This window comes from Nocardioides sp. P86 (assembly GCF_023712465.1).
Taxonomy (GTDB): Bacteria; Actinomycetota; Actinomycetes; order Propionibacteriales; family Nocardioidaceae; genus Nocardioides; species Nocardioides kribbensis.
Genome location: NZ_JAMAYE010000003.1, coordinates 113,920 through 169,855 on the forward strand (window position 1 = coordinate 113,920; position 55,936 = coordinate 169,855).

51 protein-coding genes (1 of these 51 cut by a window edge) are annotated in these 55,936 nt (G+C 76.1%); 23 read left to right on the forward strand and 28 right to left on the reverse strand.

Going from position 1 to position 55,936, the window contains the following annotated elements:
- The first annotated feature begins 144 nt into the window (after positions 1-144).
- The 3 genes from M3673_RS14025 (at position 145) to M3673_RS19700 (ending at position 3,797) form a co-directional block, all read left to right on the forward strand.
- Positions 145-1,209 carry a sigma-70 family RNA polymerase sigma factor gene (locus M3673_RS14025; RefSeq protein WP_251534420.1) on the forward strand — a complete coding sequence of 355 codons (1,065 nt, stop codon included), beginning with the start codon at positions 145-147 and terminating at the stop codon, positions 1,207-1,209.
- Positions 1,206-2,123 (forward strand): hypothetical protein, encoded by a 918-nt coding sequence (locus M3673_RS14030; RefSeq protein WP_251534421.1) that lies wholly within the window; start codon positions 1,206-1,208, stop codon positions 2,121-2,123. The genes M3673_RS14025 and M3673_RS14030 overlap by 4 nt, the downstream gene beginning before the upstream one ends.
- A 150-nt stretch (positions 2,124-2,273) precedes the next feature.
- Positions 2,274-3,797 (forward strand): LuxR C-terminal-related transcriptional regulator, encoded by a 1,524-nt coding sequence (locus M3673_RS19700; protein WP_308196147.1) that lies wholly within the window; start codon positions 2,274-2,276, stop codon positions 3,795-3,797.
- A 35-nt stretch (positions 3,798-3,832) separates the two neighbouring features.
- Here the strand turns inward: M3673_RS19700 and M3673_RS14045 are convergent, their stop codons facing one another.
- Positions 3,833-4,933 carry a DUF2332 domain-containing protein gene (locus M3673_RS14045; RefSeq protein WP_251535267.1) on the reverse strand — a complete coding sequence of 367 codons (1,101 nt, stop codon included), beginning with the start codon at positions 4,931-4,933 and terminating at the stop codon, positions 3,833-3,835.
- A gap of 131 nt (positions 4,934-5,064) precedes the next feature.
- Here M3673_RS14045 and M3673_RS14050 point away from each other — a divergent pair, with 131 nt between their 5' ends.
- The 3 genes from M3673_RS14050 to M3673_RS14060 all read left to right on the forward strand — a co-directional run bounded on the left by M3673_RS14050 (position 5,065) and on the right by M3673_RS14060 (position 8,326).
- Positions 5,065-5,577, forward strand: coding sequence for a hypothetical protein (locus tag M3673_RS14050; protein ID WP_251534423.1), 513 nt, complete (start codon positions 5,065-5,067; stop codon positions 5,575-5,577).
- A gap of 110 nt (positions 5,578-5,687) precedes the next feature.
- Positions 5,688-7,211, forward strand: coding sequence for a flotillin family protein (locus M3673_RS14055; RefSeq protein WP_056905159.1), 1,524 nt, complete (start codon positions 5,688-5,690; stop codon positions 7,209-7,211).
- Positions 7,208-8,326 (forward strand): hypothetical protein, encoded by a 1,119-nt coding sequence (locus M3673_RS14060; protein ID WP_251534424.1) that lies wholly within the window; start codon positions 7,208-7,210, stop codon positions 8,324-8,326. Before M3673_RS14055 ends, M3673_RS14060 begins: the two co-directional genes overlap by 4 nt.
- 111 nt (positions 8,327-8,437) lie before the next feature.
- On the opposite strand, the gene M3673_RS14065 is transcribed toward M3673_RS14060, so the two are convergent.
- From M3673_RS14065 to M3673_RS14085, 5 genes are all read right to left on the reverse strand, one after another.
- Positions 8,438-9,907: an NAD-dependent succinate-semialdehyde dehydrogenase gene (locus M3673_RS14065; RefSeq protein WP_056865046.1), complete on the reverse strand. Its 1,470-nt coding sequence runs from the start codon at positions 9,905-9,907 to the stop codon at positions 8,438-8,440.
- Between the two features lie 254 nt (positions 9,908-10,161).
- The gene (locus M3673_RS14070; protein ID WP_251534425.1) at positions 10,162-13,038 is read right to left on the reverse strand and encodes a LuxR family transcriptional regulator; all 2,877 of its coding nucleotides are present in this window, start codon (positions 13,036-13,038) and stop codon (positions 10,162-10,164) included.
- A gap of 198 nt (positions 13,039-13,236) precedes the next feature.
- Positions 13,237-15,240 (reverse strand): penicillin-binding transpeptidase domain-containing protein, encoded by a 2,004-nt coding sequence (locus M3673_RS14075; RefSeq protein ID WP_251534426.1) that lies wholly within the window; start codon positions 15,238-15,240, stop codon positions 13,237-13,239.
- A 112-nt stretch (positions 15,241-15,352) separates the two neighbouring features.
- Positions 15,353-16,456 carry an SGNH/GDSL hydrolase family protein gene (locus tag M3673_RS14080; protein ID WP_251534427.1) on the reverse strand — a complete coding sequence of 368 codons (1,104 nt, stop codon included), beginning with the start codon at positions 16,454-16,456 and terminating at the stop codon, positions 15,353-15,355.
- A 62-nt stretch (positions 16,457-16,518) separates the two neighbouring features.
- A complete protein-coding gene (locus M3673_RS14085) occupies positions 16,519-16,938 on the reverse strand; it encodes a MerR family transcriptional regulator (protein WP_251534428.1) in 420 nt (139 codons plus the stop codon).
- A 248-nt stretch (positions 16,939-17,186) separates the two neighbouring features.
- On the opposite strand from M3673_RS14085, the gene M3673_RS14090 reads away from it, so the two are divergent.
- Positions 17,187-18,254, forward strand: coding sequence for an NAD(P)/FAD-dependent oxidoreductase (locus M3673_RS14090; protein ID WP_251534429.1), 1,068 nt, complete (start codon positions 17,187-17,189; stop codon positions 18,252-18,254).
- Positions 18,255-18,269: 15 nt separating this feature from the next.
- Here M3673_RS14090 and M3673_RS14095 read toward each other — a convergent pair whose 3' ends face one another.
- From M3673_RS14095 to M3673_RS14105, 3 genes are all read right to left on the reverse strand, one after another.
- Positions 18,270-20,132, reverse strand: coding sequence for a DEAD/DEAH box helicase (locus M3673_RS14095; RefSeq protein WP_251534430.1), 1,863 nt, complete (start codon positions 20,130-20,132; stop codon positions 18,270-18,272).
- A gap of 130 nt (positions 20,133-20,262) precedes the next feature.
- The gene (glmS, locus tag M3673_RS14100) at positions 20,263-22,092 is read right to left on the reverse strand and encodes a glutamine--fructose-6-phosphate transaminase (isomerizing) (protein ID WP_056865049.1); all 1,830 of its coding nucleotides are present in this window, start codon (positions 22,090-22,092) and stop codon (positions 20,263-20,265) included.
- Positions 22,093-22,185: 93 nt separating this feature from the next.
- Positions 22,186-22,473, reverse strand: coding sequence for a hypothetical protein (locus M3673_RS14105; RefSeq protein WP_056905155.1), 288 nt, complete (start codon positions 22,471-22,473; stop codon positions 22,186-22,188).
- Positions 22,474-22,770: 297 nt separating this feature from the next.
- Between M3673_RS14105 and M3673_RS14110 the strand changes: the two genes are divergently transcribed.
- From M3673_RS14110 to M3673_RS14120, 3 genes are all read left to right on the forward strand, one after another.
- Entirely contained in the window at positions 22,771-22,920 is a 150-nt protein-coding gene (locus M3673_RS14110; RefSeq protein ID WP_156697959.1) for a hypothetical protein, read from the forward strand.
- Between the two features lie 206 nt (positions 22,921-23,126).
- Entirely contained in the window at positions 23,127-23,735 is a 609-nt protein-coding gene (locus tag M3673_RS14115; RefSeq protein ID WP_251534431.1) for a YceI family protein, read from the forward strand.
- 382 nt (positions 23,736-24,117) lie between these two features.
- Positions 24,118-24,852, forward strand: coding sequence for a DedA family protein (locus tag M3673_RS14120; protein ID WP_251534432.1), 735 nt, complete (start codon positions 24,118-24,120; stop codon positions 24,850-24,852).
- Between the two features lie 73 nt (positions 24,853-24,925).
- On the opposite strand, the gene M3673_RS14125 is transcribed toward M3673_RS14120, so the two are convergent.
- The 4 genes from M3673_RS14125 to M3673_RS14140 all read right to left on the reverse strand — a co-directional run bounded on the left by M3673_RS14125 (position 24,926) and on the right by M3673_RS14140 (position 28,335).
- Positions 24,926-25,687 (reverse strand): TetR/AcrR family transcriptional regulator, encoded by a 762-nt coding sequence (locus M3673_RS14125; protein WP_251534433.1) that lies wholly within the window; start codon positions 25,685-25,687, stop codon positions 24,926-24,928.
- A gap of 66 nt (positions 25,688-25,753) precedes the next feature.
- Positions 25,754-26,392 (reverse strand): hypothetical protein, encoded by a 639-nt coding sequence (locus tag M3673_RS14130; protein WP_251534434.1) that lies wholly within the window; start codon positions 26,390-26,392, stop codon positions 25,754-25,756.
- Positions 26,389-27,513 carry an aromatic acid exporter family protein gene (locus tag M3673_RS14135; RefSeq protein WP_193661766.1) on the reverse strand — a complete coding sequence of 375 codons (1,125 nt, stop codon included), beginning with the start codon at positions 27,511-27,513 and terminating at the stop codon, positions 26,389-26,391. The genes M3673_RS14130 and M3673_RS14135 overlap by 4 nt, the downstream gene beginning before the upstream one ends.
- A 195-nt stretch (positions 27,514-27,708) precedes the next feature.
- On the reverse strand, positions 27,709-28,335 hold the full coding sequence (locus tag M3673_RS14140; protein WP_251534435.1) for a TetR/AcrR family transcriptional regulator: 627 nt from the start codon (positions 28,333-28,335) through the stop codon (positions 27,709-27,711).
- 112 nt (positions 28,336-28,447) lie between these two features.
- Between M3673_RS14140 and M3673_RS14145 the strand changes: the two genes are divergently transcribed.
- On the forward strand, positions 28,448-29,824 hold the full coding sequence (locus M3673_RS14145) for a cytochrome P450 (protein WP_251534436.1): 1,377 nt from the start codon (positions 28,448-28,450) through the stop codon (positions 29,822-29,824).
- Positions 29,825-29,882: 58 nt separating this feature from the next.
- Positions 29,883-30,710, forward strand: a complete 828-nt coding sequence (locus tag M3673_RS14150) for an SDR family oxidoreductase (RefSeq protein WP_193661763.1) — start codon at positions 29,883-29,885, stop codon at positions 30,708-30,710.
- A gap of 532 nt (positions 30,711-31,242) precedes the next feature.
- On the opposite strand, the gene M3673_RS14155 is transcribed toward M3673_RS14150, so the two are convergent.
- Positions 31,243-31,680, reverse strand: a complete 438-nt coding sequence (locus tag M3673_RS14155; protein ID WP_251534437.1) for a DUF1707 domain-containing protein — start codon at positions 31,678-31,680, stop codon at positions 31,243-31,245.
- A gap of 177 nt (positions 31,681-31,857) precedes the next feature.
- Between M3673_RS14155 and M3673_RS14160 the strand changes: the two genes are divergently transcribed.
- The 4 genes from M3673_RS14160 (at position 31,858) to M3673_RS14175 (ending at position 35,948) form a co-directional block, all read left to right on the forward strand.
- Positions 31,858-32,970: an ABC transporter ATP-binding protein gene (locus tag M3673_RS14160; RefSeq protein ID WP_251534438.1), complete on the forward strand. Its 1,113-nt coding sequence runs from the start codon at positions 31,858-31,860 to the stop codon at positions 32,968-32,970.
- The gene (locus M3673_RS14165; protein ID WP_251534439.1) at positions 32,967-33,809 is read left to right on the forward strand and encodes an ABC transporter permease; all 843 of its coding nucleotides are present in this window, start codon (positions 32,967-32,969) and stop codon (positions 33,807-33,809) included. The genes M3673_RS14160 and M3673_RS14165 overlap by 4 nt, the downstream gene beginning before the upstream one ends.
- Positions 33,810-34,029: 220 nt before the next feature.
- Complete coding sequence (locus tag M3673_RS14170) at positions 34,030-35,337, forward strand: sensor histidine kinase (protein WP_251534440.1); 1,308 nt, start codon at positions 34,030-34,032, stop codon at positions 35,335-35,337.
- The gene (locus M3673_RS14175; protein ID WP_193661758.1) at positions 35,334-35,948 is read left to right on the forward strand and encodes a response regulator transcription factor; all 615 of its coding nucleotides are present in this window, start codon (positions 35,334-35,336) and stop codon (positions 35,946-35,948) included. Before M3673_RS14170 ends, M3673_RS14175 begins: the two co-directional genes overlap by 4 nt.
- A gap of 95 nt (positions 35,949-36,043) precedes the next feature.
- Here M3673_RS14175 and M3673_RS14180 read toward each other — a convergent pair whose 3' ends face one another.
- From M3673_RS14180 to M3673_RS14190, 3 genes are all read right to left on the reverse strand, one after another.
- Entirely contained in the window at positions 36,044-37,111 is a 1,068-nt protein-coding gene (locus tag M3673_RS14180; protein ID WP_251534441.1) for an LLM class F420-dependent oxidoreductase, read from the reverse strand.
- A gap of 156 nt (positions 37,112-37,267) precedes the next feature.
- A complete protein-coding gene (locus M3673_RS14185; protein ID WP_251534442.1) occupies positions 37,268-37,738 on the reverse strand; it encodes a DUF1707 domain-containing protein in 471 nt (156 codons plus the stop codon).
- Positions 37,735-38,616 carry a PadR family transcriptional regulator gene (locus M3673_RS14190; RefSeq protein WP_251534443.1) on the reverse strand — a complete coding sequence of 294 codons (882 nt, stop codon included), beginning with the start codon at positions 38,614-38,616 and terminating at the stop codon, positions 37,735-37,737. Before M3673_RS14190 ends, M3673_RS14185 begins: the two co-directional genes overlap by 4 nt.
- Before the next feature lie 287 nt (positions 38,617-38,903).
- Between M3673_RS14190 and M3673_RS14195 the strand changes: the two genes are divergently transcribed.
- Positions 38,904-39,323, forward strand: a complete 420-nt coding sequence (locus tag M3673_RS14195; RefSeq protein WP_251534444.1) for a VOC family protein — start codon at positions 38,904-38,906, stop codon at positions 39,321-39,323.
- A gap of 127 nt (positions 39,324-39,450) precedes the next feature.
- Here M3673_RS14195 and M3673_RS14200 read toward each other — a convergent pair whose 3' ends face one another.
- The 4 genes from M3673_RS14200 to M3673_RS14215 are packed head-to-tail and all read right to left on the reverse strand — an operon-like array spanning position 39,451 to position 42,609.
- Complete coding sequence (locus M3673_RS14200) at positions 39,451-39,957, reverse strand: DUF427 domain-containing protein (RefSeq protein ID WP_056905143.1); 507 nt, start codon at positions 39,955-39,957, stop codon at positions 39,451-39,453.
- Between the two features lie 23 nt (positions 39,958-39,980).
- On the reverse strand, positions 39,981-40,277 hold the full coding sequence (locus M3673_RS14205) for an antibiotic biosynthesis monooxygenase (protein WP_056865064.1): 297 nt from the start codon (positions 40,275-40,277) through the stop codon (positions 39,981-39,983).
- 44 nt (positions 40,278-40,321) lie between these two features.
- Positions 40,322-41,209, reverse strand: coding sequence for a hypothetical protein (locus M3673_RS14210; protein WP_251534445.1), 888 nt, complete (start codon positions 41,207-41,209; stop codon positions 40,322-40,324).
- The gene (locus M3673_RS14215) at positions 41,209-42,609 is read right to left on the reverse strand and encodes a glutamine synthetase family protein (protein ID WP_251534446.1); all 1,401 of its coding nucleotides are present in this window, start codon (positions 42,607-42,609) and stop codon (positions 41,209-41,211) included. Before M3673_RS14215 ends, M3673_RS14210 begins: the two co-directional genes overlap by 1 nt.
- Before the next feature lie 148 nt (positions 42,610-42,757).
- Between M3673_RS14215 and M3673_RS14220 the strand changes: the two genes are divergently transcribed.
- The 3 genes from M3673_RS14220 (at position 42,758) to M3673_RS14230 (ending at position 45,652) form a co-directional block, all read left to right on the forward strand.
- Complete coding sequence (locus M3673_RS14220) at positions 42,758-44,047, forward strand: MFS transporter (protein WP_228942783.1); 1,290 nt, start codon at positions 42,758-42,760, stop codon at positions 44,045-44,047.
- A 79-nt stretch (positions 44,048-44,126) separates the two neighbouring features.
- Entirely contained in the window at positions 44,127-44,912 is a 786-nt protein-coding gene (locus M3673_RS14225) for a hypothetical protein (protein WP_251534447.1), read from the forward strand.
- Positions 44,909-45,652 carry a peptidase E gene (locus M3673_RS14230; RefSeq protein ID WP_251534448.1) on the forward strand — a complete coding sequence of 248 codons (744 nt, stop codon included), beginning with the start codon at positions 44,909-44,911 and terminating at the stop codon, positions 45,650-45,652. The genes M3673_RS14225 and M3673_RS14230 overlap by 4 nt, the downstream gene beginning before the upstream one ends.
- Positions 45,653-45,694: 42 nt before the next feature.
- On the opposite strand, the gene M3673_RS14235 is transcribed toward M3673_RS14230, so the two are convergent.
- Positions 45,695-46,198, reverse strand: coding sequence for a DUF664 domain-containing protein (locus M3673_RS14235; protein WP_251534449.1), 504 nt, complete (start codon positions 46,196-46,198; stop codon positions 45,695-45,697).
- A gap of 103 nt (positions 46,199-46,301) precedes the next feature.
- Positions 46,302-48,038, reverse strand: coding sequence for a DUF429 domain-containing protein (locus tag M3673_RS14240; protein ID WP_193661749.1), 1,737 nt, complete (start codon positions 48,036-48,038; stop codon positions 46,302-46,304).
- Positions 48,039-48,289: 251 nt separating this feature from the next.
- On the opposite strand from M3673_RS14240, the gene M3673_RS14245 reads away from it, so the two are divergent.
- Positions 48,290-48,898, forward strand: coding sequence for a GNAT family N-acetyltransferase (locus M3673_RS14245; RefSeq protein WP_251534450.1), 609 nt, complete (start codon positions 48,290-48,292; stop codon positions 48,896-48,898).
- Between the two features lie 72 nt (positions 48,899-48,970).
- Here M3673_RS14245 and M3673_RS14250 read toward each other — a convergent pair whose 3' ends face one another.
- The 4 genes from M3673_RS14250 to M3673_RS19705 all read right to left on the reverse strand — a co-directional run bounded on the left by M3673_RS14250 (position 48,971) and on the right by M3673_RS19705 (position 54,436).
- Positions 48,971-50,170, reverse strand: a complete 1,200-nt coding sequence (locus M3673_RS14250) for a sorbosone dehydrogenase family protein (RefSeq protein ID WP_251534451.1) — start codon at positions 50,168-50,170, stop codon at positions 48,971-48,973.
- A gap of 75 nt (positions 50,171-50,245) precedes the next feature.
- Entirely contained in the window at positions 50,246-51,091 is an 846-nt protein-coding gene (locus M3673_RS14255; protein WP_251534452.1) for an Fpg/Nei family DNA glycosylase, read from the reverse strand.
- A gap of 130 nt (positions 51,092-51,221) precedes the next feature.
- Positions 51,222-52,820 carry an aldehyde dehydrogenase family protein gene (locus tag M3673_RS14260; RefSeq protein WP_251534453.1) on the reverse strand — a complete coding sequence of 533 codons (1,599 nt, stop codon included), beginning with the start codon at positions 52,818-52,820 and terminating at the stop codon, positions 51,222-51,224.
- Entirely contained in the window at positions 52,817-54,436 is a 1,620-nt protein-coding gene (locus M3673_RS19705; protein ID WP_251534454.1) for a GMC family oxidoreductase, read from the reverse strand. The genes M3673_RS14260 and M3673_RS19705 overlap by 4 nt, the downstream gene beginning before the upstream one ends.
- Before the next feature lie 353 nt (positions 54,437-54,789).
- Here M3673_RS19705 and M3673_RS14270 point away from each other — a divergent pair, with 353 nt between their 5' ends.
- Complete coding sequence (locus M3673_RS14270; protein WP_193661743.1) at positions 54,790-55,068, forward strand: HU family DNA-binding protein; 279 nt, start codon at positions 54,790-54,792, stop codon at positions 55,066-55,068.
- 97 nt (positions 55,069-55,165) lie between these two features.
- Here the strand turns inward: M3673_RS14270 and M3673_RS14275 are convergent, their stop codons facing one another.
- Positions 55,166-55,642 carry a hypothetical protein gene (locus tag M3673_RS14275; RefSeq protein WP_228942773.1) on the reverse strand — a complete coding sequence of 159 codons (477 nt, stop codon included), beginning with the start codon at positions 55,640-55,642 and terminating at the stop codon, positions 55,166-55,168.
- A gap of 56 nt (positions 55,643-55,698) precedes the next feature.
- Between M3673_RS14275 and M3673_RS14280 the strand changes: the two genes are divergently transcribed.
- A protein-coding gene (locus tag M3673_RS14280) for a WXG100 family type VII secretion target (RefSeq protein ID WP_056865073.1) crosses the window boundary here: on the forward strand, positions 55,699-55,936 show its 5' portion. The gene runs 851 nt beyond the window's last position; the window shows 238 of its 1,089 coding nt (coding positions 1-238); its start codon is at positions 55,699-55,701; its stop codon lies beyond the right edge, outside the window.

Below are 55,936 nucleotides of genomic sequence, written 5' to 3' on the forward strand. Positions count from 1 at the left end.
CCGGCCCGCCCACCGGGGCCCGTCGCGCGTCGACCGGCCGCCCAGCGATGAGTCCGACCGTCGACGCCGGTCGGTGGGAGGGAGCACACTGCTGGACGACAGGAGCGCACGATGACGGTGGCGACGGCGACGAGGGACCAGGCCATGACCGAGACAGCGACATCCGCGGCGGCACCCGCGGCGACACCCGCGGCGACGACAGGCGGCGCCGAGCTCGCCGACTTCCCCGCGCTCACCGAGCGCTACCAGCGCGAGCTGCTGGCCCACTGCTACCGGATGAGCGGCTCCGTGCACGAGGCCGAGGACCTCGTGCAGGAGACCTTCCTGCGCGCCTGGCGCGCCTCGGCCGACTTCCAGGGCCGCTCGTCGGTGCGCACGTGGCTCTACCGGATCGCCACCAACGTCTGCCTGACCAACCTCGAGGGCCGACCCCGTCGTCCGCTCCCGGCCGGCCTCGGCACCGCCGACCAGCCGGCCGGCGACGCCCTGGAGGAGAACCACGAGATCGCCTGGCTCGAGCCCGTGCCCGACGCCGCCGTGGTCGTCGCCGAGCGCGACTCCATCCGGCTGGCCTTCGTGGCCGCGCTCCAGCACCTCCCGGCCCGGCAGCGGGCCGTGCTCATCCTGCGCGACGTGCTGCGCTGGTCGGCCGCGGAGGTCGCGGCCGCCCTCGACACCACGCCCGCGGCGGTCAACTCCGCCCTCCAGCGCGCCCACGCCCAGATGACCCAGCGCGGCCTCACCGAGGACACCGTCGAGCAGGACCTCACCGGCGACCAGGAGCGGCTGCTCGAGGCCTACGTCGACGCCTTCTGGCGCAAGGACGTCGACCGCATCGTCGGCATGCTGCGCGCCGACGCGATCTGGGAGATGCCGCCCTTCACGGGGTGGTACGTCGGCGCCGACAACATCGGCGCCCTCATCGGCGGCCAGTGCCCCGGCGGCCACCACGACATGCCGATGCTGGCCACCGCCGCCAACGGCCAGCCCGCCTTCGGTCTCTACATGCGCACCCCCGCGGGCGACTTCGAGCCCTTCCACCTCCAGGTGGTCGAGCTCGACGCCGACCGCGTACGCCACGTGCGGGCCTTCTTCGGGGTCGACTTCACCGCCTTCGGGCTGCCCGCCCGGCTGCCCGCGACCTACGAGCCCGGCGACCCCGCGCCGGCGGTCGACCCGGCCGTCGCCGCGCCGGCGAGCCACCGGTGACCTCGCAGCTCGACCCGGCGGTCGAGCTGCTGGAGCGCTCCCTGGCCCACACCCGGGTCGTCCTCCACGACCTGGAGACGGCGCTGCCCTCACGACCCGGGCTGCTGCGGGCGCCGACGCCGTGCACCGCGTGGGACCTCGAGGCGCTGCTCGCCCACCTCGCCGACTCCCTCGACGCCTTCACCGAGGCCGCCGTTGGTCACGTGGAGATGGCCCGCCCACCGGATGCCGGCGCGTCGCAGGATCCCGGGGGGCCGACGCGGACGTCCCCGCCCGGCACGCCGTGGTGCGATCCGACGGCCGACCCGGTCGGGCAGGTGCGCGACGTACGCCGGCGGGCCGACCTCCTGCTCACCGCCTGGGTCTCCCGGGCCCACGCCGTGCGCTCGGGCGGCCGCGGTGCAGGGCGTCGCCCCTCCGCGCCTGCGGACGCCACGCCCGGCGACCCGGCACGCCCGACGGGCCCGGCGGAGTCAGCGGGCTCGGTCGTCGGCGGTGACCCGGAGGGCCCGGACGACGGCGCCGAGGTGGTCGCGGTGGCCGACCGCTCCCTGGGCGTGGCGACCGTGGTGGCAGCGGCGGCGCTCGAGGTCGCCGTGCACGGCTGGGACGTCGCCCGGGCAGCGGGACTCGACCGCACGCTGCCCGACGCCCTCGCCGCCGACCTGCTGCCGGTCGCGCGCGCCTGCGTCGGGCCGGCCGACCGCGGCCCGCGCTTCGCGCCCGCCCTCCCCACCGGCGGCGGGCCCGTCGGCCGACCCGGTGCGCGGGGCGCCGACCGGCTGTCCGGTCCGTGCACCGCGACGCTGATGGCCCACCTGGGTCGTGACCTGACTGGACCGCTGCGGGAGGACCCGCGTCTCGGCGACACCAATCCCGGCGAACGCCCACCACCGGGCCGTCGCGCTTCCTAACCTGTGCCCATGCAGGCCACCACGGCCGCCGCGACCGGCGGCCGGCACCTCGAGGACGCTCCGTCGACCGCACCCGCGCCGTCCGCGGCCACGCCGCCCCGACCCGCGCCGCCGGCGGCTGGGACCACGCCGGTGGCGGGGACCACGCCGGTGGCGGGGACCACGCCGGCGAACGGCCCCGCGGCCGACGTGCCCGCCACCGCGGCCCGACCCGCGCCCGCGCGCCCCACCGGGGCGGCGCGGTCACCGCAGCACCGCCCGACCGCCCGCCAGCCCGGGCCGGCCGACCTCGCCGCCGCGCTGAGCAGGGGCCTGCTCGGCGGTGGTCCCGTGGACCTGACCCCGCTCGAGGGTGCGCGTGACGGCCAGCTCGACGGCCAGCAGGGCCGCCGCCCGCTGAGCCACCTCGGGTCCAGCGGGTCCGTGCAGGCCACCGGGCCCCTCGCCGACCGCGCCGCCACGACCGCGGGCGACGGTGCCCCCACCTCGGCCCCCACCTCGGCCCTCACCTCGGCCCTCACCTCCGCCGGCACCTCGGCCACCTCGGCCACCCCGGCCACCTCGGCCACCTCCGCCACCTCCGCGTCGACCCCTGCCCCCGTCGCCGACGACCCCGCCGACGCCGCCTCCCTGTCACTGACCCGGGCGGTCCACCTGCTGCGTGCGGGGCGGGTCGAGGAGACCCTCGCCGCCCTCGATGCGCTCACTGCCGACCCCCACCCACGGCCCGACGCGGCCCGCGCCGGCCTGCCCGTGCACCTGGAGGTCGCTGCGCTGGCGACGGCCCTGGACGCCCACCTGTGCGCCGGCGACCTGGGCTCCGCGCTCGACGTCGGCCGGGCCCTCCGCGCCCTCGACACCACCGCACCCCCGCGACCCGCCCCGTCGAGCAGCAGCACCACCGACGTCGCGTCGGCGTCCGGAGCCGCCCCGGGTGGTCTGGTGGACCCCCACCCCGAGGCCGTGCGTCAGCACGCGCTCGCCGAGCTGTGCGCCGCCTCCGGCGACCACGCCGGGGCGGTGGAGCACGCGAGCGCCGCCGGCCGGCTCGCCCCCGACGCCGCACCCGCCGACCTGCCCTGGCGCGCCTCGCTGGCGATGGCCCTGGCGCGCGCCGGGCGCCGCGGCGAGGCCGAGGCGCTGGTGGGCGACCACCTCGCCGCGGCCGACCGGGCGGGGTCGACGTACGCCCGGGCCGGGGCGCTGCGCACGCGGGCGAGCCTGCTCGCCGGCCCCGAGCGCACGGCCCGCCTCGAGGAGGCGCGCACGCTGCTGGCCGGTCGACCCGACCTCGCACGGCTCGCCGCCCAGGTCGACGTCGACCTGGCCGGGGTGCTGGCCCTGACCCCGGGCGGTGCCCCGCGCGCGGTCGCGCTGCTGCGCACCGCCGAGGCCTTCGCGAGCACCCACGGTCTCTGGCCCCTGCACGGCCGGGTCCGCCGCCTGCTCGAGCACCTCGGGGAGTCGCCACGGCGCATCGCCGCCGAGGTGCTGGCCCCGCTGGGCGCCCGGGAGCGGCGGGTGGCGGGCCTGGCGATGGCCGGCTCCACCAACCGTCAGGTGGCCGAGGAGCTCGGGGTCACGGTCAAGGCGGTCGAGTGGCACCTCTCGCGGGTCTACCGCAAGCTCGGGGTCACCTCACGCACCGGCCTGCGGGCGCTGCTCGAGGGCTGACCCGCGCGACCCGCGGCCCCACGGGTGGGCGCCGGTCAGGCCCCCGGCCCTCCCGGCGGCGCGCACCACTCCAGGCTGCGCCCGTGGCCGTGGGTCCAGGCCAGGGCCCGCCCGTCGAGGCCGAGCACGAAGGTCTGTCGCCCCGGTGGCAGCGCGGGACCGGTGGCGGTGACCTCCGGCAGCACGCCGCGGCCCTCGTTGCTGACCCAGCGGCAGGCCCCCGATCCGACGAGCTCGCGCATCATCGTCACGAAGCGGCGCCGGTCCTCCTCGGCGAGGTAGGCCACGACCGCGCTGTGCACCACGACCACCTGCGCCTCGCCGCCCACCTCCCTCACCAGGGTGGGGAGGTCGGTGAGCAGGTCCCCCCGGCGTACGTCGGGCGGCTCGGCCCGGGCCACCTCGACGGCGCGGGCCAGCAGCTCACGGCGGTCGTCGTGCTCGGGCCAGACCAGCGTGGTCAGCCACGCCACGGTGTCGGGGTCGGCCGCGTCCAGCGGGTTGAGGTCGAGGCCGCCCCGCCACACCACCGGCGGCAGCGGGCCGGTCAGCAACCCGCGCAGGCCCCCGTCGAGGCCCGCGTCGAGGCCGCCGTCGAGGCCCCCGCGCCCGGCTCCACCGGACGCGCCCGGGTCGAGGGCGCAGGTGAGCAACGGCGCGGCCGGGTCACCCACGGCGACGACGGGCCCGCTGCCCGACCGGGCGTCTCCCGTCAGGTCCCAGCGGTAGCGCCACCGGTCGGGGTAGAGGCACAGCCCGGCGCTGGCGCCCACCTCGAGCAGGGCCAGCGGACGGTCGTCGCCACGGGTCGCCGCCACCAGGGCGGGGCGCAGCGTGGCCAGGCGGCGCACCTCGTTGGTCTGCGTGGTGCGCGACAGGATCGTGGCGCGCACGGCGCCCTCGTCGGCGAGCAGCGCGTCGCGCAACGCGGAGTAGGGCCCCGGAGCCGGCACACCGTGCCACCGGGCGGCGGCCAGCACCAGGTTGGGCTGGCGCCGGGCGTCGGGCAGCGCCCCGATCCAGGCCAGCACCTCGGGGTCGTCGGCCACGTGGCGCGCCCAGTCGGCGAAGCAGGCGGAGTCGCCGTCGGCGTAGGCCGCGAAGTCGACGTACCGCGCGGCGAGGTCACCCCACATCTCCACGCCCCGATCGTCCCCCACCGCCGGCCCGGTCCGGGGGAGCAGGGCGCCCCGGTGTTTCGCACGCCGGGGGGCCGGACATGCTGAGGCCCAGCGCCCCGCCCCGGGACGCGGGCGGGAGCACGGCGGTGACGGTCTACCTGGTGGTCGGGCTCGTCGGCCTGCTCGTGCTCGCGGTCTCGCTGCTGCTGGGCGACGCCCTCGACGGGCTCCTCGACGGCGCGGTCGACGCGCTCGGCGACGCCTTCTCCACCGCGGTGCTCGGCGCCTTCCTCGCCGCCCTCGGCTTCGGCGGCGCGATGGCGGAGGCCCTCGACGCACCGCTGCTCGTCTCGCTGCCGGTCGGCGTGGTCTCGGGCGTGGTCTTCGGGTGGTTCGCCTCCTGGCTGACCCGGCTGGTGCGCGACGGCGGCAGCGACGCCACCCTCACCACCGACGACACCCGGGGCCGCGACGGCCGGGTGGTCACCGGCATCCCCGCCGACGGGTTCGGGGTCGTCGACGTCCTGGTCGGGGGGCACACGATGCGCCTCAACGCCCGCGCCGAGGAGCCGCTCGACCCCGGCACCCCGGTGCACGTCACCAGCGTCCTCTCCCCCACCGCGGTCACCGTCGCCCCGCTGTGGCCCGAGGTCCGCTGACCCGTCCGCGGCACCCCTCCCCCCCGGCTCCACCACCCCACGCCGCACCACCCCACGCCGCACCACCCCACGCCGCACCACCCCCACGCCGCACCGTCCGAAAGGCCCCCATGGACCTGCTCATCCCCCTCGGCGGACTCCTCGTCCTCCTCGTGCTCCTCGTGCTCCTCGTCACCAGCCGCTACAAGGTCGCCGGGCCCAACGAGGCCTTCATCGTCACCGGGCGCAAGGGCAAGGCGGTGCTCAACCCCGAGACCGGAGCCCTCACCACCGACCTCTCGGGGCAGAAGGTCATCCTCGGCGGCGGCACCTTCGTGATCCCCTTCGTGCAGAAGCTCGCCACCCTCGACCTGTCCTCGCGCCGCATCTCGGTGCAGATCCGGGGCGCGGTCTCGGGCCAGGGCATCAAGCTCAACGTCGAGGGCGTCGCCATCGTCAAGGTGGGCGGCAACGCCGACCAGATCCGCCTGGCCGCCCAGCGCTTCCTCTCGCAGCAGGCCGACGTCGAGCCCTTCACCCAGGAGGTGCTCGCGGGTGCGCTGCGCTCGATCGTGGGCGGGCTGACCGTGGAGCAGATCATCCGCGACCGCGCCGCCTTCGCCCAGCGCGTCGCCGACGAGTCGGAGAACTCCCTGACCGGCCAGGGCCTGATCCTCGACACCTTCCAGATCCAGGACGTCACCGACGACGGCTCCTACCTCGCCGACCTCGGTCGCCCCGAGGCCGCCCGCATCGGCCAGGCCGCCTCGATCGCCGAGGCCAACGCCCGCCAGGCCGCCGAGCAGGCGCGGATCAAGGCCGAGGAGGAGATCGCCATCGCCCAGCGCGCGCTCGCCCTCAAGCAGGCCGAGATCAAGGCCGAGACCGACGCGGCCTCCGCCAACGCCGCCTCGGCCGGACCCCTGGCCCAGGCTGACCGCGACCAGGCCATCCTGCTGGAGCAGGAGAAGGTGGCCGTGCGGCAGGCGGCGCTCACCGAGCGCAACCTCGAGACCGAGGTGCGCAAGCCCGCCGACGCCGCGCGCTACCGCGTCGAGCAGGAGGCCGAGGCCGCCCGCTCGGCCGAGATCGCCGCCGCCGAGGCGCGCAAGGCCGCCACGATCGCGGCCGCCGAGGCCGCCGCCGAGCAGGCCCGGCTCAACGGTGAGGCCGAGAAGTCACGGCGTACGGCGCTCGCCGAGGCCGAGGCGATCGAGGGCGCACGACGCGGTGAGGCCGAGCGGTCGCGTCGCGTCGCGGAGGCCGAGGCCACCCGCGCCGAGGGCGAGGCCACCGCGGCCGCGACCCTCGCGGTCGGCCAGGCCGAGGCCGAGGCGATGGACAAGCGCGCCGAGGCCTTCGCCCACTACAACGACGCCGCCGTGCTCCAGATGCTCATCGAGGTGCTGCCGCAGATCGCCCGGGAGGTCGCGGCCCCGATCAGCGCCATCGACCAGCTGACCGTCATCTCCTCCGACGGCGCCGGCGCCCTGCCGCGCCAGGTCACCGACAACGTCACCCAGACGCTGTCGATGCTCAAGACCTCCACCGGCCTCGACCTCGAGGCCCTCATCAAGAGCTCCGTGGGCAAGGCGGCCGTCGGCACCGGCCTCGAGGCCCCGGCCGCCGGGGGCACCGGGGGCACCGGGGCGTGAGCGGGGGCGCGACCAAGGCGGCTCGCGCGGTCGGGACGGCGGTCCTGGCGATCGTCTCGGTGCTGGTGGGCTTCCTGCTGCTGGCCTTCGGGGCGCGGGCGGTCGCCGTGCCGTGGCTGCGGTGGATCGACCTGTGGGTCGCCGACGGCGACGAGCGGCGCGTGGTGCTGGCCGTCGTGGCGTGGTCGTGGGCGCTCGGGCTGCTCGTGGTCGGCGTGCGCGCGGCCCGGCGGCGGTGGGGGCGGGCGGCGTCGGCGGGCTGGCTGCTCGTGGCGGCGGCCGCGCTGCCGGTCTTCGCCTTCGTGCCCGGCCGCAGCAGCGGTGACAACGGGGCGAGCACCGTCACGCGCGAGGCCCTCGGTCCCCTGGCACAGGTCGGCGGCCCGCTGGCCGTCGTCGCCTTCGTGACGTTCCTGTCGGTGGTCGGCCTCGCCGTGGCCGTCGTGCGCCCCCGCCCGGGCGACCCGCCCCGCACCCGGTGGCTGCGCCGCCCGCTCGGCACGGTGGTGGCCTGGTCCCTGGTGGCGGCCGTGCTCGCCGGCGCCATGGCGGCCTACGTCGACCCCACCCCCACCCGCGGCTCCTGGCTGGACCAGACCGCGCGCGCCGTGGCCGGCGGCGACGAGGGGGTGACCGGGGGCTTCGAGATCGGCCTCGACACGCGGCGCGCCGAGGTCGTGCCCTGCGAGGAGGCGGCCGGGCTGCTGAGCGTCGAGGGGGAGGCGCCGGCCCTCGAGGGGTGCCGCTCCGCCCTGGTCGTCGACGCCGTCGGCCGCACGGGCGAGGGCGCGTCGCGCCGCGACACCGGGGCGCTGGGCGCCGTGGTGGTGCAGACCCGGACCCTCGACCAGCTCGACGCCCTCGACCGGGCCCTCGACGACGCCGAGCTCGTCGGCGACCTCACCCCCGACTCGGCCGAGCCCGTGCTGGTCAGCCCGGCCGCGCGGTCCTACGCCCTCGTCATCGCCGCCGAGGACCCCGGCGACGCCCCGCTCGGCGAGGGAGCCGCCCAGCGGCCCCTCACCCGCGCCCTGGCCTACACCGTCATCGGCACCGCCGTCGGGCTCTACCTCGGCCCGCCCGAGACCGGCGGCGGCCCGGGCGACGGGCTGTGACCCTCCACCGGCGGACCTGCCGCCCCGTCGTGGCGGGGCGGCAGTGGGGCGGCAGTGGGGCGGCGGACCGGGCGTGACGGCGCCCGGCCCCGGCCGGGAGCGCGCCGCGGGTCAGCCGGCGGGGAGGGCGACGTAGGTGGTCTCGAGGTACTCCTCGATGCCCTCGAAGCCGCCCTCGCGGCCGAAGCCGCTGGCCTTGACGCCGCCGAAGGGGGCGGCGGGGTTGGAGATCAGGCCGGTGTTGACCCCGACCATGCCGAAGTCGAGCCGCTCGGCCAGGCGGATCGTGCGGGACAGGTCGCGGGTGTAGACGTAGGAGGCCAGGCCGTACTCGGTGTCGTTGGCGCGCTCGACGGCCTCGTCCTCGGTCTCGAACGTCGTCACCGGGGCGACCGGGCCGAAGATCTCCTGGCGGTTGAGGTCGGAGCCGACGGGCACGTCGAGCAGCACGGTCGGGGGGTAGAACCAGCCGTCGCCGCCCAGCGGGGTGCCACCGCACACGACCTTCGCGCCGCCCTCGACGGCGTCGGCGACCAGGGCCGTCACCGACTCCACGGCCTTGGCGTCGATGAGGGGGCCGACGTCGACGCCCTCGTCCTGGCCGCGGCCCACGGTGAGGGCGCCCATGCGCTTGCCGAGCTTGTCGGCGAACTCCTCGGCGACCGAGGAGTGCACCAGGAAGCGGTTGGCCGCCGTGCAGGCCTCGCCCATGTTGCGCATCTTGGCCACCATCGCGCCGTCGACCGCGGCGTCGACGTCGGCGTCGGCGAAGACCAGGAAGGGCGCGTTGCCGCCCAGCTCCATCGAGACCCGCTGCAGCTGGTCGGCCGACTGGCGCACGAGCACCTTGCCGACGCCGGTGGAGCCGGTGAAGCTGACCTTGCGCAGCCGGTCGTCGCCCTGGAGCGCCTGGCTCATCTCCCCGGCCCGGGTCGAGGGCACGACGTTGAGCACGCCGTCGGGCAGCCCGGCCTCGCCGAGGATGCGGGCCAGGGCCAGCATGGTCAGCGGGGTCTGGGCGGCGGGCTTGACCACCATCGTGCAGCCGGCGGCGATGGCCGGGCCGATCTTGCGGGTGCCCATGGCCAGCGGGAAGTTCCACGGCGTGACGAAGAAGCACGGCCCCACCGGCTTCTTCAGCGTCAGCAGGCGGCTGCCACCGGCCGGCGCCTGCATCCAGCGGCCGTGGATGCGCACGGCCTCCTCGGAGTACCACCGGAAGAACTCGTTGCCGTAGCCGACCTCGCCGGTCGCCTCGGCGACGGTCTTGCCCATCTCCAGGCTCATCAGGCGGGCCAGGTCGTCGGTGCGCTCGCGGATCAGCTCGAAGGCCGAGCGCAGGATCTCGCCGCGCTCGCGCGGCGCGGTGGCGGCCCACGAGGCCTGGGCGGCCACGGCGGCGTCGAGGGCCTCGCGGGCGTCGGCCACCGAGGCGTCGGCGACGCGGGTCAGCACCGAGCCGTCGGCGGGGTCGAGCACGTCGAAGGTCTCACCGCCCTCCGCCTCGCGCCAGCGGCCGGCGACCAGCAGGCCCCGGTGCTCGTCGGCCAGCAGCGTGCTCGGGACATCCAGACCAGTCATGGGTCCGATCCAACTCCGACGACACAGTTGTGACAAGTTCCTGACACTCGACCACCGGCGTGGAAAACTCGGGGCTGTCGACTTCGGAGGGAGCACTTCGATGACGACGGTGGACCCCTTGCCGACCCCATGCGGCGAGGGGTTCATCCTTGTGCGGCTCCTGGCTGTCCCCACACACGGATCCCACACGGACGAGCGCGGGCCCTCGGGCCCGCGCTCGCGTCCGTCGGCGACGTCGGCGACGTCGGGCCGGCTCAGGCGCCGGGACCGCGCAGCAGCGAGGCCAGCTGCGTGCGCGAGCGCACGTCGAGCTTGCGGTAGATGCGGGTCAGGGTCGCCTCGACGGTCTTGACGCTCACGTAGGTCCGGGCGGCGATCTCGCGGTTCGACGCCCCCGCGGCGACCTCGCGGGCGATGCGGGCCTCGGTCTCGGTGAGGCGGTCGAGCAGCGGGGTGCCGACGGTCGCGGCCGCCGGGTCGAGCTCGGCGCGCACCTGCTCCACCCACGTGCGGGCCCGCAGGTCGGTGAAGAGCGCCAGCGCCTCCTCCAGGCCGGCGCGCGCCGCCGCGGCCCGGCGTCGGCGCCGCTCCAGGTGGGCGCGGGCCACCAGCGTGCGCCCCTGGTCGACGCGCATGCCGAGGTCGGCGCAGACCTTGGCCGCCCGGTCGAGCAGCAGCACGGCGCCCTCGGCGTCGCCGCGGGCGGTGAGCAGCTCGGCCTCGGCGCGGTCGAGCTGGGCGCCCACCCCGTCGGTGCCGCTGCGACCGTCGAGGGCGCGGCGGGCCTCGGCGAGCACGCCGGACGCCTCCTCCAGCCGCCCCAGGCGCACGAGGGCGGTGACCAGCTCGTGCTGCCACCGGTTGACCGTGGGGTCGACGACCCGGCTGCGCCGCTCCATGCCGCGCACCCGCTCCAGCGCCCGCGCCGCGCCCTCGGCGTCGCCGCCGCGCAGCAGGGCCTGCCCCAGCAGCACGAGGTGGCGCTGGAGGTAGCGCGCGTCGCCGCTGTCCTCCGCGGCCGAGGCGCCCTGCCCGGCCAGCCGCCGGGCCCGGTCGAGGTCGCCGGCGACCAGCTCGGCCTGCGCCTGCACGAACCAGGCGGTGTGGGGGTCGAGCCCGAACTCCGCCCCGACGCGGGCCGCGCGCGCGGCGTACTCGACGACCTCGCGGCCGTGGCCGGCCCGGGCACCGACCTCGACCAGGCACCGCAGCACGTGGGCCTCGTCGGTGCCGGCGCCGCGCTCGACCTGGGCCAGCATCGCGCGGAAGGCGCTCCAGGCCTCCTCGAGACGGTCGTCGTAGAAGGCGAAGCGGGCGGCCATGTAGCCGGGCGAGGTGTGCACCAGCCCGTCGGCGCCGGGGCCAGGGCCGGCCAGCTCGACGGCGCGGGCCAGGGTGGCGTCGTGGGGGCCGCCGAGCCAGCGGTACGCCGCGGCCAGCGCGGTCAGCGCCGCGGCGCGCCCGGTGTCGTCGCCGGCGCGGCCGAGCAGCTCCACGGCCTGCTCCGCGCGGCGGATCGACTCCTCGGGCCGCGCCTCCATGAGCGCCACGCGGGAGCGCTGCAGCAGCACCATCGCCACCAGCCGGTCGTCGTCGCCCGCGTCGGCGAGCGCCACGGCGAGCACGTCGTCGAGGGTGCCGGCCGGCGAGCCCGCCAGCTCGGCCAGCGCCAGCCGCACCCGCACGGTCTGCTCGGCCGTCGGCGCGGCGTCGAGGAAGTCGGCGAGCGCGCCGCGCACCAGGTCGACGTGGTTGCCCGGGGCGGCGGTCTCGATGCCCGTGGCCAGCCACTCCGCGCGGCTCCCGGCCAGGTCGGCCGGGGCCCGGTCGGCGGCGAGCACGTAGAGCTCGGCGGCCAGGTCGCGCGCGCCCGCCGCGGCGGCGTCGCGGGCGGCGTCGGCCAGCTCACGGGCCAGGTCGGCGCGCGGGCGGGGGTCGGCCAGGGCCCGGTGGCGGGCCCGCTCGGCCGGACGCACCGCGGCCTCGGCGAGCTCCTCGTGCAGCGCGGCCCGACGCGCGGCCGGGGTGAGGTCGAGCAGCACCGAGGCCAGCCGGGCCGGGGTGAAGCGCACCTCGCCGTCGCCGGAGGCGTCGGCGAGGTGGGCGCCGCGGCCGTCGACGACGAGGCCCGCGGCCACCGCGACCCGGACGTCCTCCTCGGCGGCGATCCGACCGCTGCGGCGCAGCTGGCGCACGGTCGGGCGGTGGAGCAGCGCGGCGCGCAGCAGGGTCTCGCGGGGCTCCTCCGGCAGGGCGAGCAGCCGCTGGCGCAGCACCCGCTCGATGCTGACCGGCAGCGGCACGGGACGCCCGAGCAGCGCCGGCTGGTCGCGCAGCGCACCGGCCAGCGCCAGCGCCAGGGCCGGCACACCGGCCGCGTCGAGGTGCACGCGGTGGGCCACCTGCGCGGGCAGGCCCAGCGGCGCGAGCAGGTCGATGGTCTCGGCGACCTCGAGCGGCGGCACGGTGAGGACGTGGAGGTCGACCAGCGCGGCGGGGTCGGAGTCGATGCCGTCGCCCGGCCCGAGCGAAGCCACCAGTCCCACACGGTCGCCGAGACGGCGGCGCGCGTAGCCGACGACCACCGACGACTCCGCGTCGAGCCACTGCACGTCGTCGAGCAGCAGCAGCACCCGCGAGCGGCGCGAGACCAGCTCGAGCAGGGCCTGCAGCGCGCGACCGAGGGCCACCAGGAGCGTCTCGTCGACCGCCAGGAGGGGTGGACCGGCCGGTGCGCCCGACGCCGGGCCGGTCGGGGGCTCGAGGCCGGGATCGGGCTCGGGCTCGGGCTCGGGGCGGGGGTCGCCGGAGGGGGTGGAGGGGGTGCCGCGCAGGCCGTCGGCCACCGGGGCCCGCGAGGTCGGGGGGAGGGCCTGGAGCACCTGCTCGACCGCGGCCGCGGGCAGCTGGGCGACCAGGTCGCGCAGCGCGGCGAGCGGCAGCGACCGCTCGGCCGGCACCCCCGCGGCGCGCAGGACGAGCTGGCCGGCCTCGCCGCCCGCGGTCTCGAGCTCGTCGAGCAGCGCGCTGCGTCCGATGCCGTGCGGGCCCTGGAGGGCGACCGGCACTCCCCGCCCGAGCAGGTCCGTGACCGCTGCGAGCAGGCCGCGACGACCCACGAGTCGAGACATGAGGCGGTCAGCCTACGACCCCCGACGCGCTCGTCCCGCACCGACGAGCGTCGCCCCGGGGTCGGCCGGGTAAAGGTTCTGCCTCCCGCCGGGAGAGGCCTCGCGGTGCGCTCCACCAGCGCCTCCGGGTCGTCCGGGCGGGCCGCGCCGGGCCCGGATCGCCCCGCCGTGGGACCCGCCGCGGGGGCCCGGGGCGGCTCAGCGTACGGCGCGCAGGAAGCCCTCCAGCAGGGGGCCGGCGGTCACCGAGCCCGACTGCCCCTCGTCGACGTACACCGCGACCGCGAGGTCGCCCTGGGCGGCGACCATCCAGGCGTGGGTCAGCACGCGGCCGTCGCGCTCGAACTCCGCCGTGCCGGTCTTGGCGATCACCGGCGGGCCGGGCACGTCGGCCAGGGCCGACCCGCTGCCCTCGGTGACCACGGCACGCAGCATGCCGCGCAGGGCGCCGGCCTCCTGCGCGCTCAGCGGGTCGACGTCGCCCGACGGCGTCGCGCGCACGTCGTCGAGGAGCCACGGCAGCGTGAGCTCCCCGGCGGCGACGGTGCCGACGACCGAGGCCATGGTCAGCGGGGAGGCCAGCACCGTGCCCTGGCCGATGAGGTCGGCGGCGGCACCGGTCTCGGTGGTCGGGGGCTCGATGCTGCCGAAGTACGCCGGGAACCCCAGGTCGTGGTCGACGCCCAGCCCCAGGGTGGCCGCGGCGTCGGCCAGGTCGGTGTCGCCGAGCCGGTCGCGCTGGCTGATGAAGGCGGTGTTGCAGGAGTTGGCCACGGCCGTGCGCAGGGGCACCTCCCCGGTCGCGCCGGCGGGGTAGTCGGAGTAGTTGGTGAAGCGGCGTCCGTCCACGACGACCGAGGTGGTGCACGGCACGGTGCTGGCGGGGGTCAGCCCGGAGCGCAGCAGCGCCAGGCTGCTGACGATCTTGAACGTCGACCCCGGTGCGGCCTGGCCGAAGGTGGCGAGGTTGAGGCCGTCGCTGCCGGGCCCGTTGGCGGCGGCGAGCACCGCGCCCGTGCTGGGGCGCAGGGCCACGATCGCGCTGCCGGGGCCGACGTCGGCCAGCAGCCGCTCCGCGCTCGACTGCAGGTCGCGGTCGAGGCTGAGGCGCAGGTCGGTGCCGTCGACCTCGTCGAGGCGGAAGAGCTCGCGCTCGCCGCGGTTGCGCACCATGGCCTCGGAGTCGGCGGGGGTCGCGTTGACCACCACCCCGGGGGTGCCGCGCAGCTGCGCGTCGTACCTCGCCTGGAGGCCCGACAGGCCCGCCTCGTCGCCGGGGGCGTAGACCGCGGGATCCTCCTCGACCATCTCGGCCGTGACCGGGCCGACCGTGCCCAGGATCGGCGCGGCGAACTCCCGGGTCGGCGCCAGCGGCAGCGAGTCGGCCACGGCCAGCACCCCGGTGATCGAGCGGTAGTCGCGACCCACCCGCTTGGGCACCTCGAGCTGGCGGTAGGTGATCGCCTCGACGAAGGCCTCCTCGCCCGCGGCCTCGACCCGGGCGACGTACGGCGCGACGTCGACGCCCACCAGGCGGGCCAGCGCCCGGGCGGCCGGCAGGGCCTGGGCCGCGTCGCGGAACTGGCTGCGGTCGATGCCGAAGCGGGTCACCGGCCGGTCGGTGACCAGCACCTGGCCGCCCGCGCCCACCAGGTCGCCGCGCGCCGGGGCCACCGGCGTGGCGTCGAGCACCTCGTCCTCGCCCAGCGTCGGCTCCACCAGCCGGGGTTCCCAGGCCACCAGCCAGGCGTCGTCGCGCTGCACGAGCCCGACCTCGGAGTCGTAGGTCCACGGCTGCGGCTCCTCGCTCCCGCTCTCGGCCCCCTCGGCAGCCGGTGCCGGCTCGACCAGGGGCCACGACCAGGTGAGCGTGGCGGTGGCGTCGGTGCCGTCCTCGACCACCTCGCCCGCGGTGACCACGGGGGTGACCTCGCCGAGGCCGCCGACCACCGCGTCGAGCAGGGCCTGCACCTCCTCGCCGCTGTCGCCGGCCCACGCCACGGTGGTCACGTCGCCCGCCGAGAGCGCCGCGGCGAGGTCCTCGACCACCGGGGCGGGGTCGGGCCCGCCGACGGTGTCGGCCACCCGGTCGCAGCCGCTCAGCACGGTGGAGAGGCCGAGCGCGGCGGCCGCGAGCGTGCCGGCGCGCCGGAGGCCCGGCCTCCGGGGGGTGCGGTCGGGGGTGGTGCGTGGTGCCTGCATGACGTCCCTTCTACGTGACGGTGGTCGTCTCCGCAGGGGTGACGCGCGGGAGCCCCGATCGGTTGCCGCCGACCCGTGACCGGCCCCGGACCTGTGGCGGGTCGGTGGCGGGTCAGTGGCGGGCGGCCCAGCGGTCGAGGTCGACGATGCCGGCGCGGCGGGCGGCCGCGCGGGCGGCGGGGGTGGCCAGGTCGGGGGCGGTGACCGTCTCCGGCTCGATGGCGGCGTCGAGCCCGGCGTACCGGCGCTGCTGCGCGGCCAGGGTCGCGCCCTGGGCGTCGGCGGCGCGCAGCAGGTCGGCGTCGATGCGCGGGGCCGGCGCGGCGACCCGGCCCAGCGCGCTGCCGGTCAGCAGGGGTGAGACGAGCGGGGTGTAGCCGGAGGAGTGGCCGAGCTGGTTGGGGTGGTAGCTCTCGCTCACGGGGCTGGAGAAGCCGTTGAGCCACTCGACGTCGTCGCAGACCGCGTGGCCGGTGAAGCGGCTGGTCGGGTTGGCGAAGCCGAAGCCGCGCGCGGACGCCGCGGCGGCCAGGCGGGCGTTGAGCTGGTCGGCGGTGGCGTTGAGGCGCGTCTCCTCGGCCGGGGAGAAGAACGTGGCGGCGTTGCAGTCCTCGCCCATGAAGACCCGCGGGTAGCCGACGACGACCACCCTCGCCTGCGGGGCCCGGCTGCGGATGGAGCCGTAGAGGGTGGACAGCCGGCCCGGGAGGGTGCCGGCGATGAAGGCCTGGGCCTGGTCGACGGCTCCGCCGCAGTCGCTCATCCAGCCGGGCAGCGCGCACTCGGTGAGCACCTCGGCGAAGCCCGCGTCGTTGCCGCCGACGGAGATCGTGACGTAGGCCGTGCTCGCCGAGAGCGCGCCGAGCTGCGCGGTGGTGACGTCGGGGATGGTCGCCCCCGAGCAGGCGCGGAAGGTCAGCGCGTAGCCGCGCCGGGCCGCCACCAGGCTGGGGTAGGCCCGCGTGGAGCGCTGGCAGGAGGTGCCGTCGTCGAGGTAGCTGCGGGTGCCGGTGCCGGAGGAGTAGGAGTCACCGAGCGCGACGTACGACGGCGCCGCCGCGCTCGCGGGGGCCGCGGGCAGGGCCACCGCCGCCAGCGGGGCGAGCAGCACGGCGGCGAGGGCGGCCGCCCGCCCGGAGCGGGCCCGACGGGCGGGCCGCGGTCCCCGCGAGGGGGCCGGCGAGCGGAGCGAGCGTGACGAGGCGAGCAGGGGCATGACGGACCTCCGGGTGCGCCCCCGTCCCGAGCGGCGCGGGGTCCCTCGCAACCTAGGCCCGCTCAGCCGCCGCGGGAAGGGCTCGCGGGCGCAGCAAGGGGTTTCCCGAAGGCATGGTCGCGCCCGGCCAGGAGGTCCTCGACGCCGGCTTCGAAGCGCGGGCAGGTCGCGATGTCGTGGGCGCGGCAACGCAGCGCGTGCTCGGTCATCTCGCGGGAGCGGCGCATCTCCTCCATGCGACGGTCGAGGTCGGCGAGGTGGCCCTCCAGCACCTCGTGGCGGTCGCGCGCCTCCGCGTCGAGCAGCACGACGATCTGCTCGAGGGTCATGCCCGCGGCCTTGCTGCGCAGCACGACCGCCACTCGCACGACGTCGTCGCGCACGTAGCGCCGGCGCCCGGCGCCGTCGCGGGCGGGCCGGAGCAGCCCGACGTCCTCCCAGTGCCGCAGCACGTGGGTGGCCAGGCCGAAGCGCGCGGCCACCTCCCCCACCGACCACGGTGGCTCTCCCCGGCCGGGCGGTGCGGCGGCGGACGGTGCGACGGCGGACGAGGTGGAGGTCGACGGGGTGGCGGGAGAGGCGGAGGGGGAGCCGGTGGGAGACGGGTCGGCACCGTCCCGGGGTGCCGGCGACCGGGGGCTTGACTTCATGCCGACATGAAGTCACAGCATCGTGGTGAGGGCAAGCGCCCCGCCCGTCAGGGCCCGACACCACCGCCGAGGAGCCAGCCATGAGCCACCCCACCGACACCCCCGATCCCTCCGGTCCCACCGATCCCACCGGCGAGCGCCGCGCCACCGCAGCGGCCGCCCCGTCCGCCACCGAGCAGGTCGACGTCGTGGTGCTCGGCGGCGGGCCCGCCGGCCTCCAGGCCGCGCTGACGCTCGGCCGCTCGCACCGCCGGGTCCTGGTCGTCGACGGCGGTCACTACCGCAACGACCCCGCGGGGCAGCTGCACAACTTCCTCACCCGCGACGGCACCCCGCCGGCCGAGCTGCGGGCGATCGCGCGCGCGGAGCTCGCGGCGTACGCCACCGTCGAGGTGCGCGAGGCCCGCGCCAGCGCGGTGGAGGCCGCCGGCGACGACCTCGCCGACGGCTTCGTGGTCACCCTCGAGGCCACCGGGGAGCGCGCGGGCGCCGGGCAGCGCGTGCGTGCGCGCCGTGTGCTGCTGGCCACCGGGCTGCGCGACGTGCTGCCCGCGGTGGCGGGGCTGGAGGAACTGTGGGGCGACCGCGCCGCGCACTGCCCCTACTGCCACGGCCACGAGCTGTCGGGGCGGGCCGTGGCGCTGCTGGGCAGCCACGACCACCTGCCGCGCATCGCGGTGCTGCTCGAGCGCACCGCCTCGCGCCTGGTCGTGCTCACCGACGGCGCCTCGCTGCCCGAGGAGACCGCCGCCGCGCTCGCCGGGCTCGGCGTGGCCGTGCGCAGCGAGCCGGTCACGGCCCTGCACCGCACCGGCGACGGCGTGCGCGCCGAGCTGGCGAGCGGGCCCGACGAGGAGGTCGGCGGGATCTTCGTGGCGCCGGTGCTGGAGCAGGCGGCGCCCTTCGCCGCCCAGCTCGGCCTGGAGGTGCTCGCCTCCGGCGGCGTGCGCGTCGACGCCATGGGCCGCACCAGCCGCCCCGGGGTCTTCGCGGCGGGCGACCTCGCCCACGTCGCCGAGCTGCCGATGGCCCCGGCCTCGGTGCTGGTGTCCGCGGCCGCGGGTCAGCTCGCCGCGGCCGCCGCCGACGCCGACCTGGTGGCCGAGCGCCTGGCGGGGCTCACGCGGCGGGTGGCGGCCCCGGCCTGAGGGCCGGAGCCGGGCTCAGCCCTTGTGGCGCGGCTTGCGCGGCGGGCGCTCGGCGCCGCCGCCCGAGGTGCCGCCCGAGCCGCCCGAGCCGCCGGAGCGGCGTACGGGGCCGCCGCCGTCCTCGCGCAGCTCGATGAGCTTGCCGGAGATGCGGGTGCTCTCGAGCTTGGCGTAGACGCTCGGGTCGAGGTCGGCGGGCAGCTCCACCAGCGAGAAGTCGGGGCGGATCTGGATGTGCCCGAAGTCCCCGCGGCGCAGACCGCCCTCGTTGGCGATGGCGCCGACGATCTGGCGCGGCTCGACCTTGTGGCGCTTGCCGACCGAGATCCGGTACGTCGCCATCGGCACGTCGCTCTGGCCGCGGCGCGGACCGCGGTCGCCGCGCTCGGGCCGGTCGCCGCGGCCCGGGCGGTCGCCGCGGTCGGGGCGCTCGGCAGGCTGGCGCATGGCGCGGTCTGCCTCGGCGTCGAGCAGCAGCGGGGTGTCGCCCTGCGCGACCACGGCGAGCGCCGCGGCCACGTCGACCTCGGGCACGTCGTGCTCGTTCATGTAGTGGGTGACGATGTCGCGGAACCGCGCGATGCGGGCCGTCTCGCCCAGGGCGGCGGTGATCGCCTCGTCGAAGCGGGTCAGGCGGGTGGAGTTGACGTCCTCCACGCTCGGTAGCTGCATCGGCACGAGCGGGGAGCGCGTGGCCTTCTCGATGTGCTTGAGCAGGTAGCGCTCACGCGGGGTGATGAAGGAGATCGCGTCACCGGAGCGACCCGCGCGGCCCGTGCGGCCGATGCGGTGCACGTAGGACTCGGTGTCGGTGGGGATGTCGTAGTTGACGACGTGGCTGATGCGCTCCACGTCGAGGCCGCGGGCCGCGACGTCGGTGGCCACGAGGATGTCGAGCTTGGCCGCCTTGAGCTGGTTGACGGTGCGCTCGCGCTGCACCTGCGCGACGTCGCCGTTGATGGCGGCCGCGGAGAAGCCGCGGGCGCGCAGCTTCTCGGCGAGGGTCTCGGTCTCGTTCTTGGTGCGGACGAAGACGATCATGCCCTCGAAGTTCTCGACCTCGAGGATGCGCGTGAGGGCGTCGACCTTCTGGGGGTAGCTCACCATCAGGTAGCGCTGGGTGATGTTGGCCGCGGTGGCGGTCTTGTTCTTGACCGTGATCTCGGCCGGGTCGCTCAGGTACTGCTTGGAGAGCCGGCGGATCTGCGGCGGCATGGTCGCGGAGAAGAGCGCGACCTGCTTGTCCGAGGGGGTCTCGGCCAGGATCGTCTCGACGTCCTCGGCGAAGCCCATGTTGAGCATCTCGTCGGCCTCGTCGAGCACGAGGAAGCGCAGCTCGGACAGGTCGAGGGTGCCCTTGTCGAGGTGGTCCATGATCCGGCCCGGGGTGCCGACCACGATGTGCACGCCGCGGCGCAACGCGCTGAGCTGCACGCCGTAGGCCTGGCCGCCGTAGACGGGAAGGACGTGCACGCCCTTGATGCTCGCGGCGTACTTCTGGAAGGCCTCGCAGACCTGCAGCGCCAGCTCGCGGGTCGGGGCCAGCACGAGCGCCTGCGGGGTCTTCTGGGAGACGTCGAGGCGCGAGAGGATCGGCAGCGCGAAGGCGGCGGTCTTGCCGGTGCCGGTCTGCGCCAGGCCGACGACGTCGCGGCCGTCGAGCAGGGTGGGGATCGTGGCGGCCTGGATGGCCGAGGGGGTTTCGTAGCCGACGTCGCGCAGCGCCTTGAGGACCTGGTCGGAGAGGCCGAGGTCGGAGAAGGTCGGCTCGGTCCGCGCCTCGGCGGCGGGCGTCGCGGGCTCGGTCGCGGGCTGGGCAGCAGGCTCCGCGGCGCTCTCGGGAGCGGGTGCGTCGGCCGGTACGTCAGAAGGGCTCACCCGTCAACGGTAGTCGCTCGGCGCGGCGGCGGCGGATTCCGCGTCGCGGAGGGCTGGGTCACGTCGGCTCCCCGTCGCCCCGCGCAAGCCCCCCGCGCGCCCGCCCGCCGCCGTGCCGAGCGGCCCGCGCTCACTCGACGGTGACCGACTTGGCCAGGTTGCGCGGCTTGTCGATGTCGTGGCCCAGGTGCTTGGCGGCGTGGTAGGCCAGCAGCTGCAGCGGGATGGTCAGCAGGATCGGGTCGAGCTCGCGCTCGAGGTGGGGCACGTCGATGCGCACGACGTCGAGACCGCCGAGGTCGACCCCGGGGTGGGTCACCACGACGAGCGGACCCTTGCGCGCCGCGATCTCGTGGAGGGCGGCGACGTTGCGCTCGGTGAGCTCGTCGTCGGGCACCACCGCGACGGTGGGGACCTCCTCGGAGATCAGCGCGAGCGGGCCGTGCTTGAGCTCGGAGGTCTGGTACGCCTCGGCGTGGCGGTAGCTGATCTCCTTGAACTTCTGCGCCCCCTCGCGCGCCACCGGGAAGCCGCGCACCCGCCCGACGAAGAACAGGCTCTCGGCCTCGGCGAGGCGCTGGGCCACCGCGGCGAGGGCGTCCTCCTGGGCCAGCACCTCCTCCACGGCCGCGGGCAGCGCCTGCAGCCCGGCGATGAGGCGACGCCCGTCGGCCACCGAGAGGTCGCGCACGCGTCCCAGCTGCAGGGCCAGCAGGGAGAAGCCGAGGAACATGTTGGTCAGCGCCTTGGTGCTGGCCACCGCCACCTCGGGCCCGGCGTGGAGGTAGATGCCGGCGCCGCACTCGCGGGCGATCGCGCTGCCCACGACGTTGACCAGGCCGATGACCCGCCCGCCCTTGCGCTGGATCTCCTGCACCGCCAGCAGCGTGTCGACGGTCTCGCCGGACTGGCTGACCGCGACGTAGAGGGTGTCGGGCTCGATGACGGGGTTGCGGTAGCGGAACTCGCTGGCCGCCTCGGCGTCGGCGGGGATCCGGGCGAGCTCCTCGATGAGCGAGGCGCCCATCTGGCCCACGTAGTAGGCCGAGCCGCAGCCGAGCACCTTGACCCGGCGTACGGCACGGGTCTCGCGGGGGTCCATCTCGAGACCGCCGAGGTGGGCGGTGCCGAAGCGCTCGTCGAGGCGGCCGCGCAGCACGCGCTCGGCCGCGGCGGGCTGCTCGAGCATCTCCTTGCGCATGAACGACTCGTGGTCGCCGGCGTCGTAGGAGGTGGGGTCGACGTCGACCTCGGCCGCGGTGCGGGCCACGCGGGTCAGGTCGTGGCGGAAGGTGGTGAAGCCGGCCGGGGTCAGCGTGGCGATCTCGCCGTCGGCGAGGTGGGCGACGGTCGTGGTGTGGCGCACGAGCGCGGCGAGGTCGGAGGCGACGAGCATCTCCTTCTCCCCCACGCCGATGATGAGCGGGCTGCCGTTGCGGGCCACCACGATGCGGTCGGGGAAGTCGGCGTGGACCACCGCGATGCCGTAGGTGCCCTCGACCGCGGCCAGGGCCTCCACCACGCGCTCCTCGAGGGTCTCGGCGACCGAGCGGCCGATGAGGTGCGCGAGCACCTCGGTGTCGGTGTCGCTGGTGAGGGTCACGCCGTCGTCGGCGAGCCGGGCGCGCAGGGCGGCGGCGTTGTCGATGATGCCGTTGTGGACGACCGCGACGTCGCCCTTCTCGTCGGTGTGCGGGTGGGCGTTGACGTCGTTGGCCGGGCCGTGGGTGGCCCAGCGGGTGTGGCCGATGCCGCTGCGGCCCGAGAACCGCTTGGGCAGGTCGCTGCCGAGGTCGCGCACGCGGCCGGCGGCCTTGACCACCTTCACCGCGGGCTCGCGGCCCGCGCCGACGACGGCGAGGCCGACGGAGTCGTAGCCGCGGTGCTCCAGGCGGGTCAGGCCCTCCAGGATCAGGGGTGCTGCCTGCTGGGCGCCGATGTAGCCGACGATGCCGCACATGGTGGGTCCTCTCGGGGTTCTGGTGCTGGTGCTTGGGTGCTGGTGCTGGTGCGTGGGTGGTGGCGCTCGGGTGGGAGCCGGCGCGCGGGCGGCCTAGCCGTGGACGATGCGACGCATCTGCCGGTCGGTGAGGCGGGGGGCGGCGACGAGTCGTTGGGCCAGCTCGTCGCGCACGAGGGCGAAGATGTCGGCGTTGCGCACGCCCGCGGAGCGCAGCTGGGCGTGGCGGCGGCGTACGACCTCCTCGACCGGCTGGGCGAGGAAGTCGACGACGTCCTGCGCGACGCGCAGCGCCTCGGGTCGGCTGAGGTCGGTCGTGGCGCTGAGGTGCTCGACGAGCGGGGCGAGCGGGTGCTCTCGGAGGTCGTCGGGTGCGCGCACCGCCAGATCGTGACCGCATCGACCCCCGTCCGCCAACTTCCTGCCCGATTTCGGGCAGGAACGACGCGACCACGGACGCGTCCCTCGGTCGGGCCGCGGACGACACCGCCTCTGGACGGGATCGGGCGGGGCCCGGCCCGCCGACGCGCCCGGATCGACCGGGTGGAGCGCCGCGGGGACGACGCGCGGTCGATCACCCCTCCAGGTGGAGGAGACGAGCGGAGTCTCGGCAAAATCGGCCCATCCCCGTGGGGGCGTGCTACCTTTAGTGAACAGAAGATGAACAGGAGGTGTCCCATGCTGAACTCGCAGATGACCGGAGCCCTGACCCAGACCTGGGTGACCGTCACCGACAGCAGTGGCCGCACGCGCCTGGAGGCCCACTGGGTCGACCCGACGCTCGACGTCCGGAGCGCAGCTCCGATCCAGACGCCTCACGCAGCCTGAGCGACACGCACGAGGAGCCGCGACCCACCGGGGGTCGCGGCTCCTCGACATTTCCGGCCCGACGGGGCCGTGTCGACACTGGTCCAGACCGCCTCGCGACTGCGCACCGACGTCGGGAATGAAAACGGACCCCGGTCCGGTTGTGGGTAATTGAAAGTTCCACTAGCGTGGACGAGCACCCTCACCACAGACCTCAGGAGCACACCATGGGCATCTTCAGCCGCTCGAACGACAAGACCACCGGCGCCACCGCCACCTTCGACGCCCCCACCAGCGTCGTCTCCGACCTCACCGGCGACTACACCATCGACCCCAGCCACAGCCGTCTCGGCTTCAGCGCGCGCCACGCGATGGTCACCACCGTCCGCGGCCAGTTCAAGGACTGGAGCGGCACCGCCCACATCGACACCGCCAACCCCGCCGCCTCCTCGGTGACCCTCAGCATCGTCACCGCCTCGATCGACACCGGCTCCACCGACCGCGACGGCCACCTGGTCTCCGGCGACTTCTTCGACGCCGAGAAGAACCCCACCATCACCTTCACCTCGACCGACGTCAGCCGCGACGGCGATGACTGGACGATCACGGGCGACCTGACGATCGCCGGCACCACCAACTCGGTCGCCATCGAGTTCGAGCAGACCGGCTCGGCCACCGACCCCTTCGGCAACACCCGCGTCGGCTTCGAGGGCGCCTCGGCCCTCAACCGCAAGGACTTCGGCCTCACCTGGAACGCCGCCCTCGAGACCGGCGGCGTCCTCGTCTCGGAGAAGATCAAGCTCGAGTTCGACATCTCGGCGATCAAGAACGTCTGATCCACCCGTCCCCGACAGGGGACGCAGCGACATCCACGCCGACCGGCACATCGGTGGCGCGTGACACCACGACGGGGCCCCGGTGATCCGGGGCCCCGTCGTCGTACTCCAGCTCCGCCCCGGTGGGTCCACCGACCGCCCGCCGCCGCCCACAGCCGCCCGTAGCCGCAGGGCCACCCCGGGCCCCGCCCCGGCGCGTCCGGCCAGGCTGTCGGCCCAGACCCGCACCTGTCGGCCCACGCGTCGGCCGACCAGTGCGGGTTTCGCCGGCCGACCGGTGAAACCCGCACGGCCGCAGCGGGCCAAACGGAATAAATCCTCCGGTTGCGTTGTCGGACCTGTCGTCCCACCGCACCCGGCGGCGGACGGAGCGGGGGACCCGATGACCTTCCTGCTGGGCTTCCTCCTGGCGCTCGCCGAGTCGTCGCTTGGCCTGGGGGCCGTGCTGCCCGGCGAGGTCGCGATCACCGGGCTGTCGGCCGCGACCGACGGGACCGGAGCCTCGGCCCTGCTGGTGCTCGCGGTGGCCCTCGGGGCGACCAGCGGCGACCACCTCGGCTACCTGCTGGGCCACCACACCGGGCCGCGGCTGCGGGCCGGCCGTCTCGTGGGGCGCCTCGGCGTCGCGCGGTGGGACCGGGCCACCGACCTCGTCGCCCGCCACGGCACGACCGCGGTGCTGGTGAGCCGCATGCTCCCCTTCGTCCGCACCGTCATGCCCGCGGTCGCCGGCGCTGCCCACCTGCCCTACCGGCGCTTCCTGCCCGCCTCCGTCGTCGGTGCGCTCGCGTGGGCCTCGGCCTGGGTCGTCGCGGGCAGCGCGATCGCGGCCAGCGGCGTGCTCGACCACCTCGGCACCGCCGTGGTCGTCCTCGCCGCGTCGCTTGCCGTCGTCCTGGCCGCACGCCATGTCGTACGCCGGCGCCGCGCGGCCGGTCGCACGCTCGCACCCGTGGCCCCGGTGGCCGCCGTGGCGGTGCCGGCGGGTGGACCGGTCGACCGGGAGTCGACCGGCGCGCACCTGACCGGCGGGCACCCGGACGGCGGTGAGCCGGGCAGCGAGGAGCTTCCCGGGTCCCGACGCCCGCGGTGCCGCGACCGGCTGCCCGTCTGCTGAGCCGTCCCCCACGGGTCCGGCCGCCCTCGAGCCCGGCCTCGGTCCCGGCCGTGACCGAGAGGTGGGGCCGGCCTCAGCGTCGGCGGCCCGGACGGGCCTTGTGCGCCACCCGGGCCAGCTCGGCCTCGTCGGGGCAGGCCCGCGGCAGCGGTGTGGGCCCGTCAGGGTGGGCGCGCAGACCGTCGAGCAGGATGGCGAGGTAGCGGCGCCACAGGTCGGGGGTGGCCTCGGTGCCGATCTGGGAGACCGCGCGGGAGAGCACCGCCAGGTCGAGCGGAGCGACGTCGTCGCGCAGCAGCCCGGCGGCCTGGGCCCGCGCGACGAGCGCGCCGACCGCGGGCTGCATGCGCTCCCGGGCCCGCTCGAGGCGCTCGGCCCCGCGCAGGCCGTCGCCCAGCACCTCGCTGAGCCCCCGGTCGCAGGACTGCGCCGCGATCGACTCCTCCAGGAACCACACCAGGGCCTCCCACGGGTCCTCCCTCTCGCCCGCACGCGCGGTGAGCAAGACCAGCTCGTCGAGGCGCCGGGCGAAGAGCGCGTCGATCAGGTCGTCACGGTCGGGGAAGCGGCGGTAGACCGTGCCGACGCCCACCCCGGCGCGGCGGGCCACCTCCTCGAAGCCGGCCTCCAGGCCCCGCTCGGCGAAGACCGCGGCGGCGGCGTCGAGGATCAGCCGCCGGTTGCGCTCGGCGTCGGCGCGCAGCGGCCGCTGCCCGTCCTCCGCACCGGGCCCGCACGGGTCGCCCCCGTCGCCCGGGTAGGGAGGGTCGACCGGGCCACCGGAGTCCAGGCGCGCGGGGTCGGCCGCGTGGGGGCGCTGCGAGCCGGGAGCCATGTCCGGCACCGTAGCCGCCGGCGGGAGGCTCCGCTCGCGGCGCGGACCGCGGCGCCGCTCCCGCGCTCAGTCGCGCTGGGCCCCGGGCACCTCGACGGTGGTCACCACGGTCGTGACCGACGGCCGTCGCGGCGTCGAGGAGAAGCCGAAGCGCGGGGGCGGGCTCACCGGCGCCAGCGCGCCGAAGTCGCGGCCCTCGAGCTGCCCGGTCGCGGCGCGCACGCGGTGGTGGTCCGTGGCGCCGTACCACTCCCGCCGACCGCCGCCGGCGCTGCCGCGGGTGCGGACCCCGCGCAGCACCACACGGGCCACGACGTCGGTGAGCGAGCACCAGGCCGGGCTGGTCGCCACCCGATCGGGCACCAGCGCCAGCAGTCGGCCCAGCGCGGTGCGGCGGCCGACGACGAGGTCGAGGTCGAGGGAGGGCGAGCGCACCGACCAGGCGGTCGCCGTGGCCACCGCCGTCACCGGCTCGATCCGCACCTCGTCGAAGGAGTACGTCGCCTCGATGAAGTCGGCCGCGTCCCGGTGCGGGGCGATCAGCACACGGTGCCCGTCGGGCCCTTCCACCATCGCGTCGGAGAAGCGGCCCAGCGGGGTGTCGTGCCAGTGCCCGACCACCACCCGCACCCCGCTGGCGCTGCCGACGCCGGCGATGCGACCGACGAAGCGCTGCCGACGGGGACGCCCTGCCCGGCGGGTCACTCGGCGGCCTCCCCGCCCGCGGCCACCCGGGCCCGGCGGCGCACGACCGTGGCCAGCGGCAGCGGCGGCTGGCCGAGGGGGTTGGCCGCGGCGACCTCGTCCATCGCGTCGAGGATGTTGCGCAGGTTGATCATCAGGCCGCCGAAGACCGGCCACAGCTCCGGGGTGGGCTCCTGCGCGCCGATCTGGTCCACCAGCACGTTGAGCCGGGAGCGCACCTCGCGCAGCGGCTCGGGATCGGCGTCCTTGACCGCCTCGCCGGCGGCCACCAGCAGCGCGACCCACCCGGCCCGGAAGGGGTCGGCCCAGTCGTCGCGGCAGGTGGTCTCGTGGCCGAGGGTGCGCGCCATGCTGCGGGTCTCCGCGACCGCCTGCTCCATGCGGCGCAGCAGGGAGTACCACTGCCGGGGGTCGCGCAGCTCGTGGGCCGAGCGGCGTGGGTTCATCCGCGCGCTCTCGCGGGCCTGGCGCACCAGCGACCAGGCGTTGTCGAGCTCACCGTCGAGGTCGCGGGTGCGGTCGATCCAGTCGTCGACGTCCTCGTCGCTGCAGCCGTCGGTCAGCCCGCGACCGATGTCGACGAGGAGGGCGCCGATGGCGTCGTCGATGCGGTCGAGCGCCACGACCGCCGTACGCCGCCGCAGCGGGGGCCACACCAGCAGGTTGACCAGCAGGCCGACGCCGATGCCGATCGCGGTGTCGGCCAGGCGCGAGACGAGCATGCCGTCGTTGTCGGAGAAGCCGGTGGTGAGCACCACGAGGGCCGTGGCCGCCACGGCGGTGGACTCCTCGCCGAACCACGGCAGCGCGCCGATGGCCAGCCCGAGCGCCAGCACCATGACCACCGCCGCGGTGTCGAGGCCGAGCACGTTGCCGGTCGCCCAGGCGAGCAGCACCCCCGTCACGGCGGCGGCGACCTGGCGCACGCCGCGGGAGAAGGTGCGGTAGACCGTGGCGTGCACGACCAGCAGCGCCGCCCACGGCGCCAGGAACGACTGCGGCAGCTCGAAGACGCTCGTGGCCAGCACCCAGGCGAGCACCGCCGCGAGCACCGTCTTGGCCAGCTGCGTGACGTCGTTCCAGAAGATCGGGTCGCGCGCGCGTGCAGTCCAACCGGGCATCAGACGACCGTAGCCAGGGCCGGCGACCGGCGTCACACCCCGGTGGTCGAGCAGCGCTCGCGTGCTCCGGCGCCGCCGGGCCGGTCGACCCGGTTCGGCCCTGGCCGGTCGGGTCGGGTCGGTCGGGTCGGGTCGGGCCGGTCGGCTCGGTCGGGTTGGGTCGGGTCGGGCTGGGTCGGGCCGGGTCGGGCCGACTCAGTCCTGCGCGCCCCGGGCGGTGGCCGCGAAGGCGCGGGTGGCGGCCTCGACGATGTCGTCGGGGGTGACGTCGAGCGTGCCGTCGAGCCAGGCGGTGACCAGCTCCTGGACCCCGCCGACGAACATCAGCCCGGCGAGGTCGCCGGGCTGGCCGGCCCACGCGTCGACGCCGTACAGCGCGCGGCCCTCGCGGGTGGCCAGCTCGGCGAAGGCGCGCAGCAGCGCGTTGCGCGCCGGGCGCAGCTCAGGGCGCCCGGGGGCCTCGAGCATGGCGACCCGGCCCTTGCGCGGGTCGTCGGTGATGATCGCGACGAAGGCGCCGATGGCGGCGCGGATCCGCTCGGTGGGCCCGCCCTCGGTCTCCTCGATCGCCGACACGGCGGCGACGGTGATCTCGTCGCCGACCTGCTGCATGGCGGCGGTGAGGGCCTCGTCGAGGGAGGCGAAGTGCTCGTAGAAGTACCGCTCGGTGAGGCCGGCCTCGGCGCAGATGCGCGTCATGGTGACGCGGGGCCCGCCGTCGGCGCCCCAGACGTCGAGGGTCGCCGCGAGCAGCTGGGCGCGCCGGGTGGCGGCGCGCTCCTGCGCCGACATGCCGCGATACCTCCCCGCCTTGACCGCCATGGGCCCATCCTCACACCCGCCGCGCGCCCGTCCCAGGGACCGGACCGGACCGGTGCGGCCAGGACGGACGCAGACATTGACAGGACGTCCTGTCTGAATCAGTCTGGTCGACGTGACCCAGGCCACGTCCCGCACCCCCGACCCGGCCGCCGGCGCGACGGCCCGCCCGCTCCCCGCCGTCGCCCGCGAGCACCGCGGCTGGCCCGTGATCGGGCGCAGCCTGGAGTACGCCCGCGACCCCGTCGCCCTCTTCGAGAAGCAGTGGGCGGCCTACGGACCCGTCTCCCCGCTGCGCATCCTGGGCGACCCCTGGGTGATGCTGCTCGGCCCCGACGCCTGCGCCACGGCGCTCACCAACCCCGACAAGGCCTTCGTCAACGGGCCGGCCTGGAGCTACCTCGTCGGCCCGTTCTTCGACCGCGGCCTCATGCTCCTCGACGGCGAGGAGCACCACGTGCACCGCCGGATCATGCAGCAGGCCTTCACCCGCCCGCGGCTGGAGGGCTACGCCGCGGCCATGCACGCCCCGATCGCCCGCGGCCTCGACGCGTGGCGCCCGGGGCCGGGCTTCCCGGCGTACCCCGCCCTCAAGGAGCTCACCCTCGACGTCGCCGCCGAGATCTTCATGGGCGGCGCGGAGGGCACCGACCGCGCCGAGATGGCCCGGGTCAACGCCGCCTTCATCGACTGCGTGCAGAGCGCGGCCGCCCTCGTGCGTCGCGACCTGCCCGGCACCCGCTGGCGCAAGGGGCTGCGGGGCCGCGAGGTCGTCGAGCGGTTCCTGCGCGACTACCTGCCCTCGCGGCGCGCCCGCCTGAGCGACGACCTCTTCTCCCAGCTGTGCCATGTCGAGAGCGAGGAGGGCGAGCGCTTCTCCGACGACGACGTCGTCAACCACATGGTCTTCCTCATGATGGCCGCCCACGACACCTCGACGATCACGCTCTCCACGATGCTCGAGCTGCTCGGCAAGCACCCCGCCTGGCGCGAGCGCTGCCGCGCGGAGTCGCTGGCCCTGGGCGAGGCGCCCACGCTGGCCGAGCTCGACTCCCTGGTCTCCCTCGACCTGGTGATGAAAGAGTGCCTGCGGCTGCGCGCCCCCGTGCCGGTCGTCGTGCGCCGCACCGTCAAGGAGACCGTGGTCGAGGGAGTGCGGGTGCCGGCCGACCGCTACGTCATCGTCGCCCCCCAGTTCAGCCACCTGATGCCCTCGCTGTGGAGCGACCCCACGGCCTTCGACCCCGAGCGCTTCTCCCCCGAGCGCCGCGAGGACCGCTCCCACCGCTTCGCGTGGGAGCCCTTCGGCGGCGGGGTCCACAAGTGCCTCGGGCTGTTCTTCGCCGGCGCCGAGGTCAAGGCGGTGATGCACCAGCTGCTGCGCCGCTTCGACTGGAGTGTCGACCCGGCCTACGTCGCGCCGATGAACAACCACTCGCTGCCCTTCCCCGCCGACGGCCAGCCCGTCGACCTCGTCCACCGCGCCGCCTGACCCGCCGCTCCCCCGCCCGACCCGCACCCGCACCCGCACCCGACCGCAGGAGACCACCGTGACCGCACCCCGCGACCTCACCGACGCCCTCGTCGTCATCACCGGAGCCGGCCGCGGCATCGGCCTGGCCACCGCCCACCGCTTCGCCGCCGCCGGCGCCCGCGTGGTGATCGGCGACCTCGACGACGACGTGGCCGCCAAGGCCGCCGCCGCGGTCGGCCACGACGCCGTCGGGCTCGTGGTCGACGTCGCCGACCGCGGCTCCTACGCCCGCTTCGTCGAGCAGGCCGCTGCCCTCGCGCCGGTCGACGTGCTCGTCAACAACGCGGGCATCATGCCGTTGACCCCGCTGCTCGAGCAGAGCGACGACTCCGTCGACCGCACCCTCGAGGTCAACCTGCGCGCCGTCGTCACCGGCACCCGCCTCGTCGCCCCGGCGATGGTCGCGCGGGGGCGCGGCCACGTCGTCAACGTCGCCTCCGCGGTCGGCCGGCTCGGCATGGCGGGCGCGGCGGTCTACAGCGCCAGCAAGTTCGGCGTGCTCGGCTTCTCCGAGGCCGCCCACGCCGAGCTGCGCCCGCACGGCGTCGACGTCTCGACGGTGCTGCCCACCGTCGTCGCAACCGAGCTCGCCGCCGGCGTCCACGCCACCCGGGGCATGCGGGCCTGCACCCCCGAGGAGGTCGCCGACGCCATCGTCTCGGTCGCGCAGCGCCCCCGGTTCGAGACCTGGGTGCCGGCCCACGCCAAGGGCGTCTTCCACTCCTCCAACGTGCTCCCCCGCCGGGTGCGCGACCTGGTCGGCCGCGCCATGGGTGCCGACACCACCCTCACCGACGTCGACGTGGCCGCACGCGCCGACTACGAGCGGCGCGCCAGCCGCTGAGCGTCGCTCCGCCGACGCCACGGCGGAGGCCCGGGTGCGCCACGGTGCGGGGTGGGCCGGCGCGGTGCGGGGTGGGCCGGTGCGGCGCGGTGCGGGTGCGCGGTGCGAGGTGGGCGGATCCCTGAGGCAACACGTCGCGGCCGGCACTTACCGCAACAGCGCAATTGCGCGGACCGGCACCGGTCTCGCGAACGGGTCTGCGCGATCCGAGCAACCCCGCACCCCCGACACCCGCCGAACCAGCGCAATTGCGTGGACCCGCACAGGTCTCACCAACCGGTTTGCGCCGTTCGAGCAACCCCCCGCCCCCGAGACCTGCCGCAACAACGCAATCGCGCGGACCCGCACAGGTCTCGCGAAGAGGTTTGCGCGATCCGCGCAACCCCCCGCCCCCGACACCTGCCGAACCCGCGCAATCGCGCGGGCCCGCACCGGGCCCGCGAACGGGTTTGCGCGATCTGCGCAGCCCCCCGCCCCCGACACCTGCCGAACCAGCGCAATTGCGTGGACCCGCACCGGTCCGGCGGGAGGGTCAGGACCGGGGACGCCGGGGCCGGATGACCAGCAGCACGACGACCACGAGGGTCACCAGGAACCACCGACGGCCCTGGGTGAGCGACAGGAAGACCCCCGCGCCGGTGACGGCCAGGACCAGCCAGGTGGTGAGGCTCGTGCCGCTGCGGACCGGACCGTACGGCGTCGAGGCCGGCCCGCCGACGACGGGCGGGTAGGCCGGCGGCGGTCCGGGGACCGCGGCGGCCGGAGCGTGGGAGGCCCAGCCCGGCTGCTGGTGCGGGCCCGGCAGGTCGGCGAAGAGCGGCACGAGGTCGCCCCGGGTGGTGGCGGCCCAGATGCGACCGACCCGGTCGGAGTGCTCCTCGGCGGTGAGCATGCCGCGCGCGTACATCGCCGCGAGGTAGGCCGAGGCCTGCTCCCGCTCGGCGTCGCCGATGCGCAGCTGGTCGCTCATGACACCACCTTGCCCCACCGCCGGGCGGGCCACACCCCGACCCCGCCGCTGCGCGACCACCGCGTCCCTCGCCCACGAGCACCCATGACACCTGTCATGGTCCGAGCGTGCACGGCCCACGTCGACCGGTGAGTGCACGCACTGCCGCCCGGCCGCTGCGACGGGGAGGCTGGACGCATGACACCGACCCCCCGCCGCCCGAGCACCGCCCGTCCCGGACCCTCGCCCCGCCGGTCGCCGGGCGACGCGGCCGGCACCCCGACCGGCACCCCGACCGGCACCCCGACCGGCACCCCGACCGGGGCACCCGCCATCGAGCTGCGCGACCTGCGCCGCACCTACGGCCGCGGCTCCAGCGCCTACGACGCCGTGCGCGGCGTCGACCTCGAGGTGGCGGCCGGGTCGGTCACCGCACTGCTCGGCACCAACGGCGCCGGCAAGACCTCCACCCTCGAGCTGGTCGAGGGCCTCGCCGCGCCGACCGGCGGGGAGGTCAGGGTGCTCGGGCTCGACCCCGTCGCCGACCGGGCCCGGGTGCGACCGCGCACGGGGGTGCTGCTGCAGTCCAGCGGCTTCCCCGCCGACCTGACCGTGCGCGAGACGCTGCGCATGTGGGCCGCCACCGTCAGCGCGCCGCGCCCGGTGGAGGAGTCGCTGGAGCGGCTCACCCTCACCGACCGCGCCGACGTCAGGGTCGGCGCGCTCTCCGGGGGCGAGCAGCGGCGCCTGGACCTGGCCTGCACCCTCATGGGGCGACCCGAGGTCGTCCTGCTCGACGAGCCCACCACCGGGCTCGACCCCGAGTCGCGGCGCGACGTGTGGCAGATCGTGCGCGACCTGCGCGACGACGGCGCCGCCGTCCTTCTCACCACGCACTACCTCGAGGAGGCCGAGGCGCTGGCCGACCACCTCGCGATCATGCACGCCGGGCGGGTCCGCCGCGCCGGCACGCCCGCCGAGATCGCCGAGGGTCACCCCTCGACGGTCAGGCTCGACACCCCCGACCGCACCCTGCCGGCCCTGCCCGCCAGCCGGGTCGAGGACGACGGGCGCACCACCACCCTGCACACCACCGACCTCCAGGCCACGCTGACCGCGCTGCTCGCCTGGGCCGACGCCGAGGGGGTGCGCCTCGACCGGCTCGACGCCCGCACCGCCAGCCTCGAGTCGGTGTTCCTCGCCATCGCCGAGGGACGTGACGCCCCGTCGCCGGACCGGTCGCCGGACCCGTCGCCCGCCCCCTCGCCCGCCCCGGCCACGGCCGCCCCCACCGCAGGAGCCCCCCGATGAGCACGACCACCCCCCGCACCGAGCCCACCTCCCCGGCCGCCCCGGCCACCGACGCAGCCGGCGGTTCCGGGCGCGGAGCCGGCGTACGGCGGGTGCGCGGGCTGGCCCGCGCCAACGCCACCCTGATGTCGCGCAACCGGCTCACCCTGCTCTACGCCGTCGTGCTGCCGGTGCTGCCGCTCGCGCTGCTGCTCACCGGGCCGCGCGGCGACGTCGGTGTCGGCGCCGCCACCGTGGTGACGGCACTGACGATGACGCTGCTCTTCCCCGTCTACTACAACCTGCTCTCGCAGTTCGTGACCCGCCGCGACGAGCTCGTGCTCAAGCGGCTGCGCACCGGTGAGACCCGCGACGGAGAGATCCTGGTGGCACTGGCCCTGCCCGGCCTGGTGGTCGCGGTCACCGTCTCGCTGGTCACCGTGGTCGTGGCGCTCGCGCTCGGCGCGCCCGCCCCGGTCAACCCCGTCCTGTACGCCGGGGCCGTGCTGCTCGGCGCCCTGATGTCGGTCGCGCTGGCCTACTGGACCGCCGCCTGGACCCGCAACGCCGAGGCCGCGCAGATGACCAGCCTGCCCGTCATCCTGCTGCTCGTGGTCGGCCAGGTGGCGGTCGGCTTCCCCGACTCCGTGCAGCGCTGGACCGACTGGACCCCCGGCGCCGCCCTCACCGCGCTCGTGCGGATCGGCTGGTTCGGCCTCGACGACGGCTCCACCACCCCCAGCCTCGACCTCGCCGCCACCTGGTCGGTCGGACTCCAGCCGGTGCTCGTGCTCGTGCTCTGGACCGCCGTCGGCCTCGACCTGGCCCGTCGCTCCCTGCGGTGGGAGCCGCAGCGCTGAGGTCCCGGGGCGCCGAGCGGAGCGTCGTGCGGACCGCGGGGTCGCACCCACCACGCGCCCGACGTCGCGCCCCGCACCGCCGGGCGGTGTCTAGGGTGGCCGGACGGACCCCGGCCCCACGCCTGCGCTGACCCCGCATGGCTCCCCCGTCGAGCTCCACCCCCCGCACCGGTCCACCCACCCGACCCGCCGTCATCCACCCACCGCGAAGGAGACCTCGATGAGCTCGCCTGACGCGGACCTCGACGCCAGCGCCACCGCGGCCACCGCGACCCCGGCGCCGGGCCCCACCCCCGGCGACGGCGGCTCGGCGAGGGGTGGTTCCCGGGCACGCCGCCCGCGGTGGAGGCGCTGGTCGGAGCGCAGCGAGGTCGAGCGCGTGGACCTCTACACGCGCCAGTCGATCTACCTCCTGCTCTGGTCGAGCGCCGGCTTCATCCTGTGGCGCGGCTCCGCGGACTGGGGCGAGCAGCCACCCGCCCTGGTGGCGCTCGTGGTCGCGGCGGTCGCGGTGACCTGCGCGCTGGGCACGCCGGTGGTGCGCGACGTCGCCGCGCTCTACCCGGCGGCGCGCCCCGTGCCCTGGCGCAGCGTCGGCCCGCTGCTGGCAGCGACCGCGGTGGTGCTCCTCGGCGACCGGCTGCTGCCCGACGGCCTGCGCGGGGTCGGCGCCATGGCCGCGCTCAGCGTGCTGAGCTGGAGCGTCGGCGGGCTGCGCGACGACCGGGTCTCCGCCGCCCTCGTCGGCGGCTTCGGGCTGGTCTTCTGGGCCACCACCGGGCTGCTCGTCGCCGGGCTCGGCGCCGCGGGCGTCACGGCCTTCTTTGTCTTCACCGCGCGCGTCTCGCTGTGGCTGCTCGGCGTGGTCAGCGAGCTCGACCGCGCCCGCGCGCTCCAGGCCGACCTCGCGGTGGCCGAGGAGCGGCTGCGCTTCTCCCGCGACGTCCACGACGTGCTCGGGCGCCGGCTCTCCGCGATCGCTCTGCAGTCGGAGCTGGCCGCCCGGCTCAGCGAGCGCGGCGACGCCTCAGCGGCCGCGACCATGCTGGAGGTGCGCGGCGTCGCGCACACCGCGCTGCGCGAGGCCCGCGCCCTGGCCCGCGGCTACCGCGCCACCGACCTCGCCCAGGAGCTGGAGGGGGCGCGGTCGCTGCTCGACGCGGCCGGCATCGCGGTGGCCCTCGACGTCGCCGACCTCCCCACCGCCTGGCACGAGCCGGCCGGCTGGGTGGTGCGCGAGTGCGTCACCAACGTGCTGCGCCACTCCGCCGCCACCCGGGTCGAGATCTCCTACGCCGCGGGCGCCCTGGTCGTCGGCAACGACGGGGTCGGCCCGGCCGGTCCGGGCCCGACCCCCGGCAGCGGGCTCACCGGCCTGCGGGAGCGCCTGGCGCCCCTCGGCGCCCGGCTCGACGCCGGCACGACGGGCCTCACCGGCGGCGGCATCGGCGGCGGCGACGGCGGGGCCGGGCGGTTCGTCGTACGGGTCAGCGGGCTGGACTCCCCGCCCGCGCAGGCGGCGTCGTGACCGCGCCGATCCGGGTCCTGCTGGCCGACGACGAGCACCTCATCCGGGCCGCCCTGGCCCAGCTGCTCGCCCTGGAGGACGACCTCGAGGTCGTCGCCCAGGCCGCGTCGGGCCCCGAGGCGGTCGCCCAGGCGGTCGCGGCCGACGTCGACGTCGCGGTGCTCGACCTGCAGATGCCGGGGCTCGACGGCATCGCGGTCGCCGAGCGCCTGCGCGCCGACCTGCCAGGCTGCGCCACTGTCATCGTCACCAGCCACGGGCGACCCGGTCACCTCAAGCGGGCGCTCGCCGGTGGGGTGCGTGGCTTCCTGCCCAAGACCACGTCGGCCGCGACCCTGGCCGCGGTGGTGCGCACCGTGCACGCGGGCGGGCGCCACGTGGACCCCGAGCTCGCGGCCGAGGCGATCGCCGCCGGCGACAGCCCCCTCACGCCCCGTGAGGCCGACGTGCTCGAGCTCGCCGCCGACGGCGCCCCGGTGGAGGAGATCGCCGAGCGCGCGTCGCTCTCACCCGGCACCGTGCGCAACTACCTGTCCAACGCCGTCGGCAAGCTGGGCGCCGCCAACCGCCACGACGCCTGCGCGATCGCGCGGCGGATGGGCTGGATCTAGGCGCCCTGCCGCTCCTCGCCCGGCCCGGCCCGGCCCGGCCCGGTCAGGCCGGCCCGGCCCGGCGAGGCCGCCCGCCGCGGTGGACGGCAGGCGGGTCAGCCGAGCATCTCGGCCATCGTGCGCATGACGTCGGGGCGGGGCGGCACGATCATGGTGGTCAGCAGCGAGTCCTGCCAGCGGGGCAGCTCCGCGGCGATCTTGTCGCGCGGGCCGACGAGAGCGACCTGCTCGACCATGGCCAGCGGCACGGCGGCGACGGCCTCCTCCTTGCGACCCGAGAGGTAGAGCTCCTGGATGTGCTCGCACTCGGCCTCGAAGCCCATCCGGGCGAAGACGTCGTAGTGGAAGTTGGCGCCCTTGGCGCCCATGCCGCCGATGTAGAGCGCGTAGTGGGGTCGCAGGGTGTCGGCGGCGGCCTCCACGTCGTCGTCGAGCACGACCTGCACCATGCAGGCCACCTCGAAGTCCTCGGCGCTGCGGCGCGCGCCGGGTCGGGCGAAGCCCTCGGCCAGGGCGGCGCGGTAGTGCTCGTCGTGGGCCGGGGAGTAGAAGAGCGGCAGCCAGCCGTCGGCGATCTCGGCGGCCATGGCGACGTTCTTGGGGCCCTCGGCGGCCAGCAGCACCGGCAGGTCGGGGCGCACCGGGTGCAGCGTCGAGCGCAGCGCCTTGCCCAGGCCGGTGGTCGGCAGGTCGCCGCCGGTGACCGCGGCGCCGCCGGTGAAGGGCACCTGGAAGTGCTCACCGTCGAGCTGGAGCCTCTCGCGGGCGATCGCCTGGCGCACGAGCGCGACGTACTCCCTCGTGCGGGCCAGCGGCTTGGGGTAGGTCTGGCCGTACCACCCCTCGACCACCTGCGGGCCCGAGGCGCCCAGGCCGAGCACGAAGCGACCGCCGCTGAGGTGGTCCATGGTCATCGCGGCCATCGCCGTGGCCGCGGGGGTGCGCGCCGACATCTGCATGATGGAGGTGCCCAGGCGCAGCGTCGAGGTCTGCCCGCCGAGCCAGGCGAGCGGGGTGAGGGCGTCGGAGCCGTAGGCCTCCGCCGACCACACCGAGTCGAGACCGAGCTCCTCGGCCAGCGTCACCGCCTCGGCCTGGCCGGGCGGCGGGCCGGCGCCCCAGTAGCCCAGGGAGACGCCCAGCCGCAGCCCGCCCGCGCTCACCGCGACGCCCCGGTCACGTGCGGCGGCGTGCGGGCCGGCCGGACCGGCTGGATCGGCGGTGCGGTGAGCGGATGGCCCATGCTCGTCCTCCTGGGGTGGTGTGACGCCCATCATGCCCGGCCCCGCCGACGGCGGCGCGACACGACGGGCCGGTGCTCACCCGGCCTGGGGCCGACGCGCCCGCTGCGGGCGCGCCGCGCGGTGGCGGGTGTGGACGAAGAGCCACGCCCCGAGCCCCAGCAGGAGCAGCGGGAGGTGGGTGACCACGGTCAGCACCAGCAGCACGGCCAGCACGGCCACGACGGGCGCGGGCAGCCCGCGCGGTCGCAGCGCCCGGCCGCCGGACCAGTACGCCGCGCGTCCCGGCACCCAGCGACCCGGGTCGCGCGCGGCGCCGCCGGACCCGGAGCGCTGCGCGAGGGTCGCCGGGAGGAGGCCGTCGGGCCACGGGGCGGGCAGGTCGGCGAAGAGGGGGCCGAGGTCGGCCCGGGTGCGCGCGGCCCAGACCCGCTCGAGACGCTCGGCGTGCTCGTCGTGGTCGAGGCGGCCGCGGACGTAGTGCTCGCCCAGGGCCCCCGCCGCCTGCTCCCGCTCGGCGTCGCCGATGCGCAGGTGCTGCTCGCTCATGACTCGTCCGCCTCCCGGGCGGTCCCGTCGCGCGACCGGTCGGTCGACGCACCGTCGGCGCGCTCCGCGGCCGGGCCCCGGACGTGGTCGTGGCCGGTGCCGCCGCCGTCCCCGCCGGTCTCTTGGCCGGTCTCCTGGCCGGTCTCCTGGCCGGTCTCCTCGGTGTCCCCGCCGTCGGCGAGCACGCCGTAGAGCTTGCGCCGGGCGTCGACGAGCACGTCGACGGCGGCGCGGCGCTGGGCGTCGGTGCCGGTGGTGACGATCTGCCACACCGCGCTCATCACCTGCCCGATCTCCGGGCGCAGGTCGACGCGCGGCCCGGTCGCCGCCTCGCGGGCGGTGGCCTCGAAGGGCGCCCAGACGGCGTCGAGCTCGTCGCGGTGCGTCGCGACGTACTCCTCACCGGCCGGCGTGAGGCGCAGGGTGCGGCGGCTGCGCTCGTCGTCGGACTCCACCAGGCCCTCGTCCTGCAGCTGCGCGACGGTCGGGTAGACCGAGCCGGGGCTGGGGCGCCACGCGTCGCCGGAGCGCTCCGCGATCTGCTGGATCACCTGGTAGCCGTTGACGGCCTCGCCCGCCTCACCGGCGGCGCGCAGCACGTCGAGGATGGCCGCGCGCACGTCGCCGCGCCGCACCTTCGGGCCCCGCGAGGCCTCCGGGTCGCCGAGGCCGAAGAGGCCCGCGAGCCACGGCGGGGGGCCGGGGCGTCCCCCGCGACCGCGGGGTCCGCCGGGGCCGCCCGGTCCGGGACCGAAGGCTCCGAAGGGGCCGCCGAAGCCCGGCCCGGGCCCCCAGCCTCCGTGGCGGTGCTGGGACCAGAGCGCCTCGGCGCGGTCGGCCCACTCCCGCTGCTGCTGCTTGTCGAATCCGTGCCTCATGGCCGGACTCCTCTCGCCCGTCGCGCCCGGCGACCGACTGTCGTCGAGTGTTTCGCGATATATCGCGAGCGTACGTCGGGGTGGTGGTGGTGACAAGGGCCGCGCGGGTTTCACCAGCCGGCTGGCGAAACCCGCACCAGTCGGCCGGTGCGCGGGCCGACAGGTGCGGGTCCGGGCCGACAGGTGGCGCCGACCGGCCGCGGCGGCGTGGCGACGGCGTGGCGGGCGGGATCGCGGCGGCGTGGTGGCGGCGGGGGACCGGCGCGGGGGCGGCGTAGGTTCACCGGATGACGACGCCCACCTTCCGCCTCGCCTCGACGGTGCTCGGCGCGCGCGACCCGGAGGCCCTGGCCGCCTTCTACGTCGCGCTGCTCGGCTGGCGCCACCGCGACAGCGCGCAGGAGCGCGTGGCCGACCCGGGGTGGGTGGTCCTCAAGCCGGTCGGGCCCGACGGCGCGGTCGACCCGGCCGCCGCGGGGCTGGCGTTCCAGCGCGAGGACGACCACGTGCCGCCGACCTGGCCCCCGGCACCGGGCGCGCAGCAGATGCAGGCGCACCTCGACGTGGCCGTCGACGACCTCGCCGCCGCGGTCGCACGGGCGCTGGAGCTGGGCGCCGTGCTGGCGCCCCACCAGCCGCAGGACCTCGTGCGGGTGGTGCTCGACCCGGAGGGCCACCCGCTCTGCCTGTTCGCCCCCGGAGGCTGAGGACGCGCGCCAGCGTCGCGCGGGTCGGGGGTGGCCCGAGACGGTCACCGAGACGGTCACGGTCACCGGGGGCCGGGTCACCGGGCGCCGGATCGCCGGGGGCGGGGGCGGGCTCAGCCCGGGCGGGTCACCAGCCCCAGGTGCCGGGGGCGCCCTTGAAGGGGCCGACGACGCGCGAGGTGATCCAGCCGCCGTAGAAGCCGCCCTCCTGGGGCACCACCACCTCGTCGTTCACCGTGATCCGGTCGACCGAGGCCGGCATGATCGCGATCGCCCCGGTGATCGCCTCGAAGCCGGGGGTGGGCGTGAGGTAGGTCCAGGCGGCGCGCGGGGCGACGGTGTCGCCGGAGACGAGGTCGAAGTAGGTGGCCAGGCCCTTCCACTCGCAGAAGCTGTTGCCCTCCGCGTCGCGCAGCGCGCCGTCGACGAAGGCCTCGCGGGGCAGGTAGTAGGTCGGGGGGTGGCTGGTCTCCATGACCCGCCAGCTGCGGGTCGTGCGCGCCACGACGACGCCGCCGAGGGTGACCTCGATCGACTCCTTGCTCTCGTCGAGGGCGGGCGGGCGCGGGTAGTCCCACACCGATTCCTGTCCCGGACCGGGCTTCTCTCGCTTCAGCGGGTTCAAGGGGCGCACACCCCGACCCTAGGCGGCCGCGCTCACGCCTCCATCACCCTCTCGGCGTGCTCCACGACCGGGAAGGGGTCGTAGAAGTGGTGCAGCATCGCGCGCCACTGCTCGTAGGCGGGCGAGCCGCGGAAGCCCTCGGTGTGGTCCTCGAGGCGCTCCCACTCGACGAGCAGGAGGTAGGTGCCGGGGCGCTCCACGAGCCGCGAGAGCGTCAGCCCGCCGAAGCCGGGCGAGGCGGCGATGATCGAGCGCGCCTGGGCGAAGGCGGCCTCGAAGGCCTCCTCCTGACCGGGGCGGACGGGCAGCAGGGCGTGCTCGAGGACCATGCGCGCAGGCTAGCCGCCGTACGCCGCCGCGGCGCCGGGCCCGCTCAGGTGGCCCACACGCCGCGGGGCAGCCCGGCGGCGTCGACGAGGCCGGCCACGGCCGCCTCGTCCTCGTGCCCCGCCAGCAGCAGCAGGCCGCGCCCGGGCGGGGCGGCGAGCGCCTCGGCCAGCGCCTCGACCGCCACCCAGCGGCAGCCCGGCGGCAGCCCGGGCGCGCCGAGCTCGGCGTAGGTGTCGCCCACCAGCACCCGGCCCCTGGACTCGGACCCGGGGCCAGACCCGCCCTCGGGGTCGTGGGCGAGCAGCACCACGAAGTGCCCGACGTCCCAGGTGGCGCCGGGCGGGCTGATCGGGCCGGTGCGCACGTTGGCGACCACCCCCACGGGCCGCCCGGCCGCCCGGAGCCGCTCCAGCAGCGCTCCGAGCGCGCCGGAGTCGAGCGCCGACCCGGGCACGGGCACGACGACCACCCGGTCGCCCGCCGCGGCCTCGACGCCGCGCAGCAGACCGGTCGCGTCGGTGCCGCTGTGCTCGAGCACGGCGGCCCGGGGCAGCTCGTCCCACCCGGTGCGCAGCAGCGGGGCACCCTCCGGTCGCCAGTCGGCGACGTCGTGGGGCCAGATCGCGGTGCCGGCGGCCACCGCGATCGCTGTCGCCGAGGGCACCGCGGGGTCTGCCGGGGACGGCGGCGGGCCCTGCGTCGCCGCCGTCGGCGCCGCGGCCCGGGTGCTGGCTGGCGGGGCGGCCCCGGTGGACGCGGGCGACGCCAGCACCGCGTGCAGGGCCAGGGCGGCGGCGAAGGGTCCGCAGAGCTGGTCGGGCTGGGGCAGCGCCGGGCCCTGGGCCGCGAGCACGCGCTCGGCGCCGGGCAGCAGCCCCGGCACCGCGAGGGGTGCGGCCGCCGGTCGGTCGGGCACCGGTCGACCGGGCATCAGTACAGCCACCGGTGGGAGGCGACGACCTCCTCGACGGTGTGCTCGGCGGCCCAGGCGGCGTCGGAGTCGCGGCAGGCGACGAAGGCGCCGAGGAGGTCGGCGCCGAGCACGTCGCGCACGAGCGCGCTGCCCAGCAGGTGGGCGCGCTGCTCCTCGTGGGTGGTGGCGAGGGCGACGATCCCGGCGGCGTCGCGGCGCGCGTCGTCCCAGGCGCCGACGTCCTCCTGCACCGGGTCGGGCAGCTCGGCCCCGTCGCGCACCCCGGCGAGGCCGGCGCCGATGACCACCGCGAGGGAGAGGTAGGGGTTGGCCGAGGCGTCGCTGGCCTTGAGCTCCACGTTGGTGTGCTCGGGGCCCAGCAGGCGCGAGGCGGGCATCAGCCGCAGCGCGGCCTCGCGGTTCTCGACGCCCCAGAAGCCGTAGGCGCCGGCCCAGTAGCCGGGCCGGCGGCGCAGCAGCGATCCCGCGCTGGGGGCGGTGACGGCGACGATCCCGGGCAGCTCGCGCAGCAGGCCGGCGAGGTAGCCGCGGCCCACGTCGGAGAGCCCGTGGGGGCCGTCGCCGGTCAACGCGTTGCGGCCCTCGCGCACCAGTGAGGTGTGCAGGTGCCAGCCGTTGCCGGCGCCCGCGGCGGTCGTCACCGGCGCGAAGCTGACCCGCAGGCCCTCGGCCCGCGCGGCCGACTGCACGGTCTGGCGCACCAGCACCTGCGTGTCGGCCATGGCCAGCGGGTCGAGCGCGGAGAGGGCGAGCTCGACCTGCGACTCGCCGTACTCCGCGTGGAGCTGACCGATCGCGATGCCGTCGGCGGCGAGGTCGCGCAGCAGGCGACGGGTGAACTCGTCGACCTCGCGCAGCGCGTTGGGCCCGTAGGCCGGGCCGTGGTGGGCGGGGGTGAAGTCCTCGCCCTCGCGCACGATGACCATCTCCACCTCGAAGCCGGCGCGCACCGCGAAGCCGGCCTCGGCGGCGGCGTCGACCTGTCGCTCCAGCACGCTGCGCTGGCAGTAGGGCCACGGGTCGCCGTCGGCGTCGAGCTGGCGGCCGTGGACCCAGGCCAGGCCGGGCTGCCCGGCGAGGGGCACGACGCTGTCGGCGCGGTCGACCACGGGCACGAGCCGCACGTCGCCCGAGGGCGTGGCGAGTCCCTCGTGGGCGAAGGTGATGACGTCGTGGGAGTCGAAGACCGCGAAGACGGCCGTCACCCCGACCCCGCGGCGCGCGGCGGCCGGCAGCTCGACGGTGGGCACGGTGCGGGAGCGGACGATGCCGTTGTTGTCGACCCAGCCGATGGTGACGCCCACGACGCCCTCGCGGGCCAGGCGGTCGGTGAGCTCGTGGACGTCGGGGGCGTGGACGTCGGGGGCGTGTACGTCGGGGACGCCGGTGGCGGTCATGACGGCACGCTACCGGCGGCGCGCCGGCCCTGCCCCGCCCATCCACAGCCGGCCCGTCCACGGCCGGCCCGTCCACAGCCGGCCCGTCGGGGAGGGCCACCCCGGGCGCGGGTGGGAACAGCGCGGACCCGACGTAGGTTGGCGACCCGTGGGCATCCGGGACCTCGTCGCAGACACGCGACCGCTGCAGAACCGTCACTTCAAGCGGCTGTGGCTGGCCAACATCGTCACCGTCGTCGGCGCCCAGCTCACCGTCGTCGCCGTGCCCGCGCAGATCTACGCCGACACCGGCTCCTCGGCCTACGTCGGCCTCACCGGCCTCTTCGGGCTGGTGCCCCTGGTCGTCTTCGGGCTCTACGGCGGCGCCCTGGCCGACGTCTTCGACCGCCGCACCATCCTGCTGGTCACCACCGTCGGGCTCATCGTCACCAGCGCGCTGTTCTGGCTGCAGGCCGCCGCGGGCTCGACGAACGTGTGGCTGCTGCTGTGCCTCTTCGCGGTGCAGCAGGCCTTCTTCGCCGTCAACCAGCCCACCCGCAGCGCCGTGCTGCCCAAGCTGCTGCCCCCCGAGCTGCTGCCGGCGGCCAACTCGCTCAACATGACCGTCATGCAGGCCGGCGCCATCGCCGGGCCGCTGGTGGCGGGGGTGCTCATCCCCGTGCTGGGCTTCGAGTGGCTCTACCTCATCGACACGATCACCCTGCTGGCCACGCTCGGCGCGGTGCTCGGCCTGCCGAGCCTGGCGGTGGTCGACGCGGCCACGACCACCCCCGGACTGCGCTCGGTGGTCGAGGGCCTGGCCTACCTGCGCCAGCAGCCCGTGCTGCTGATGTCCTTCGTGGTCGACCTGATCGCGATGGTCTTCGGCATGCCCCGCGCGCTCTTCCCCGAGATCGCCGCGGTCGACTTCGGGGGTCCCGAGGAGGGCGGCATCGTCTTCGCGCTGCTCTTCGCCGCCATCCCCGCCGGCGCGGTGCTCGGCGGCGTGCTGAGCGGGTGGGTCTCGCGCATCGAGCGGCAGGGCCTGGCCGTCATCGTGTGCATCCTGGTCTGGGGAGCGGCCGTCGTCGGCTTCGGCACGGCGGTGCTGCTGGCCGGCGTCGACGGGTGGCGCACCCCGATGCTCGTGGTGGCGCTGCTGATGCTCATGGTGGGCGGCGCCGCCGACATGGCCTCGGCGGCCTTCCGCAGCTCGATGCTGATGACCGCCGCCGACGACGCCGTGCGCGGGCGCCTGCAGGGGGTCTTCATCGTCGTGGTCGCCGGCGGCCCCCGCATCGCCGACGTCGCCCATGGCGCGGCCGCCGCCTCGGTCGGCGCCGGGGCCGCCGCGGCCGGCGGCGGGGTGCTCGTGGTCGTCGGCACGGTGGTCGCGGCGCTCGCCGTGCCGTCCTTCGTCCGCTACCGCCTCACCCGCACCGCTGCGCCCCTGACCTGACCGACCGGGCGCGCCACCCGGCCCGGGCCTCGGCCCCCGGGGTGGAGCCGGGCGGGCCGGCGCGGCCTAGGTTGAGGTGATGAGACTCCCCCCGCTGCCCGGTCCCTCCGACGTCAGGTGGCTGGTGGACCAGGCCGTGGCCGCAGGTCCCCGCGTGGTCGGCCTGCTCACGGGCGCCGAGGCACTGCTGGCCTCGGCCCAGGGGCTGGTGGGCGAGGCCCGGCTGCTGCTGGAGCGCGTCGACGCCACCCGCCTGGCCGCCGACGAGGTGGTCGCGGAGGTCGACCGCACCCGGGCGCGGGCCGACCGGGCGCTCACGTCGTTCGAGCCGCTCGCCGACCGGGTCGCGGGCCTCCTCGACGACGTCGAGCCGCTGCTGGGCCGCGCCGACCGCCTCGTCGGGCAGGCCGCGCCGCTGCTCGGCCGCGCCGACGGGCTGCTGGACGCCGGGGCGCCGCTGGTCGAGCGGGCCGGCGGCCTCCTCGACGAGGGCGCCCCGCTCGTGGGCCGTGCCGAGGCGCTCGTGGGCCGCGCCGAGCCGATGGTCGAGCGCGTCGAGCCCCTGCTCGAGCAGGTCGTGCCGCCGCTGACCCGGCTGCTGCCGGTGCTCGACCGGCTCGCCGAGACCACCCACCCCCACGAGGTCGACGCGATGGTCGCGCTCGTCGACCAGCTGCCCCTGCTGGCGCAGAAGATGGAGTCCGACGTCGTGCCGATGCTGGAGTCGCTGAGCAGCGTCGCGCCCGACCTGCACGACCTGCTCGACGTCTCCCGCGAGCTCAACGAGATGCTGGGCAAGCTCCCCGGGCTGCGCGGCATCAAGAAGCGGGTCGAGCGGGAGCAGGACGAGGAGGAGAGAGCGTGAGCACCACCATCCTGACCCTCGGCGGGGGCGGCTTCCTGATGGAGCCCGACAACCCGCTGCTCGACGACTTCCTGCTCTCGCTGGCCACCCGCCGGCGCGGTGCCGGCGACCGGCCACGGGTGCTCTACGTGCCGACGGCCGCCGGCGACGACCAGGGCCGGATCGCCGACTTCGAGGCCGCCTTCGCCGAGCGCGCCGAGACCGACGTGCTGAGCCTCTTCCGCCGCGACGGGCGCGACCTGCGCGAGCAGGTCCTGGCCGCCGACGTCGTCTACGTCGGCGGCGGCTCCACCCTCAACCTGCTGGCCCTGTGGCGCCTGCACGGCCTCGACGAGGTGCTGCGCGAGGCCGGGGAGGCCGGGGTCGTGCTGGCCGGGATCAGCGCCGGCATGAACTGCTGGTTCGAGGGCTCGGTCACCGACTCCTGGGGCCCGCTAAACGCCCTGCCCGACGGGCTCGGGCTGCTGCGCGGCAGCGCCTGCCCGCACTACGACGGCGAGGCCGAGCGGCAGCCGACCTACGTCGACCTCGTCGGGCGCGGCGTCCTGCCCTCCGGCTACGCCGCCGACGACGGCTGCGCGCTGCTCTTCCGCGACGGCGAGCTGGTCGAGGCGGTCTCCTCACGCCCCGACGCTCGGGCCTTCCGGGTGCACCGCACCGGCGACGCCGACGGCCTCGACGACGCCATGGAGGCCGTGCCCGTGGCCGAGAGCCCGGTCGACGTCCGCTATCTCGGCTGACCACCGCCCGGGCGGCAGAGCGGCCGGGCGGTGGGGCCCGGGTCAGGCGCCGAGCAGCCCGCGCACGTAGGCGGCCTGGCCGACGTGCTGGAGGTCGTCGTTGACCACGCTGACCAGGCGCACGGCCAGGGTCACCGGCGGGTCCCAGTGCTCGTCGACGACACGGTCGAGGTCCTCGGCGCCGAGCGTCGCGACGTAGGCCGTGGTCTGCGCGTGCACCGCGCGCAGGTACTCCACCAGCAGGTCGGCCTCGGCCCGCAGCGCCCCGACCTCCTCGCTGGACTGGCCGTAGCCGATGGAGCCATCGTCGTAGGGCAGGTCGAAGCGGCGGGCGAAGCCCTGCGCGGTCCAGACCTGCTCGAGGTCGGCGACGCCGGCGACGTGGTCGTCCTGCACCCGCGCGGCGTGCCAGACCAGCCAGCCGATCGGGTTGGCGTCGACGCCCGGGCGGTGGGCGAGCTGGTCGGCGTCGAGCCCGTCGACCGCGGCGGTGCCCGCCTCCAGGATGCGCTCGAAGGCGTCGGTGAGCAGCTCTGCGGGAGTCATGACCCGAACCTACGTCGACCCCGCCACCGCGGTCCTCGCCCGCCCGGGCGGGCGGAGCGACCGGGACGGGGCGGGGCGACCGCGACCGCAGGTCGGGCGCGGGTCAGCCGCGCAGCCGCTCCAGCCGGGATGCCAGCAGCGCGACGCGGTGGGCGTTGCCGTGCAGGTCGACGTAGGTCTGGCCGAAGGAGGCGAGCAGGGCGTCGTCGAGACGTCGCACCGCGCCGGGCGGGTAGCGGTAGTCCATGCGGGCGTTGAGGTCGAGGTCGGCGACCGGGCGCAGGGCGGTGGCCAGCTCGTCGAGGGAGGTGATGCCGAGCTCGAGCAGCAGCCCGGAGATCCAGGCGTAGTGGTCGGTGCGCGACCACCCGGCGTCGGCGTACTGCCCGGCCAGGAAGGCCGCCAGCTCGCGCGCGTCGAGACGCGGGTCGAGGTCGCCGTCGATCTCGTCCTCGGAGTGCTCGGAGGGCTCCACCGACCCGCGCGGCCCGGCGCGCAGCCGGTCGCGGATCTCCGCGAACTCCCGGTCGGCCAGCTCCAGCAGGCCCGCGGCGAGGGTGAAGCGGCGGTCGAAGTCGGCGGCGTGCTCCTCGGGCACGACGCCCTTGTAGCGGATGTCGTGCTCGAACTCCGCCCACGCGTGCTGCAGCACCGTGCGCACCTGCACCTGGGCGGTGCGGCCCTCCAGGTGGGCCAGCGCCGGGTCGCCCTCGCGGGCCGGGTCGGGGGTGATGAGGAGGTGGCGGCTGGCGTAGCCGAACCCGCCGGCGCTGATGGCGTCCTGGCCCATGTCGCGGTCGTCCTTGACGACGACCTGGTCGCCGAGCAGGTCGGCCACCGCGTCGACGTCGCTCACGACGTAGGCGATGACCCGCACGCCGACCTGGTCGGTGATCTGGGTCAGCGGGTCGGAGTAGAGCGGCACGCCGGCGCTGGTGCGGCCGGCCTTCTCGGCGAAGGACGCGACGCTCTTGGCCCGCGAGGTGACGGTGAGGTAGTTGATGCCGGCCTCGTCGAGGATCCGGGTGACCAGGGCGGCGGCCTCCTCGGCGGCGAGGCGGAGCTCGTCGTGCTGGGCGTCGTAGGCCCGCACGGCAGCGCGCACGACGTCCTCGCGGGCCAGCTCGGGCTCGGCGCCCGGCAGCGTGGGGGTGACGATGTAGCCGGTCTCGAGGTCGCCGTAGGTCGTGACCCGGTCGGGCGAGCGGGAGGCGAAGAGCGCGACGTAGGCGCAGACCACCGCGTCGACCTGGTCCTCGACCACCCGCAGCTCGCTCTTGCGCGTGGCCTGCTCGACCTGGGCGCGCAGTCCGCGCCAGGTCTCGTCGACGTCGACGACGGTCTCGACGTGCGACATCAGCGTCAGCAGCGCCTCGCGCAGCCCGTCGAGGTCGCGGCCGCGCTTGTTCTTGTACTTCAGCGTGCGCGGCAGGTCGAAGAGCACCACCGTCGCGGGGTGGGGGTAGACCTCGATCGCCCGACGGCTGCGCGCCGAGCGGGGGTCGATGTCGAGGTCGAGGCGCTCCGCCACCCTTCCGCCGCGCGTGCCGTGCGCGAACTCGGGCTTGCCGGTGTTGGCCGGGTGGGCGCCGGCCTCGAAGCGGCGGAAGTCCTTGCTCAGCGCCTTCTCCGCGGGCCGCGACCCGGTCGGGTTGGTCACCACGAGCGGCGCGTCGATGGCCACCAGGCAGTCGCCGGTCACGTACGGCGCCAGCGCCTCCGCGATCTCGTCGTCGGAGCGCACCGCTGATAGGTGCAGCAGCCGCGACGTCCCGTCCACCACCGCCAGGCCCGTCGGGCTCCGGTCTCCCCACGCGAGGTCGACGCCGATGAAGTACACCCCCTCACCCTGCCCTATCGGCCCTGGCCGCGGGGCGGGAGAGGTGGGTGGGTGGGCGGGTCGTGGGGGGTGCGGGTGGCTGCGGGTTTCACCGGTCAGCCGGTGAAACCCGCACCTGTCGGCCCAGACCCGCCACCTGTCGGCCCGGACCCGCACCTGTCGGCCCGCGCGTGGGCCGACCAGTGCGGGTTTCGCCGGCCGGCTGGCGAAACCCGCGTGACCGCCCCCGCCCGACCAGGCACCATCGAGGCGTGAGCGAGCACGCCGTGGCCGACCCGTCGGACCCGCTGACCCGGGTGCCGTGGCCGGTGAGGACCGAGCGGCTGTTGCTGCGCCGCGCCGAGCGGGCCGACGTGACGGCCACCTACGCGATCCGTCGTCGCCCCGAGGTGCACGAGTGGCTCTCCTCGGCCGCGCTCGGGCCGGGGGAGTACGCCGCGATGTTCACCCGCCCGCAGCGGCTGGCGACGTCGCTGGTCGTCGAGCGGCGCGAGCGGCCCGGCGTGGTGGTGGGCGACCTCATGCTCGCCGTCGAGGACGCCTGGGCCCAGACCGAGGTCGCCGACCGCGCGGCCGGCACGCAGGCGCGGCTCGGTTGGGTCCTCGACCCGGCGTACGGCGGGCAGGGCCTGGCCACCGAGGCGGTCGGGGCGCTGCTCGGCGTCTGCTTCGACGCTCTCGGGCTGCGCCGGGTGGTGGCCGACTGCTTCGCCGACAACACGCCGTCGTGGCGGCTGATGGAACGCGTCGGGATGCGCCGCGAGGCCCACACCGTCGGCGATTCGCTGCACCGCTCGCGCGGCTGGCTCGACGGCCTCACCTACGCCCTGCTGGCCGAGGAGTGGCGCGCCCGCTCGTGACCGGACCCCGCAGCGCGCCGCGCCGACCGGTCGACGGCCGCCCGGTCGGCGCCGGCCGTCGGCGCCGGTCGGTCAGCGGGTCAGCTCGAGCACGCGGTCGTCGCCGTCGCGTACGTCGCCGCGACCGTCGGTGTTGGAGGTCGCCAGCCACAGCCCGCTGCCGTCGGGCAGCGTGGTGACGGTGCGCAGCCGGCCGTACTCCCCGGCCAGGTGCGAGACCGGCTGTCCGACCTCGTCGGCCCCGGCGCCCGACCCGGCACCGTCGAGCGGCACCTCCCACAGCTGCTGGCCGCGCAGGGCGGCCATCCACAGCGAGCCGTCCCAGAAGGCCAGGCCCGAGGGGGAGGCGTCGGCGGTGCGCCAGACGGCGACAGGGTCGACGTACTCCGGCTCCCCGCCGGTGCCCTCGACCCGCGGCCAGCCGTAGTTGGCGCCGGCCTCGATGAGGTTGAGCTCGTCCCAGCTGGCGTCGCCGAACTCCGAGGCCCACAGCCGGCCCTCGTCGTCGAAGGCCAGGCCCTGCACGTTGCGGTGCCCGAGGCTGTAGACCGCGTCGCCGAAGGGGTTGCCGGGGGCGGGCTCGCCCTCGACGGTATAGCGCAGGATCTTGCCGCCCAGCGACTCCGGGTCCTGGGCCAGCTCGACGTCGCCGGTCTCGCCGGTGCTGACGTAGAGGTAGCCGTCGGGGCCGACCAGCATCCGTCCGCCGTGGTGGTAGGTCGCGCCGGCGGGGATGCCGTCGACGATCACCCGCGGCTCGCCGAGGCGGCGACCGTCCCAGCTCATCGCGGCGATCCGGTTGTCCTCGGCGGTGGTGTAGTAGGCCAGCACGGTGCGCTCGTCGGGCGTGGCGGCCAGACCCAGCAGTCCGGCCTCGCCGGTCGGCTCGGCGGCCTCGACGGTGGCCACGACGCGCGGGCGGCCGGGGTCGCCCGCGGGCAGCAGCTTGATGTCGGTGGTGTCGCGCTCGCTGACCAGCGCTCCGCCGTCCTCGAGCAGCACCATGCCCCAGGGGCTGGTGAGGCCCGTGGCGACCTCGGCGACGTCGAGGTCCTCGCCGGTGCGCGGGGCGCCCTCGCCCTCCCCGGCCGGCTCCTCCGACGCGGTCGCCGACGGCTCGGCCGTGCGGGTGGCGGGGTTGGGCTCGCCGGTGGCGGCCGTGTCCTCGTCACCGCAGCCGACCAGCACGGCCGCCAGCAGGCCCGTGGTCGCGAGGGCGGTGAGACGGCTCGCGGGGCGGCTCGGCAGACGGCTGGGGAGACGGGAGGTCATGTCGCCATGGTGGCAAGGCGGCCCAACCGGTCGGCCGCGATGTTTCACGTGGATCCCCCGCGCCTCAGCGGCCGCTCACGGGTCGGGCTGGCAGGTGGGGCACCAGAACACCCGCCGTGCGCCGAGCTCGGCCGCCTCGACGGGGGTGTCGCAGATCCGGCACGGCAGCCCCGTGCGGCCGTAGACGTACGTCGCGTCGACGCGACGCGGGCGCCCCGCGGGCCGCTCGCGGTGGTCGGGCTCGGTGGTGACGATGCGCCCGGCCCTGACCCCGGCCTCCATGAGCACCTTGAGGTCCTCCCACAGGTGGCTCCACGTCGTGGCGTCGAGGTCACGCCCGGGCAGGAAGGGGCTCACGCGGCTGCGCAGCAGCACCTCGGCGCGGTAGACGTTGCCGATGCCGGCCACGACCGACTGGTCCATCAGCAGGGTGCCGATGGGAGCGCGGCTGCGCCCGATCCGGCGGGTGGCGGGCGCGGGGTCGCAGGCGGGGTCGAGCGGGTCGGGGCCGAGACGGTCGAGGATCGCCTGGCGCCCCCCCGGGGTCAGCAGCTCGCAGGCCGTCGGGCCCCGCAGGTCGAACCAGTGGGCGTCGCTGACCAGGCGCAGCCGCAGCGCGCCCCGTGGCGGCTCGGGCTCACCGCGGCCGTCGGCCCACTTCCCGTAGAGGCCGAGGTGCACGTGCAGCCACCGGTCGTCGGGCCCGGCGGGCGCATCGCGGTCCTGCGGCCAGGCCGCGGGGTCGACGTAGCGGTGGAAGAGGTGCTTGCCGCGGGCGTGGGTCTGGGCGAGCACCCGCCCGTCGAGCAGGGCCGCGCCCTCGGCGAAGCGGCCCTGCGGGCTGCTGGCCGCGACGCGGTGGCCGACGAGCAGGCGGTCGTGGCGCCGGGCCAGACGGTGGATGGAGTGGCCCTCGGGCATGCCCACCAGTGGAGCAGGCCGCTCCAAGCCGCCGCGCCGTGGCCGGGGGTCCCGCCGACGCAGCGGCGGGACCCCGACCGGGCCCGGCCAGACCTCGGCCGGACACCGGTCGGACCGGACCGGAGCGGGCTCAGTCCTTGCGGGTGCGCAGCGGCTTGCGCGGCCTCTTCGGCAGCTGGCTGGCGCGCCCGTGCAGCGCGGCGAGCAGGGTGGCGAAGGTGGTGTCCTGCTCGGGGGTGCGGTCGAAGGTCGTCAGGTTGAGCACCGGCTTGAAGCGCTGGCGGGTGACGGCCTTGGCGTAGGTGAACTCCTTGAGACCGTCGGGGCCGTGGATGCGCCCGAAGCCGGAGTCGCCGACCCCGCCGAAGGGCAGCCCCGGCACGGCGGCGAAGGAGATGACGGAGTTGACCGCGGTCATGCCGGTGCGCAGCCGGCGGGCGATCTCGGGCCCGCGCTTGGCGGAGAAGACCGTGGAGCCCAGGCCGTACTTGCCGGCGTTGGTCAGCGCGACCGCCTCGTCCATGTCGCGCACCTTGCGCACGGTCACGGTGGGCCCGAAGGTCTCCTCGGTGACGGCGAGGGAGTCCTCGGGCACGTCGACGAGCACGGTGGGCTGCACGAAGCGCTCCCCCACCGTGTCCTCCCCGCCCACGACCGCGCGCCCGCCGCGCCGCAGGGCGTCGCTGACGTGGCTGCGCACGACGTCGACCTGACTGGCCATCGTCATCGGGCCCAGCTTGGCGGCGGGGTCGTTGCCGGCGTGCACGGCGCGGGCGCGGTCGCTGAGCTCGGCGAGGAAGCGGTCGTAGACCTGCTCGTGCACGTAGACCCGCTCGACGCCGATGCAGGTCTGTCCGGCGTTGGAGAAGGCACCCCAGGCCGCGGCGTCGGCGGCGGCCGTGACGTCGGCGTCGGCGTCGACCAGCAGGGCGTCCTTGCCGCCGGCCTCGATCACCACCGGCGTGAGCCGCTCGGCGCAGGTGGCCATCACCCGCTTGCCGGTGGCCGTCGACCCGGTGAAGGCGAGCTTGTCGATGTCGGCGCGGCACAGCGCGGCGCCGGTCTCGCCGAAGCCGGTCACGACCTGGAGCAGCGCGCGGTCGCCCACGACCTCACGCAGGCTGTCGGCCAGCCAGCGCCCGACGCCGGGGGTGAGCTCGCTGGGCTTGAACACCACGGCGTTGCCGGCGGCCAGGGCGTAGGCGATCGAGCCCATGGGCGTGAAGACGGGGTAGTTCCACGGTCCGATGACGCCGACCACGCCGAGCGGGAGGTACTCCACCGACGCCGTCTGGTTCGACAGCAGCAGGCCGGGCGAGACCCGCTTGCGGCCCAGGACCTTCTCGGCGTGCGCGCCGACCCAGGCCAGGTGGTCGATGGCCAGGCCGATCTCGAGGGCGGCGTCGGCGTGGGGCTTGCCGGTCTCGGCGTGCACGACGGCGGCGAGCTGGCCGATCCGGCGCGTCAGCACCCCGCGCCACTGGGCCAGCACCTCCTTGCGCCCGTCGAAGCCGAGCGCGGCCCACCAGCCGGCGCTCTGCCGGGCGCGGGCCACCGCGGCGTCGACCGCGGCGGCGTCGTCGACCGGGTGGGTGCCCACGACGTCGCCGGTGGCGGGGTCGAGGGAGTCGAAGGTCGCTCCGTGGGCGGGCCCGCCCTGGCCCTCCGGCAGGCCGAGGCCCTCGGCGTGGGGGTCGGCGTGGGCGTCGAGGCCGGTGTCGAGGCTCATCGGTGGTCCTTCCCGGCGGCGGTGCGGCCTCGCAGGAGGTCCGCGGCGCGCTCGCCGATCATGATCGAGGGGGCGTTGGTGTTGCCGCGGGTGACCATCGGCATGACACTGGCGTCGGCCACGCGCAGACCCGCGACGCCGCGCACGCGCAGCTCGGGGTCGACCACGGCGCGCTCGTCGGAGCCCATCGCGCAGGTGCCGACGGGGTGGTAGAGGGTCTGGGTCTGGGCGCGCACGTGCTCGACGATCTGCGCGTCGGTGGGGTCGGCGCCCCAGCCCTGCATCGTGGGCAGACCGGGGCCGACGACGTGGGCCGCCAGCGGCCCGGTCGCGGCGACCTCCAGCATCCGGCGCACCCCCGCGGTCATGGCGTCGAGGTCGGCCTGGTCGTCGTAGTAGCCCGGGTCGATGTCGGGGTGCCAGCGCGGGTCGGTCGAGCGCAGCCGCACCGAGCCGCGACTGGCCACGTGCACCAGGGTCGGGGCGAGGGTGACGTTGCGGGTGGTGGGCTCGTGCAGGCCGTTGTCGTAGAAGCCGGTCGGCGCCACGTGCACCTGCAGGTCGGGGGCGGCCAGGTCGTCGCGGGTGCGCCAGAAGCCGCCGCCCTCGCCGACGTTGGAGACCAGCGGCCCGGTGCCGGTGGCCTTGGCCCGGGCGAACTGCACCAGCGTGTTGTGGTCCATCAGGTCGGTGGTGTCGCGGGTGCGGAAGACCAGCGGGACGGCCGGGTGGTCGTGGAGGTTCTGGCCCACGCCCGGCAGGTCGACGAGCACGTCGACGCCGACCTCGCGCAGGTGGGCCCCCGGCCCGATGCCCGAGAGCATCAGCAGCTGCGGGGAGTTCACCGCGCCGCCGGCGAGCACCACCTCGGCCTCGACGTACGCCGTGCGCACGGTCGGGCCCTGCTGGTAGCTGACCCCGACCGCCCGGCCGCCCTCGACCAGCACCTTCTCCACGAAGGCCCCGGTGCGCACAGTCAGGTTGGGCCGGTCGGCGGCGGGCTCGAGGTAGGCCTTGGCCACCGACCAGCGCCGTCCCTTGCGCTGGGTGACCTGGTAGAGCCCCGCCCCCTCCTGCTCGGCGCCGTTGAAGTCGTCGGTGGGCTTGAAGCCCGACGCGACCGCGGCGTCGACGAAGGCGTGGGTCAGCGGGTGGGTGTAGCGGCGGTCCTCGACGTGCAACGGGCCGTCCTGGCCGTGGTGGGGTCCGCCGAGGCGGGTGTTGCCCTCGGAGCGCACGAAGTAGGGCAGCACGTCGGCGTGGCCCCAGCCGGTGGCGCCGTGGGCGTCGCGCCAGGTGTCGAAGTCGGCGTGGTTGCCGCGGATGTAGATCATGGCGTTCATCGACGAGCAGCCGCCGAGCGCCTTCATGCGCGGCCAGTAGGCACGCCTGCTCTCGAGCTGCTTCTGCTCGGTGGTGGTGTAGTTCCAGTCCCACCGGGTCTTGAAGAGGTTGGCGAAGGCCGCGGGGATGGTGATCTCGTCGGCGTCGGCCGCTCCCCCCGCCTCGAGCAGCAGCACGGAGACCGACGGGTCCTCGGTCAGCCTGGCGGCCACCACCGCCCCGCCGCTGCCGGCTCCCACGACCACGTAGTCGAAGCTCTCGCGCTCGGCCACGGCACCTCCTCGCCCGGGCGGCCCCTGCCGGGCCGCGGTCCCCCGAACCTACGGCGTGGTGGTGGGCGTCACAACGCGCTGTCCACGGCGCCGCAGCGCGCGGACCTGCGTTGTGGTCGCCGCGGAGCCCGCGGAGGGTCAAATCCGCGCCGGATCGGGCTATTCGGGCCCGACGGCGGGCCCGCGACCGGTGCGTCGACTTGGCAGGAGCCCCCTCGGCGCGGTGGGATCGAGGCTGCGCCGTACGACGACGGCACCGGTCGCAGGCCCCACAGCCCTGTGGACGAGCCCCGTCGTCGTCGCGTCATCCGATACTCGACCGGGGTGCTCCGCACCCGAGAGGTGGTTCCACCATGAACAAGACCGAGCTCCGCGACGCCGTCGCGTCCGCCGCCGACATCACCGGCGCCCAGGCCGACAAGGCCGTCAACGCCGTCATCGACTCCATCACCTCGGCCCTCGCCGCCGGTGACAAGGTCACCCTCCCCGGCTTCGGCACCTTCGAGACCCGTGAGCGCTCGGCTCGCCAGGGCCGCAACCCGCAGACCGGCGAGACCATGGAGATCGCGGCCAGCACCGCTCCCGCGTTCAAGGCCGGCGCCCAGCTCAAGAAGGCCGTCGCCAAGAGCTGACCCGACCCCGGCCGACCGGCCGGACGTCGTACGACGAGGCCGCCCCCGGGACTCCCGGTGGGCGGCCTCGTCGCGTCCGGGCCGGGCCGCCCCCGGCTCAGCGGCCGAACCAGCGGTCGGCCTCGGCCGGGTCGGTCGGCTCCTGCAGCTCGGGCTCGAGGGTGGCGCCCGCGCGGGCCGCACGCTCGCGCAGCTGGCGGATGAAGCCCATCCGGCCCGGGTTCACGATGTCGTCGCCCTCGGAGATCATCCACAGCTGGATCGCCTTGCCGTGGCGCGGCTGCACCCAGGCGGCGGCGAAGGTCGAGAGACCGACCTGGGTGATCTCGCGCAGGTCGAGGCGGCGGCGCGAGAAGCGGCCCTGCGCCACGAGGTGGTCCTCGTGCACGGTCACCTTGCGCCACAGGTTCGACACCATGGCGAAGCCGAGCACGACGAGCACCAGCCCGACGGGGTTGAGGCGCACGGCCACCAGGAAGAGACCGATGAGCAGCATCGGCACACCCGGCAGCACGGCCACCATCCGCTGCGTGGAGTGGGGTCGGCCGACGAGATCGTTTGAGGTGGTCGCCACGAGGAGACCCTACGGGTGGCCGTCCGCCCGTCCGGTCACCCAGCCCAGGAGCAGCCATGTCCTTCCAGGTCGTCCCCGCCGACATCGACGCGTTCGCCGACTTCCTCACCAACTACGGGGGTGGTGCCACCATGAGCGGCGCCTGCCAGGAGGCGCAGTCCTACGTCGCCTCCTACTCCGGGGTGCCGCACGACGAGGGCGACCTCTTCGCCGACATCTACCTCGCCAACCGCGGCGTGGTCGAGCGCCTCGACGCCTCCTACCAGCAGCTCAGCTTCGTGTTCGGCGGGTGCG

What these genes read in the sequence shown, in the direction of transcription:
- M3673_RS14025 (WP_251534420.1), top strand. Translation starts at nt 145, where the DNA reads ATGACCGAGACAGCGACATCCGCGGCGGCACCCGCGGCGACACCCGCG.
- M3673_RS14045 (WP_251535267.1), bottom strand. Translation starts at nt 4,933, where the DNA reads ATGTGGGGTGACCTCGCCGCGCGGTACGTCGACTTCGCGGCCTACGCC.
- M3673_RS14055 (WP_056905159.1), top strand. Translation starts at nt 5,688, where the DNA reads ATGGACCTGCTCATCCCCCTCGGCGGACTCCTCGTCCTCCTCGTGCTC.
- M3673_RS14065 (WP_056865046.1), bottom strand. Translation starts at nt 9,907, where the DNA reads ATGACTGGTCTGGATGTCCCGAGCACGCTGCTGGCCGACGAGCACCGG.
- M3673_RS14070 (WP_251534425.1), bottom strand. Translation starts at nt 13,038, where the DNA reads ATGTCTCGACTCGTGGGTCGTCGCGGCCTGCTCGCAGCGGTCACGGAC.
- M3673_RS14075 (WP_251534426.1), bottom strand. Translation starts at nt 15,240, where the DNA reads ATGCAGGCACCACGCACCACCCCCGACCGCACCCCCCGGAGGCCGGGC.
- M3673_RS14080 (WP_251534427.1), bottom strand. Translation starts at nt 16,456, where the DNA reads ATGCCCCTGCTCGCCTCGTCACGCTCGCTCCGCTCGCCGGCCCCCTCG.
- M3673_RS14090 (WP_251534429.1), top strand. Translation starts at nt 17,187, where the DNA reads ATGAGCCACCCCACCGACACCCCCGATCCCTCCGGTCCCACCGATCCC.
- glmS (WP_056865049.1), bottom strand. Translation starts at nt 22,092, where the DNA reads ATGTGCGGCATCGTCGGCTACATCGGCGCCCAGCAGGCAGCACCCCTG.
- M3673_RS14110 (WP_156697959.1), top strand. Translation starts at nt 22,771, where the DNA reads ATGCTGAACTCGCAGATGACCGGAGCCCTGACCCAGACCTGGGTGACC.
- M3673_RS14115 (WP_251534431.1), top strand. Translation starts at nt 23,127, where the DNA reads ATGGGCATCTTCAGCCGCTCGAACGACAAGACCACCGGCGCCACCGCC.
- M3673_RS14120 (WP_251534432.1), top strand. Translation starts at nt 24,118, where the DNA reads ATGACCTTCCTGCTGGGCTTCCTCCTGGCGCTCGCCGAGTCGTCGCTT.
- M3673_RS14125 (WP_251534433.1), bottom strand. Translation starts at nt 25,687, where the DNA reads ATGGCTCCCGGCTCGCAGCGCCCCCACGCGGCCGACCCCGCGCGCCTG.
- M3673_RS14135 (WP_193661766.1), bottom strand. Translation starts at nt 27,513, where the DNA reads ATGCCCGGTTGGACTGCACGCGCGCGCGACCCGATCTTCTGGAACGAC.
- M3673_RS14140 (WP_251534435.1), bottom strand. Translation starts at nt 28,335, where the DNA reads ATGGCGGTCAAGGCGGGGAGGTATCGCGGCATGTCGGCGCAGGAGCGC.
- M3673_RS14155 (WP_251534437.1), bottom strand. Translation starts at nt 31,680, where the DNA reads ATGAGCGACCAGCTGCGCATCGGCGACGCCGAGCGGGAGCAGGCCTCG.
- M3673_RS14160 (WP_251534438.1), top strand. Translation starts at nt 31,858, where the DNA reads ATGACACCGACCCCCCGCCGCCCGAGCACCGCCCGTCCCGGACCCTCG.
- M3673_RS14165 (WP_251534439.1), top strand. Translation starts at nt 32,967, where the DNA reads ATGAGCACGACCACCCCCCGCACCGAGCCCACCTCCCCGGCCGCCCCG.
- M3673_RS14170 (WP_251534440.1), top strand. Translation starts at nt 34,030, where the DNA reads ATGAGCTCGCCTGACGCGGACCTCGACGCCAGCGCCACCGCGGCCACC.
- M3673_RS14185 (WP_251534442.1), bottom strand. Translation starts at nt 37,738, where the DNA reads ATGAGCGAGCAGCACCTGCGCATCGGCGACGCCGAGCGGGAGCAGGCG.
- M3673_RS14190 (WP_251534443.1), bottom strand. Translation starts at nt 38,616, where the DNA reads ATGAGGCACGGATTCGACAAGCAGCAGCAGCGGGAGTGGGCCGACCGC.
- M3673_RS14195 (WP_251534444.1), top strand. Translation starts at nt 38,904, where the DNA reads ATGACGACGCCCACCTTCCGCCTCGCCTCGACGGTGCTCGGCGCGCGC.
- M3673_RS14205 (WP_056865064.1), bottom strand. Translation starts at nt 40,277, where the DNA reads ATGGTCCTCGAGCACGCCCTGCTGCCCGTCCGCCCCGGTCAGGAGGAG.
- M3673_RS14210 (WP_251534445.1), bottom strand. Translation starts at nt 41,209, where the DNA reads ATGCCCGGTCGACCGGTGCCCGACCGACCGGCGGCCGCACCCCTCGCG.
- M3673_RS14215 (WP_251534446.1), bottom strand. Translation starts at nt 42,609, where the DNA reads ATGACCGCCACCGGCGTCCCCGACGTACACGCCCCCGACGTCCACGCC.
- M3673_RS14225 (WP_251534447.1), top strand. Translation starts at nt 44,127, where the DNA reads ATGAGACTCCCCCCGCTGCCCGGTCCCTCCGACGTCAGGTGGCTGGTG.
- M3673_RS14235 (WP_251534449.1), bottom strand. Translation starts at nt 46,198, where the DNA reads ATGACTCCCGCAGAGCTGCTCACCGACGCCTTCGAGCGCATCCTGGAG.
- M3673_RS14250 (WP_251534451.1), bottom strand. Translation starts at nt 50,170, where the DNA reads ATGACCTCCCGTCTCCCCAGCCGTCTGCCGAGCCGCCCCGCGAGCCGT.
- M3673_RS14255 (WP_251534452.1), bottom strand. Translation starts at nt 51,091, where the DNA reads ATGCCCGAGGGCCACTCCATCCACCGTCTGGCCCGGCGCCACGACCGC.
- M3673_RS14260 (WP_251534453.1), bottom strand. Translation starts at nt 52,820, where the DNA reads ATGAGCCTCGACACCGGCCTCGACGCCCACGCCGACCCCCACGCCGAG.
- M3673_RS14270 (WP_193661743.1), top strand. Translation starts at nt 54,790, where the DNA reads ATGAACAAGACCGAGCTCCGCGACGCCGTCGCGTCCGCCGCCGACATC.